General features: G+C 67.3%; 50 protein-coding genes (1 of these 50 running past the window's edge). 22 read left to right on the top strand and 28 right to left on the bottom strand.

All coding sequences use genetic code 11. From position 1 onward, the window contains the following. The first annotated feature begins 202 nt into the window (after positions 1-202). The 7 genes from BAU06_RS19825 to BAU06_RS19795 all read left to right on the top strand — a co-directional run bounded on the left by BAU06_RS19825 (position 203) and on the right by BAU06_RS19795 (position 8,668). Positions 203-1,597 (top strand): ABC transporter substrate-binding protein, encoded by a 1,395-nt coding sequence (locus tag BAU06_RS19825; protein WP_231933913.1) that lies wholly within the window; start codon positions 203-205, stop codon positions 1,595-1,597. Position 1,598: 1 nt separating this feature from the next. After that, on the top strand, positions 1,599-2,561 hold the full coding sequence (locus tag BAU06_RS19820; RefSeq protein ID WP_066354067.1) for an ABC transporter permease: 963 nt from the start codon (positions 1,599-1,601) through the stop codon (positions 2,559-2,561). Beyond that, on the top strand, positions 2,558-3,418 hold the full coding sequence (locus BAU06_RS19815; RefSeq protein WP_066354063.1) for an ABC transporter ATP-binding protein: 861 nt from the start codon (positions 2,558-2,560) through the stop codon (positions 3,416-3,418). The genes BAU06_RS19820 and BAU06_RS19815 overlap by 4 nt, the downstream gene beginning before the upstream one ends. Before the next feature lie 76 nt (positions 3,419-3,494). Further along, positions 3,495-4,862 carry an arylsulfatase gene (locus tag BAU06_RS19810; protein ID WP_066354060.1) on the top strand — a complete coding sequence of 456 codons (1,368 nt, stop codon included), beginning with the start codon at positions 3,495-3,497 and terminating at the stop codon, positions 4,860-4,862. Between the two features lie 4 nt (positions 4,863-4,866). After that, the gene (locus BAU06_RS19805) at positions 4,867-5,847 is read left to right on the top strand and encodes a formylglycine-generating enzyme family protein (protein WP_197509333.1); all 981 of its coding nucleotides are present in this window, start codon (positions 4,867-4,869) and stop codon (positions 5,845-5,847) included. Between the two features lie 58 nt (positions 5,848-5,905). Then, on the top strand, positions 5,906-7,408 hold the full coding sequence (locus BAU06_RS19800; protein ID WP_066354044.1) for a SulP family inorganic anion transporter: 1,503 nt from the start codon (positions 5,906-5,908) through the stop codon (positions 7,406-7,408). 288 nt (positions 7,409-7,696) lie between these two features. Continuing rightward, positions 7,697-8,668, top strand: coding sequence for an AraC family transcriptional regulator (locus BAU06_RS19795; RefSeq protein ID WP_066354040.1), 972 nt, complete (start codon positions 7,697-7,699; stop codon positions 8,666-8,668). A gap of 12 nt (positions 8,669-8,680) precedes the next feature. Here the strand turns inward: BAU06_RS19795 and BAU06_RS19790 are convergent, their stop codons facing one another. After that, the gene (locus BAU06_RS19790; protein ID WP_066354037.1) at positions 8,681-9,271 is read right to left on the bottom strand and encodes a TetR/AcrR family transcriptional regulator; all 591 of its coding nucleotides are present in this window, start codon (positions 9,269-9,271) and stop codon (positions 8,681-8,683) included. Between the two features lie 240 nt (positions 9,272-9,511). On the opposite strand from BAU06_RS19790, the gene BAU06_RS19785 reads away from it, so the two are divergent. After that, a complete protein-coding gene (locus BAU06_RS19785) occupies positions 9,512-10,216 on the top strand; it encodes a glutathione S-transferase family protein (RefSeq protein WP_066354034.1) in 705 nt (234 codons plus the stop codon). Between the two features lie 58 nt (positions 10,217-10,274). Here BAU06_RS19785 and BAU06_RS19780 read toward each other — a convergent pair whose 3' ends face one another. From BAU06_RS19780 to BAU06_RS19765, 4 genes are all read right to left on the bottom strand, one after another. Next, positions 10,275-11,267, bottom strand: coding sequence for a Bug family tripartite tricarboxylate transporter substrate binding protein (locus BAU06_RS19780; RefSeq protein WP_066354031.1), 993 nt, complete (start codon positions 11,265-11,267; stop codon positions 10,275-10,277). A gap of 157 nt (positions 11,268-11,424) precedes the next feature. Next, positions 11,425-12,204, bottom strand: coding sequence for an amino acid ABC transporter ATP-binding protein (locus tag BAU06_RS19775; protein ID WP_066354027.1), 780 nt, complete (start codon positions 12,202-12,204; stop codon positions 11,425-11,427). Next, positions 12,201-12,881 (bottom strand): ABC transporter permease subunit, encoded by a 681-nt coding sequence (locus BAU06_RS19770; RefSeq protein ID WP_066354021.1) that lies wholly within the window; start codon positions 12,879-12,881, stop codon positions 12,201-12,203. The genes BAU06_RS19775 and BAU06_RS19770 overlap by 4 nt, the downstream gene beginning before the upstream one ends. A gap of 15 nt (positions 12,882-12,896) precedes the next feature. Then, positions 12,897-13,676 carry an amino acid ABC transporter substrate-binding protein gene (locus BAU06_RS19765; RefSeq protein WP_066354012.1) on the bottom strand — a complete coding sequence of 260 codons (780 nt, stop codon included), beginning with the start codon at positions 13,674-13,676 and terminating at the stop codon, positions 12,897-12,899. A 185-nt stretch (positions 13,677-13,861) separates the two neighbouring features. On the opposite strand from BAU06_RS19765, the gene BAU06_RS19760 reads away from it, so the two are divergent. Continuing rightward, positions 13,862-14,443 carry a YceI family protein gene (locus BAU06_RS19760; RefSeq protein ID WP_066354009.1) on the top strand — a complete coding sequence of 194 codons (582 nt, stop codon included), beginning with the start codon at positions 13,862-13,864 and terminating at the stop codon, positions 14,441-14,443. A gap of 25 nt (positions 14,444-14,468) precedes the next feature. Here the strand turns inward: BAU06_RS19760 and BAU06_RS19755 are convergent, their stop codons facing one another. Then, on the bottom strand, positions 14,469-15,197 hold the full coding sequence (locus BAU06_RS19755) for a FadR/GntR family transcriptional regulator (RefSeq protein WP_066353995.1): 729 nt from the start codon (positions 15,195-15,197) through the stop codon (positions 14,469-14,471). 79 nt (positions 15,198-15,276) lie between these two features. Between BAU06_RS19755 and BAU06_RS19750 the strand changes: the two genes are divergently transcribed. Together BAU06_RS19750 and BAU06_RS19745 are read left to right on the top strand one after the other, a co-directional pair. Further along, positions 15,277-16,839, top strand: a complete 1,563-nt coding sequence (locus BAU06_RS19750; protein ID WP_082993753.1) for a UxaA family hydrolase — start codon at positions 15,277-15,279, stop codon at positions 16,837-16,839. A gap of 58 nt (positions 16,840-16,897) precedes the next feature. Next, the gene (locus BAU06_RS19745) at positions 16,898-18,121 is read left to right on the top strand and encodes a multidrug effflux MFS transporter (RefSeq protein WP_066353993.1); all 1,224 of its coding nucleotides are present in this window, start codon (positions 16,898-16,900) and stop codon (positions 18,119-18,121) included. Between the two features lie 52 nt (positions 18,122-18,173). Here the strand turns inward: BAU06_RS19745 and dapA are convergent, their stop codons facing one another. From dapA to BAU06_RS19720, 5 genes are read right to left on the bottom strand one after another with little or no spacing between them, the layout of a single operon-like run. Continuing rightward, complete coding sequence (gene dapA / locus BAU06_RS19740; protein ID WP_066353991.1) at positions 18,174-19,079, bottom strand: 4-hydroxy-tetrahydrodipicolinate synthase; 906 nt, start codon at positions 19,077-19,079, stop codon at positions 18,174-18,176. A gap of 17 nt (positions 19,080-19,096) precedes the next feature. Next, on the bottom strand, positions 19,097-20,212 hold the full coding sequence (locus tag BAU06_RS19735; protein WP_066353987.1) for a cupin domain-containing protein: 1,116 nt from the start codon (positions 20,210-20,212) through the stop codon (positions 19,097-19,099). A gap of 45 nt (positions 20,213-20,257) precedes the next feature. Beyond that, positions 20,258-21,268: an ornithine cyclodeaminase family protein gene (locus BAU06_RS19730; protein WP_197509331.1), complete on the bottom strand. Its 1,011-nt coding sequence runs from the start codon at positions 21,266-21,268 to the stop codon at positions 20,258-20,260. Positions 21,269-21,278: 10 nt separating this feature from the next. Next, positions 21,279-21,953 carry a carboxymuconolactone decarboxylase family protein gene (locus BAU06_RS19725; protein ID WP_231933912.1) on the bottom strand — a complete coding sequence of 225 codons (675 nt, stop codon included), beginning with the start codon at positions 21,951-21,953 and terminating at the stop codon, positions 21,279-21,281. A 30-nt stretch (positions 21,954-21,983) separates the two neighbouring features. Then, positions 21,984-22,973 carry a Bug family tripartite tricarboxylate transporter substrate binding protein gene (locus BAU06_RS19720; RefSeq protein WP_066353977.1) on the bottom strand — a complete coding sequence of 330 codons (990 nt, stop codon included), beginning with the start codon at positions 22,971-22,973 and terminating at the stop codon, positions 21,984-21,986. Positions 22,974-23,193: 220 nt separating this feature from the next. Here BAU06_RS19720 and BAU06_RS19715 point away from each other — a divergent pair, with 220 nt between their 5' ends. Further along, on the top strand, positions 23,194-24,501 hold the full coding sequence (locus BAU06_RS19715; protein WP_197509329.1) for a citrate/2-methylcitrate synthase: 1,308 nt from the start codon (positions 23,194-23,196) through the stop codon (positions 24,499-24,501). Positions 24,502-24,585: 84 nt separating this feature from the next. On the opposite strand, the gene BAU06_RS26735 is transcribed toward BAU06_RS19715, so the two are convergent. Further along, the gene (locus BAU06_RS26735) at positions 24,586-24,738 is read right to left on the bottom strand and encodes a hypothetical protein (protein WP_156770290.1); all 153 of its coding nucleotides are present in this window, start codon (positions 24,736-24,738) and stop codon (positions 24,586-24,588) included. A gap of 1,527 nt (positions 24,739-26,265) precedes the next feature. On the opposite strand from BAU06_RS26735, the gene BAU06_RS26730 reads away from it, so the two are divergent. Further along, entirely contained in the window at positions 26,266-26,625 is a 360-nt protein-coding gene (locus BAU06_RS26730) for a hypothetical protein (protein WP_156770289.1), read from the top strand. Here BAU06_RS26730 and BAU06_RS19705 read toward each other — a convergent pair. From BAU06_RS19705 to BAU06_RS19695, 3 genes are all read right to left on the bottom strand, one after another. Next, positions 26,542-28,308 (bottom strand): thiamine pyrophosphate-binding protein, encoded by a 1,767-nt coding sequence (locus tag BAU06_RS19705; RefSeq protein WP_066353971.1) that lies wholly within the window; start codon positions 28,306-28,308, stop codon positions 26,542-26,544. The two genes, BAU06_RS26730 and BAU06_RS19705, sit on opposite strands and share 84 nt — an antisense overlap. Positions 28,309-28,321: 13 nt before the next feature. Continuing rightward, on the bottom strand, positions 28,322-29,815 hold the full coding sequence (locus BAU06_RS19700) for an aldehyde dehydrogenase family protein (protein WP_066353964.1): 1,494 nt from the start codon (positions 29,813-29,815) through the stop codon (positions 28,322-28,324). A gap of 466 nt (positions 29,816-30,281) precedes the next feature. Next, on the bottom strand, positions 30,282-31,331 hold the full coding sequence (locus tag BAU06_RS19695; RefSeq protein WP_066353958.1) for an NADP(H)-dependent aldo-keto reductase: 1,050 nt from the start codon (positions 31,329-31,331) through the stop codon (positions 30,282-30,284). 453 nt (positions 31,332-31,784) lie between these two features. Here BAU06_RS19695 and BAU06_RS19690 point away from each other — a divergent pair, with 453 nt between their 5' ends. The 3 genes from BAU06_RS19690 to BAU06_RS19680 are packed head-to-tail and all read left to right on the top strand — an operon-like array spanning position 31,785 to position 35,823. Then, positions 31,785-33,083, top strand: a complete 1,299-nt coding sequence (locus BAU06_RS19690; protein ID WP_066353951.1) for a cytochrome c — start codon at positions 31,785-31,787, stop codon at positions 33,081-33,083. Next, a complete protein-coding gene (locus BAU06_RS19685) occupies positions 33,080-33,583 on the top strand; it encodes a (2Fe-2S)-binding protein (protein WP_066353950.1) in 504 nt (167 codons plus the stop codon). Before BAU06_RS19690 ends, BAU06_RS19685 begins: the two co-directional genes overlap by 4 nt. Continuing rightward, positions 33,580-35,823, top strand: coding sequence for a xanthine dehydrogenase family protein molybdopterin-binding subunit (locus BAU06_RS19680; RefSeq protein ID WP_066353944.1), 2,244 nt, complete (start codon positions 33,580-33,582; stop codon positions 35,821-35,823). Before BAU06_RS19685 ends, BAU06_RS19680 begins: the two co-directional genes overlap by 4 nt. Before the next feature lie 125 nt (positions 35,824-35,948). Here BAU06_RS19680 and BAU06_RS19675 read toward each other — a convergent pair whose 3' ends face one another. After that, positions 35,949-38,693, bottom strand: a complete 2,745-nt coding sequence (locus BAU06_RS19675; RefSeq protein WP_156770418.1) for a M16 family metallopeptidase — start codon at positions 38,691-38,693, stop codon at positions 35,949-35,951. A 219-nt stretch (positions 38,694-38,912) separates the two neighbouring features. Here BAU06_RS19675 and BAU06_RS19670 point away from each other — a divergent pair, with 219 nt between their 5' ends. Both BAU06_RS19670 and BAU06_RS19665 read left to right on the top strand, forming a co-directional pair. Then, positions 38,913-39,338 carry a hypothetical protein gene (locus tag BAU06_RS19670; RefSeq protein ID WP_066353931.1) on the top strand — a complete coding sequence of 142 codons (426 nt, stop codon included), beginning with the start codon at positions 38,913-38,915 and terminating at the stop codon, positions 39,336-39,338. Positions 39,339-39,363: 25 nt separating this feature from the next. Continuing rightward, positions 39,364-39,885, top strand: a complete 522-nt coding sequence (locus BAU06_RS19665; protein WP_066353925.1) for a GNAT family N-acetyltransferase — start codon at positions 39,364-39,366, stop codon at positions 39,883-39,885. A 9-nt stretch (positions 39,886-39,894) separates the two neighbouring features. Here BAU06_RS19665 and BAU06_RS19660 read toward each other — a convergent pair whose 3' ends face one another. Beyond that, a complete protein-coding gene (locus tag BAU06_RS19660; protein WP_066353922.1) occupies positions 39,895-41,067 on the bottom strand; it encodes a vWA domain-containing protein in 1,173 nt (390 codons plus the stop codon). An 82-nt stretch (positions 41,068-41,149) separates the two neighbouring features. Then, a complete protein-coding gene (locus BAU06_RS19655; RefSeq protein WP_066353915.1) occupies positions 41,150-42,022 on the bottom strand; it encodes an AAA family ATPase in 873 nt (290 codons plus the stop codon). Between the two features lie 211 nt (positions 42,023-42,233). Between BAU06_RS19655 and BAU06_RS19650 the strand changes: the two genes are divergently transcribed. After that, positions 42,234-42,587, top strand: a complete 354-nt coding sequence (locus tag BAU06_RS19650; RefSeq protein ID WP_066353914.1) for a c-type cytochrome — start codon at positions 42,234-42,236, stop codon at positions 42,585-42,587. A gap of 11 nt (positions 42,588-42,598) precedes the next feature. Further along, the gene (locus BAU06_RS19645) at positions 42,599-42,961 is read left to right on the top strand and encodes a c-type cytochrome (RefSeq protein WP_066359403.1); all 363 of its coding nucleotides are present in this window, start codon (positions 42,599-42,601) and stop codon (positions 42,959-42,961) included. A 66-nt stretch (positions 42,962-43,027) separates the two neighbouring features. Here BAU06_RS19645 and BAU06_RS19640 read toward each other — a convergent pair whose 3' ends face one another. Further along, the gene (locus BAU06_RS19640) at positions 43,028-43,453 is read right to left on the bottom strand and encodes a DUF1841 family protein (RefSeq protein WP_066353913.1); all 426 of its coding nucleotides are present in this window, start codon (positions 43,451-43,453) and stop codon (positions 43,028-43,030) included. A gap of 169 nt (positions 43,454-43,622) precedes the next feature. Between BAU06_RS19640 and icd the strand changes: the two genes are divergently transcribed. Further along, a complete protein-coding gene (gene icd / locus BAU06_RS19635) occupies positions 43,623-44,882 on the top strand; it encodes an NADP-dependent isocitrate dehydrogenase (RefSeq protein ID WP_066353907.1) in 1,260 nt (419 codons plus the stop codon). Here icd and BAU06_RS26320 read toward each other — a convergent pair. After that, the gene (locus BAU06_RS26320) at positions 44,797-45,303 is read right to left on the bottom strand and encodes a helix-turn-helix domain-containing protein (RefSeq protein WP_082988344.1); all 507 of its coding nucleotides are present in this window, start codon (positions 45,301-45,303) and stop codon (positions 44,797-44,799) included. The genes icd and BAU06_RS26320 overlap by 86 nt on opposite strands. Positions 45,304-45,497: 194 nt before the next feature. On the opposite strand from BAU06_RS26320, the gene BAU06_RS19625 reads away from it, so the two are divergent. Then, positions 45,498-46,019: a helix-turn-helix domain-containing protein gene (locus tag BAU06_RS19625; protein ID WP_066353898.1), complete on the top strand. Its 522-nt coding sequence runs from the start codon at positions 45,498-45,500 to the stop codon at positions 46,017-46,019. Here the strand turns inward: BAU06_RS19625 and BAU06_RS19620 are convergent. The 8 genes from BAU06_RS19620 to kdpA form a co-directional block, all read right to left on the bottom strand. Next, positions 45,986-46,960, bottom strand: a complete 975-nt coding sequence (locus BAU06_RS19620; RefSeq protein ID WP_231934119.1) for a 4-hydroxy-tetrahydrodipicolinate synthase family protein — start codon at positions 46,958-46,960, stop codon at positions 45,986-45,988. The genes BAU06_RS19625 and BAU06_RS19620 overlap by 34 nt on opposite strands. A 186-nt stretch (positions 46,961-47,146) precedes the next feature. Continuing rightward, on the bottom strand, positions 47,147-47,476 hold the full coding sequence (locus BAU06_RS19615; RefSeq protein ID WP_066353892.1) for a hypothetical protein: 330 nt from the start codon (positions 47,474-47,476) through the stop codon (positions 47,147-47,149). A 380-nt stretch (positions 47,477-47,856) separates the two neighbouring features. Next, positions 47,857-48,609 (bottom strand): TorF family putative porin, encoded by a 753-nt coding sequence (locus BAU06_RS19610; RefSeq protein ID WP_156770417.1) that lies wholly within the window; start codon positions 48,607-48,609, stop codon positions 47,857-47,859. A gap of 355 nt (positions 48,610-48,964) precedes the next feature. Continuing rightward, the gene (gene kdpE / locus BAU06_RS19605; RefSeq protein WP_066353886.1) at positions 48,965-49,657 is read right to left on the bottom strand and encodes a two-component system response regulator KdpE; all 693 of its coding nucleotides are present in this window, start codon (positions 49,655-49,657) and stop codon (positions 48,965-48,967) included. A 10-nt stretch (positions 49,658-49,667) separates the two neighbouring features. Further along, positions 49,668-52,511, bottom strand: coding sequence for a sensor histidine kinase (locus BAU06_RS19600; protein ID WP_066353883.1), 2,844 nt, complete (start codon positions 52,509-52,511; stop codon positions 49,668-49,670). A gap of 43 nt (positions 52,512-52,554) precedes the next feature. Further along, on the bottom strand, positions 52,555-53,163 hold the full coding sequence (kdpC, locus tag BAU06_RS19595; RefSeq protein ID WP_066359397.1) for a potassium-transporting ATPase subunit KdpC: 609 nt from the start codon (positions 53,161-53,163) through the stop codon (positions 52,555-52,557). A 30-nt stretch (positions 53,164-53,193) separates the two neighbouring features. Further along, complete coding sequence (gene kdpB / locus BAU06_RS19590; protein ID WP_082988342.1) at positions 53,194-55,362, bottom strand: potassium-transporting ATPase subunit KdpB; 2,169 nt, start codon at positions 55,360-55,362, stop codon at positions 53,194-53,196. Between the two features lie 32 nt (positions 55,363-55,394). Next, a protein-coding gene (kdpA, locus tag BAU06_RS19585) for a potassium-transporting ATPase subunit KdpA (RefSeq protein WP_066353882.1) crosses the window boundary here: on the bottom strand, positions 55,395-56,064 show its 3' portion. The gene runs 1,127 nt beyond the window's last position; only the last 670 of its 1,797 coding nucleotides appear in the window; its start codon lies beyond the right edge, outside the window; its stop codon occupies positions 55,395-55,397.

Raw genomic sequence — 56,064 nt, 5'->3', positions numbered from 1 at the left:
CGGCATCGGGAGCGCCAGGGAGAAGGGTCACTGGCATGGGTTTTGCATCAGTCAGCAGTGCTTGTACTGACGAGTTATATCCACTGATGTTGTCACTGTCCGGCATGGGCGGCGTATCGACCCGTTCATGTCGATCAATCACCAAGGTTTCATCATGCGAATCAGAGATTGGATCGACCATGGGTTACACAGTGCCTTACCGTTGGCTATCGCGGCCGTGCTGCTGTGGGGCGGCGCTTCACGTGCGAATACCATCGACATTGGCATAGGCACGCAGGACACGACGACCAATACGGTCACCGCGGGGGTCGTGCTCAAGCAGCTCGGCCTGCTGGACAAACATCTGCCCAGGACGGGCAAATACAAGGACGTCACCTATCGCGTGACGTGGCAGAACGCCACGTCGGGGCCGCCGATCACCAATGGCATGGTCGCGGGCAATCTGCAGATCGGCATGATGGGCGATTATCCGCTCCTGGTGAACGGCGCGACCGGGCATGCCACGGGCAACGACACGGAGCTGGTAGCCGTGATCGCGTACAACGCGCTCGGCGGCGGCAATGGCCTGGTCGTGCCCAAGGATTCCCCCTATTACGACCTGGCCGACCTGAAGGGCAAGCGCGTGTCCGTGCCCTTCGGTTCCGCCGCGCACGGCATGCTGCTGGCCGCTCTGCAGAATCGCCACCTGCCGCCGGACTACTTCGCGCTCTCCAACCAGTCGCCCGAGGTTGGCAGCACCAGCATCCAGGAGCACCGGATCGACGGGCACGCCGACTTCGTTCCCTTCGCCGAGCTGCTGCCCTTTCGCGGCTACGCACGCAAGATCTTCGACGGCGTGGAAACCGGCCAGCCGACATTCCACGGCGTCGTCATACGCAAGGATTTCGGCGAGAAATACCCGGAGATCGTCACCGCCTACATACGGGCCCTGATGGAGGCGAATGACTGGGTACGCCGCGATCCCGCCCAGGCGGCGGAAAAAATCCAGTCCTGGACCAAAGTCGACAAGGAAGTGGTCTACATGTTCCTGGGGCCCGGCGGCATCCATACGCTGGATCCGACCATCAAGCCCAAGTGGGTGCAGGCGCTGAAGACGGACTATGCCGTACTCAAGAAGCTGAACATGGTGAAGGACCTGGACATCGACAAATGGGTCAATGACACCTTCGTGCGGCAGGCCTTCAAGGAAGCGGGCCTGGATTACGACAGGCAGCTGGCCAGCTTCGCGAACTACACCGTGCAGGGCACGGATACGGTGTGCAATACCGCGATCGCCGATCCCTCGCAGGCCGGGCAGATATGGCTGCGGGACGGACCCGTCGTTTCCTTCAGCACCGCGGCTTGCACGCTACGTGCCGTGAACCGCTATCGCGCGCAAGGACGGCAGCTGAACGCGGTGTACCTGACGGACAAGGCGCTCGGCGTCAAGCTGTTCGCCGGCGACGCGTTCTATACCCAGGCCCGCGCGGAAGGCGGAGACGCCGATATCCAGGCATTCCTGCTGAAGCGCGACGCGCAGGCCGCCGCGGCAAAGTCGAGCGCCAGCGTAATCGACTATGCGCGGGCGCTGGACGCGGCAGGCAAGGGGGGGAACTGACATGGACCACTCCCTGGATCTGGACGCCAAGCACGATACATCTTCATCCTCGGGCCATGCGCCGTCCATGCGCGGCCCGTCGGGGCCGTCGCGGCCGGCAGCTGCGCGCGCGCCGGGCGAAGCCCCTGTGGCGCAGCTGCCAGGCAGGCACCGCGCGGGCGCGGCGGCATTGCGCAAGACGCGCGCGTACGGCGTCAGGCTGGCCTGCGCGGCGATCTCCATCGGCGCGCTGCTGCTGGTGTGGTACCTGGGCACCCATTACCGGGTGGAGTTCTATGTACGGTTCAAGAATGTGCCGACGCCGTGGGACGTACTGCGTGAAGCCGGGCACGTACTGGCCACGGACACCTACGCCACCAACGTGTTGAACAGCCTGCGCCGCATCCTGGTGGGCTTTTTCATCGCGACGATAGCCGGCGTGGGCCTGGGCCTGCTGATTGGCAGCTATGGCGCCGTACGGCGGCTTTTCATGCCGGCGCTGGAAGTGCTGCGCCCGATTCCGGCGATCGCATGGGTGCCGATGTCCATCATGCTGTGGCCGACGACCGAATCGTCCATCGCCTTCATCACCTTCATCGGCGCCTTCTATCCGATATTGCTGAACACGGTGGACGGCGTGGAGTCGCTCGACGGCGTATTGCTGCGGGCTGGCCGCTGCCTGGGCGCCAGCGAGGCCAAGCTGTTCCGGCATGTGATCCTGCCCGGTGTGCTGCCGAACATCTTCACCGGGCTGGCGGTAGGCATGGGCGTCGCCTGGGTATCGCTCATCGCGGCGGAGATGATTTCGGGCCAGTACGGCGTGGGCTACTACACCTGGGAAGCCTATTCGCTGGTCAACTATCCGGCCATCGTCCTGGGCATGATCACGATCGGTGCCCTCGGTCTCCTTTGCAGCGGGGCGATCCGGCTGGTCGGGGGCGCGCTGATGCCATGGCTGTCATATGCCAAGGGAGCGCGCAAATGAATGACACCGGGAAGGGACGGATCGAGTGCCGGAACATCGGCGTGGTGTTCGGCTCCGGCGATGCCGGGACCGAGGCCGTGCGGGATGTTTCGCTGACGGTCGAGCCGCACGAGTTCGTGTCGCTGATCGGCCCATCGGGCTGCGGCAAGTCCACGCTCCTGAGCATCGTGGCCGGCTTCAGCCGACCGAGCCGTGGCAAGGCCACGCTAGATGATGCGGAGATCCGCCGGCCCGGCGCGGAGCGTGGCGTGGTCTTCCAGCAGTACTCGCTGTTTCCGTGGCTGCGGGTGCGGCAGAACGTCGAATTCGGCTTGAAGATGGCCGGCGTCCACCGCAGCAGGCGCGAGTCCACCGCGCGTACGCTGCTGGGCCTGGCCGGGCTGCTCGCCTTCGAGAACCACTATCCGGACCAGCTCTCCGGCGGCATGAAACAGCGCATAGGCATTGTGCGCGCGCTGGCGGCGAATCCGCGCGTCTTGCTGATGGACGAGCCCTTTGGCGCCCTGGATACCCAGACCCGCAGCGTCATGCAGGAGATCCTGACCAATATGTGGCAACGCTTCCGCCTGTCGGTGCTTTTCATCACGCACGACATCGAGGAAGCGGTCTTCCTGTCGGACCGCATCTACGTCATGACGGCCCGCCCGGGCCGGATCAAGGCCGAGATACCGGTGCCCCTTCCGCGGCCCCGCACGGCCGCGATGTTCGACACGCCGGAGTTTGTCGAACTGGTGCATCGGCTCAAGGGCTTGATCCGGGAAGAGTCGCTCGCCGCGATGGGTTCCGAATTGGCGGCGGGCGGGGTAGAGGGCTTCAGCATGGAGATGGGCCCGAACGGGGTCAACGAAATGCTGTGACATGCGCCGCGCCACGCCCTGAACCAGTTTCCCTACCGAGAGCGGAAAAGCGCTCTCACTTCAATGGAGTTTCACCATGAGCAAGAAACCGAACATCCTGTTCTTTCACGTCGACAACCTCGGCATGGGCGAGCTTGGATGCTATGGCGGCGGGAAATTGCGCGGCGCGGACACCAAGCGCATCGACGCATTCTGCAAAGAGGGCACCAAGCTGACGCATTACGTCGTGGAACCCCAGTGCACGCCGACCCGTTCGGCCTTGATGACGGGCCGGTATCCGATCCGTTCCGGCAACCACACGATCGCGCTGGGCGGCAACGGCGGCGGCCTGGTCAGCTGGGAAATCACGATCGCCGAGCTGCTGGCCAAGGGGGGATACAAGTCCTCTTGCCTGGGGAAATGGCATATCGGCGCGGAAGACGGCCGCTTCCCGACCGACCACGGTTTCGACGAGTGGTACGGTCCGCTGCGTACCTATGACGAGTGCATGTGGCTCGAAGATCCCCATTACGTCCCGGAGCGCGACGGCTACTCGCATATGCATGAAGGCTTCAAGGGCAAGGGCACGCGGCCCTTGCTGGACCAGCAACTGACGATGGAGACCAAGAAGACCTGCGACCTGGAATACCAGAAGCGGGGCATCGACTTCATGCAGCGTTGCGTGAAGAACGACGAACCGTTCTTCCTCTACTTCAATCATTCCCTGATGCACTTCCCGATGTCGCCGCGCGACGAGTTCGTCGGCAAGAGCACGAACGGCGATTGGGGAGACTGCCTGCTGATGCTCGACCATGACTTCGGCGTGCTCCTGGACGAGCTGGACCGCCTGGGTGTCGCCGAGGACACCATTGTCATCCTGTGCGGCGACAACGGGGCAGAGGACCACCTGGCGGGCCGGGGTACCGGCGGATTCTTCGACGGCTCCTACTTCAGCTCGGCCGAGGGCGGCATCCGCACGCCCTTGCTGGCGCGCTGGCCGGGCCGCATCCCGGCGGGTGTGGAAAGCAATGAAATGGTGCACGTCACCGACATGTTCACCACGCTGCTGAAGTTCGCCGGCAGCGAAACGCCCACGGACCGCATCATCGACGGCAAGGACCAGACCGCCTTCTTCCTGGGCGAGCAGCCGACCTCGAACCGCGAGCACTGCATGGTCTGGCTCAAGGATGAGCTGCACGCGGTCAAATGGAAGGACTTCAAGATCAACTTCAAGCGGCAGCAGCATTTCCATGACCCCGAGCTCCCGCTGGGCTTCGCGCGCATTACGCACTTGCAAGAGGACCCGAAGGAGCGCGAGGCGGTGAACCAGCGCTATGTACGCTGGTGGGTGATGCAGCACGCGCACCGCGTCGTGCGCGAGTTCGAGGAAAGCGTGAAGCGCGAGGAGCTGATCCCGCCCGGCTCGGCCTTGGATTTCGTCCCGAAGTCCCAGCTGGCGGCGTGACATCATGAACGCGCCGTCGACGGAAGCCTTCCCGCCAGGTCGTGCCTGCTGCCGTGCCGCGAAGCACGGCCGGGCCCCCGCCCAAGCGGCCGCATCGCCGCGCACCCGGGGCATGGTGTGGATCGAGGGGCATGAATTCACGATGGGATCGGATGCCTTCTATCGGGAGGAGCGCCCGGCCCGGCGCGTCACCGCGCCGGACTTCTGGATGGATTCGCATCCCGTGACGAATGCGCAGTTCCAGGCCTTCGTCGACGCCACCGGCTATCGCACGCTGGCGGAGCGGCAGCCGGACGCCGCGCTGTACCCGGATGCCGATCCGGCCTTGCTGGTGCCCGGGTCGCTGGTATTCACACCGCCCGCGGCGCGCGTCCCCCTGCACGATCACCGCCTGTGGTGGGCCTATGTGCCGGGCGCATGCTGGCGCCATCCCGGCGGTCCGGGCAGCGACCTTGCCGGTATCGCGGATCACCCCGTGGTGCATGTTTCGTACGCGGATGCCCAGGCCTATGCGGCCTGGGCAGGCAAGGCGCTTCCCACGGAGATCGAGTGGGAGTTCGCGGCCCGGGGCGGCCTGGATGGCGCCGTCTACCCATGGGGAAACGACTTCGCGCCCGGCGGACGCCAGATGGCCAATACCTGGCAAGGGGAGTTTCCGTGGCAGAATGCCGCCCTCGACGGATACGAGCGGACTTCGCCGGTAGGGGCCTATCCGGCCAACGGCTATGGCCTGTTCGACGTGGCGGGCAACGTGTGGGAATGGACGGATACCGTCTATGGCCACCCGCCCGGCGTGGCGGAGACCAAGTCCTGCTGCATTCCCTCCACCGGCCTGGACGACCCCGACGCGCGATACGTCGTGAAGGGCGGCTCGCACCTGTGCGCGCCGAACTATTGCCTGCGTTTCCGCCCGGCCGCGCGCCAGGGCCAGACGCTGGACACGTCCACCAGCCATATCGGTTTTCGCTGCGTCATCCGGGCGTGAGCGCGGTGCATGGCGCACGTCCATGAGGCGCGCCCTTTTTTACTTTACGAGTACTGTCATGACAAATCCTGCAAGCGGGAACGATACGTCGCCCGAACCCTCCCGTGCATCGGCGGCGGCGCCGCGCGTCGGCGTCACGCGGGAGATCCTGGCGGGCGTGGTGACCAGCCTGGCCCTGATCCCCGAAGTGATCTCGTTCTCGTTCATTTCCGGGGTGGATCCGCGTTCCGCCTTGTTCGCCTCGGTCGTGTTGCTGGTCGTCACGTCGCTGTTCGGCGGGCGCCCCGCGATGGTGACCGCCGCGGCCGGTTCGGTGGCGCTGGTCATCGGCCCGATGGTCAACGCGCATGGCGCCGGCTATATCCTGCCCGCGGTGTTGCTGGCGGGGCTGATCCAGATCGCCTTCGGGCTGCTGGGGCTGGCCCGCATCGCGCGGTTCATTCCGCGTTCGGTCATGCTGGGCTTCGTCAATGCACTGGGCATCCTTATCTTTTGCGCGCAAGTGCCCCATGTCATCGACAAGCCCTTCCCGGTCTACATACTGTTCGCCGTTACCGTCCTGATCGTGCTGGCCGCGCCGCGCTTTGTCCGCACCGTGCCATCGCCGCTGATCGCCATCGTGGTCGCCACGGGAATGGCGATCGCCCTGCAATGGAGCGTGCCGACCGTCGGCGCCGACCAGGCGGCGGACGCCGGTCTGCCCGGCTTGACCGCGTGGACGGTCCCTTTCGACCTGACCACCCTGGGCATCGTGTGGCAGACGGCGGTCAGCGTGGCCTTCGTGGGATTGCTCGAAACGCTGCTCACCGCGAAGCTGGTCGATGAAATGACCGACACGCGCTCGCGCAAATCGCGCGAATCCTGGGCGCTGGGCCTGGGAAACCTGTGCGCCGGCGCGTTCGGCGGCATCGCGGGCTGCGCCATGATAGGGCAGACGGTGGTCAACGTCGGCATCGGCGGGGCGCGCACGCGCATCTCCACGCTCGCGGCCGCCGGCACCCTACTGCTGCTCATCACCGTGCTGAGCGCCGTGATGGCCCGCATTCCGATGGTGGCGCTGGCCGCGGTCATGATGGTGGTCGCCGTGAAGACCGTGGACTGGCACAGTGTTCGCCCGGCCACCCTCAGGCGCATGCCGTGGATGGAGACATCCGTGATGGTGTTGTCCATCGTGCTTACCGTCTATACCGACAACCTGGCATTGGGCGTGGTAGGGGGCGTGTTGCTGGCGACGCTGCTCTTCGCCCGCCGCGCCGCCCATGTGATCCGCACCACGCGTACGGTCAGCGCCGACGGGCAGACCGCCTGCTATGAGGTCCATGGTCCCTTGTTCTTCGGCAGCAGCAACGACCTGGTCGAGCGCTTTTCCTATGCCGCCGATCCGCGCAGCGTGGTGATCGACTTTTCGAAGGCGCAGATCCTGGACGCGTCCACCGTTGCCGCCCTCGATTCCGTCGAGGTCAAGTATCGGCACCACGGCGTCGCGGTCCGCTTCACCGGCCTGGATGAGCAGAGCCATGCCTTCCATGCCAGGCTGAGCGGCAACCTCAACGTCAACTGAGGCGGCAAGGCGCCGGTCGCCGTGTCCTTCGGCTTCCGGGCCCGCCGCGCCGCACGCCGCGGGACTGCCGCCTAACGCACTGGCGGAAAGTCCACATCCGTGTCGTTGAGGTCGCGCCGGTTGCGGACTAGATGGCGGGGATATCGATGCGGCTCATGGTGTGACTCCTGAAAAAAACGTTGTGTGTTGGGGAGTCGTCACTTTAAGATCGCGCATCGATCTCAACGAGTCTGTATATGGGCAATAAAGTGCTCGATCGGATCGCTGTTCCCCGCAGCCGGAGCCGCCATGCCTGAGCCGATCGATTGGCTGAGCCAGTTGCTGGAAATGATCACCGTTACGGGGCAACTGGAAATCCGCTGCGCCTATGGCTCGCCCTGGCGCATCGCCTTCGGCCATGCCGCCGCGCGGGAGATTCCCTACCACGTGGTCTTGCAGGGGGTGGCGATCCTGGAGGATCCCGAAGACGAAACCGTACGCGAACTGGGCCCCGGCGACATCATCATGCTGCCGCATGGTTCGGCGCACATCCTGCACGACGGAAGCGGTCGCCCGCCCATGCCGTCCTACCAGAAGCACGCCGCCAACGTGACGCTGAGCGAGAACGGGGGCGATGAGCGCCTGCTGGATATGCTGTGCGGGCGGTTCTTCATCGCGCCGCCGCATGACCGCCTGATTCGCGATTACCTGCCGACCAAGGTGGTGGTGCGCGCCGCGGACATGAACCTGGATGGGGACGCCGCCGGCAATGGGCCGTCGGACCAGTTGGCCGGCCTGGTGCGCCTGATGCGGGGCGAGACCGCGGCGGATACGCTGGGCGGCCGCGCCATGCTCAACGCCCTGTCGTCCGCCTTGTTCACGCTGGCCTTGCGCGCGGCCGGCGAGACGCAGGAAGCGCCGAAGGGATTGCTCGCCCTGGCGGGCCATCCGCGGCTGGCGCCGGCGCTGGCGGCGATATTCAATGATCCGGCGCGGCAATGGACGCTGCCGGAGCTGGCGCGGCTTTGCAGCATGTCCCGCGCGACCTTTATGCGCCATTTCCAGGACAAGCTGGGACGCTCGGCCTATGACCTGCTGACCGACGTTCGCATGAGCCTGGCGGCAAACGAGCTGAAACGGCCGTCCGCCACCGCCGAAGCCGTTGCGGAGGCCGTGGGCTACCAATCCGTCGCGGCTTTCCGGCGCGGCTTCGCGCAATGGATGGGAATGACGCCTGGAGAGTGGCGGCGGTTGGCGCGGGGGCAGGCCGCCCAGCGCTAGGGTGCTGTCACGCTAGGGCGACGCGGGGGCGAGCGACGCCACGGCGGCACGCACCATGCCGCGCAGCAGCGCGGGCTCCGGACGGGATCGCGCCAGCACGCGCAGCCCCAGTTGGACGCCCAGCAGCATCCGCGCCAGGTCCGCGGCGGGCTGGGCGGAGGTGATGCTGCCGTCCTGTTGCCCTGCTTCGACGCAGCGGCGAAAGAAGGCCTCGATGCGGCGCAGGACCTCGGCCACCAGCTCGCGCAGCTCGGGATCGCGCGGTGCCATTTCCAATGCGGAATTCACCAGCATGCAGCCCTTGCGCTCCGGATCCGTCAGCGACCGCTCGATGAGCTCGTCGAAGAAGCCCTGGATCGCTTCCACGGCGGGTTTCCGCCGCAGCCGCTCGATGCGGTCCGCGATACTGATGTCGATGTAGTGTTCCAGGGCGCGCCGGTACAGCTCGCGCTTGTCGCCAAAGGCGTTGTACACGCTGGCGCTGGTCAGGTTCATATGCCCGGCCAGGTCCCTGACCGAAGTGGCTTCGTAGCCATGCTGCCAGAAGCATTGCATGGCTTGCTCCAGCGCCTGGCCTTCATCGAATTCGCGTGGACGACCCATGGACAGTATTCCGGCGCCGCGACGGGCGGCGCTTTTTTCGGTTGACGATTTTAGAACGTTTGATTTAAAAAACAAATCCGCAATACGGCGGCGGCCTTGGCCGTTGCGCCCGCGCCAGCCTGGCGCGGCCCCGCCGCGGGTTCGACGATAGCCGGGTACCGCGGCGCGCTGCCGGCCGCGTGGCATGGCGCCGTCGCCGCCCGACCACGACCGTTCCAATGCACGGAGGCATGCCGCACGATGATCCGCTTCTATTTCCACCCCACGCCCAACCCCGCCAAGGTCGCCCTCATGCTGGAGGAAACCGGGCTGCGCTACGAGGTCGTCCCGGTCGATACCAGCAAGGGCCAGCAGCACGATCCGGCCTTCCGCGCCATCAATCCCAACGGCAAGGTCCCGGCCATCGTCGATACGGACGGTCCCGGCGGCAAGGAGGCGGTCGTCTTCGACTCCAGCGCCATCCTGCTTTACCTGGCCGAGAAAACCGGCAAGCTGCTGGGACAGCCGCTGGACAGGGCCGACCTGCTGTCGTGGCTGTTCTTCATCGGCACGGGCTTGGGACCGTTTTCCGGACAGGCCGTGCATTTCCAGCACGCCGCGCCCGAAGGGCTGGATTACGCCGTCAATCGCTACCGGCGCGAGGCCGAACGGCATTACCGGGTGCTGGACGACCGGCTGGCGGGGCGCGACTTCATCGTCGGCGGGGAGTACACCATTGTCGATATCTCGGCCTGGGGCTGGGTGGATCGCGCGTCCCGCGTGCTGAAGGGCGCGGAAAACCCCCTGGCGCCGTATCCGCATATCGCGCGCTGGTTCGCGGCCATCGATGCCCGACCCGCCGCGGCCCGCGCGCGCAAGGTGGGCACGGAGTTCGAGTTCAAGACGGCGCGCGACGAGGAAGCGCGCCGCGCGCTGTTTCCGTCCAACTATCCGCCCGTGGCTTGAAGCCCCCGCATCGCGCGCCCTCGGCGGCTGCGCGGACGCGATCAGGGCCATGATGCGTTCAATGCAGCGGCTTGATGTTCCGTATGCGCAGTATGGCCGACCACCGCTCGGTTTCTTCGGCGATGAGTTCCCCGAAGGCGCTGGCCGTGTTCGGCTGCAGCGGCGGGGCATAGGACAGCTGCGTAAGCGAATCGCGCAGGTCCGGATCGAGCAGCGCGGCATTGATGGCGCGGTTCAGGCGGTCGATCACCCGGGGTGGCGTACCGGCCGGCGCCATCAAGCCATACCATGCTTCCAGGTCCAGGCCCGGGACGCCGGCTTCTTCTATGGTCGGGACATTGGGGATCGTGGGCACGCGCAGCCGGGACATGACGGCGACAGGGTGCAGCTTGCCCGACCTGATGTGCGGCAAGGCCGCCGGCACCGGCGCGATTTGCAGGTCTATCCTGCCGCCCATCACGTCGGTCAGCGCGAGCGCGGTTCCCTTGTAGGGAATGTGCAGCAGGTCGACGCCGGTCTCCTGCTGGAGCAGTTCGCACAATAGATGCGAAGTCGAGCCGACGCCGCTGGATGCGCAGGCCAGGCCGCCCGGGTAGGTCCTTGCGAGCCGCAAGATGTCCGGTACGGTGTGGATGGACGCGTGCGCGCCCGCGACAATGACGTATGGCATCGTGGCCGTCAGGCCGATGGGAACGAGGTCGCGCGAGAAGTCATATTTCAGGTGCCCGTACATCGTCTTGTGTATCGTGTTCGGCCGGGCGCCGAGATAGATGGTGTACCCGTCGGCGTCGGCCCTTGCCACCGATTCGGCGCCGATGTTGCCGGCCGCGCCGGGCTTGTAGTCGACGATCAGCCGCTGGCCGAGGTCGTCCGCCATATGCCTGCTCAGGATGCGGGCCAGCGCGTCCGCGTCGCCTCCGGGTGGATAGCCGATTACCAGGGTGACCGGGCGCTGCGGATACACCGCTTCCGGGTCGTTCGCCAGGGCCGCGAAAGGCAATGCCGTGCCCACCAGGGCCAGGGCGGCGAGTTCTCTCCTCAGGAACTGCATGTCGTCTCCACGTTGTGCTGCCGGGACCGGCAGTCGATGCAGCGCTACGCGCCATGGGGGCGTAGGTGACATGCGTATCGGGGCTGTTCCAGCAGGCCGCGGCCCCGGAAGGCTACGCGCCGCCCAGCGCGCGGGCGTGGATGTCTGGCGGCAGTGCCTACGGCGCCGCGGGCGGTGTCCAGGCGGAGGGCAGCCCCTCGGTCAGCGTGGCGACGAAGGCCTGGGTGCGGGGATTTTCCGGCCGGGTGAACACCGTTTGCGCGGTGCCGGCTTCGACCACGGTGCCGTTCTCCAGGAAGACCACCTGTTGCGCGATGCTGGCGGCAAGGCGCAGATCGTGGGTGGCCATCAGCATGGTCATGCCTTCGGACGCCAGCTGGCGCAGCACGTCGACGACTTCCTTGGCCAGCCCCGGGTCCAGGGCGGAGGTGGGCTCGTCGCACAGCAGCACGCGCGGCGACGGCGCCAGGGCGCGCGCGATGGCGACGCGTTGCTGCTGGCCGCCGGACAGGTTGCCGGGCCAGGCGTCGGCCTTTTCCAGCATGCCGACCTTGGCCAGCAGTTCGCGCGCGCGCCCTGCCGCGCGTTCGCGCGGCCAGCGCTGCACGGTGATCAGGCCTTCCATGACGTTTTCCAGCACGGTACGGTGCGGGAACAGCTGGAAATTCTGGAACACCATGCCGGTCTGCTTGCGCACGCTCTGGATCGCCTCGAAGGGCGTGCGCACGCCCGGCCGGAACGCCAGGCGCGCCTCGCCCAGCTCCAGCATGCCGGACTCGGGGACTTCCAGCAGGTTCACGCAGCGCAGCAGGGTGCTTTTGCCGCTGCCCGACGGGCCGATCAGGGCGGTGACGCTGCCCTCGGGCACGTCGACGTCCACGTCCTTCAGTACATGGAGGGACCCGAAATGCTTCTGGATGCGCGACAGGCGGATCATAGGACCGTTCCCGTGGACGCGGCATGCTTGCCGAAGCGCTTCTCCAGCCTGGCCTGGGCGGATGAAAGCACGGTGCTGAAGACTAGGTAGATCAGCGCGGCCTCGGTATAGAGGATCAGCGGCTCGTAGGTTGTGGCGGCGATGCGCTGCGCGGCCTGGAAGATCTCCGGCACGGTCAGCACGGCGGCCAGCGACGTATCCTTGACCAGCGCGATGAAGGAATTGGACAGGGGCGGCACGGAGACGCGCGCGGCCTGGGGCAGGATGGTGCGCCGGATAGCCTGCCAGCGCGTCATGCTGAGCGAGTACGCGGCTTCCCATTGGCCCTTGGGGATGGATTCGATGACGCCGCGGATGACCTCGGAGTTATACGCGCCGACGTTCAGGGTGAAGCCGATCAGCGCCGCCGGCAGCGGGTCCAGCACGATGCCGATATTGGGCAGCCCGTAGAAAATCACGAACAGCTGCACCAGCAGGGGGGTGCCGCGGATCAGCCACACGTAAAAGCGCACCACGGCCACGGCCGGCGCCGGGCCGAACAGGCGTATCAGGGCGACCGCGAAGGCCAGCAGCAGCCCGGCGAAGAAGGAAATGATGGTCAGGGGGACGGTGAACTGCAGCCCCGCTTTCAGCAGGGGCCAGAAGGAGTCCGCCATCAACTGCAGCCAGGCCGGCACGCGCGCGCTTCCCGCTTATTTCGCCAGGAGATCCGTGCCGAAGTACTTCACCGATATCTTCTTGTAGGTGCCGTCGGCCTTGATCTCGGCCAGCGCCTTGTCGATGGCCGCGACCAGCTCGGGGTTGCCCTTGCGCACCAGTACGCCGGACTCGCTGAACTCGGCGGACTTGTCGCTGGCGACCGCCTTGACCTTGGCGTCCGGCTTATGTTTCTTGAAGTCCAGGAAGGACAGGTTGTCGTTGATGGTGGCGTCGACGCGGCCCGACAGCAGCAGGTCGATGGCTTCATTGAAGCCTTGTACCGGCACGACCTGGGCGCCGTACTTCTGCGCCAGTTTGCCGAAGTTGCTGGTCAGCGTGTTGGCCGAGCGCTTGCCCTTCAGGTCGTCGAAGGACTTGATGGCCGTGTTGTTGTCGCGCACGATCAGCACCGCCTGCGACGAGATATACGGCGCGGAAAAATCGTACTTGGCCTTGCGCGCGTCCGTGATGCCGACCTGGTTGATGACGGCGTCATAGCGGCGCACGTCCAGCCCGGCGATCAGGCCGTCCCACTTGCCTTCGACGAACTCGGCCTTGACGCCCAGGCGCTGCGCGATGGCGCGGCCGATCTCCACGTCGAAGCCAGTCAGGCCCGAGGCGTCGTGGTACGAGAAGGGGGCGTAGGTGCCTTCCGTGCCGATCTTGATGGCGCCAGCGCTCTTGATCCGCGCGAGGTCATCCTCGGCATGGGCCAGCGAGATACCCGCGCAGCCGAGCACGCCGGCCAGCAAGACGGAAAAAAATCGCTTCATGTCGATCTCCTTTACACGGAACTGAATAAGGGACGGGTAAGATATGTCCGAGAAAGCACTCTATCAGGCCGGCTATTTTTCCACAAAGCATAAGGGGACGTATCAATATGCCTAGCAGAAATATGGAAAGAAGGCCGGCCGTTTCCACGCCTGTCCCACCCATCCCCCCATCGCGAGGGCCCACCATGCGCTATCCGACCTTGTCCCTGGCGGCTTTCGCCGCGCTTGTCCTTCCCACCGCCACGCTGGCGCAGCCGGTCACCTACCAGCTGGATCCGGACCACACCTACCCGAGCTTCGAGGCCGACCACTTCGCCGGGGCCTCCATCTGGCGCGGCAAGTTCAACACGACGCACGGCACCGTGGTGCTCGACCCCCAGGCGCAGACCGGCTCGGTCGACGTGACGGTGGACATGGCGTCGGTCAACACGGGCAACGCGGAACTCGACGACCATCTGCGGGCGGACAAGTTCTTCGACGTGAAGCGGTATCCCACCGCGACATACAAGGGCGACAAGGTCCATTTCAAGGACGGCAAGCCGGTGGAAGTGGAGGGCACCTTCACCCTGCACGGCGTATCGCGTCCCTTGACGCTGAAGCTGTTGTCCTTCAAGTGCTACCAGAACCCCATCATCAAGAAAGAGGTCTGCGGCACCGAGGCCACGGCATCGTTCGACCGCAGCGACTACGGCGTGTCCTTCGGCAAGGATTACGGCTTTTTCATGAAGACCACCCTGCATATCCAGGCAGAGGGCGTCAGGCAGTAGGGCCGCCGCGCGCGGGCGCCTTGTCTCAAGCCTGGAACTGCCGGCCCACGAATTCGATATGCTCGCGCATGGCCAGCGCGGCGTCGTCGGGCGATTGCCGCAGGATGGCGTCGCAGATGGCTTCGTGCTGGCCCAGGCGCTGCTGCGCGCGGCGGCTGGCCAACGCGGCATCGCGCCCCGCTTCGTAGGTATTGCGCGTGATGTGTTCGCGCAGCGACGCGATGGCATTGGCGTAGAAGCGCCCCAGCATCATGTTGTGCGAGGCGCTGGCCAACTGCGCATGGAAGGCGGCGTCGGCCGCGGCCTCTGCCGCCACGTCGCCTTCGCGCACGGCCTGCCGCATGGTTCGCACCGTGGCCGCGAGCTGGCGGCGTTCGTCCGCATCGGCGCGCTGCGCCGCGAAGCGCACGGCGGCGCATTCGAACACCATGCGGAATTCCAGGGTGTCCGCACGTAGCGCCGGGTGGGTGTCCACCAGCCCCAGCCACGGCGCGGGGGGCCAAGGCGTGGCGGCGGCCGCCGGGCGGTCGCTGGCGATGAAGACGCCGCTGCCCTGGCGCGGTTCCAGCATGCCGCGGGAGACCAGGCTCTGGATCGCGGCCCGCAAGGTGGTGCGGGAGACGCCGAAGCGTTGCGCCAGCTCGCGTTCCGGCGGAAGCCTGGGACGGCCGTCCAGTCCGTGTTCCAGGACGAGGCGTTCGAGCGATTGCATCGCGTGTTGCAGGGCCCGGGAGGTGGGCGTGATGCGCGGCATACGAGGAAATCCTGTGGAGTGGTCCGACCAATTTGCGCTCGCCGGCGCCATTATCCCATGATGGCGCGGCGCCCCGGCCATGACCGGGGCTTCACCGCATATCGAGGAGACCGCCTTGGAGACCCTGTCCCCCATCATCCTGCTGCACGAGCGCGACGACGTCGCGATTGCCCGCCAGGCGCTGCCGGCCGGTACCGAACTGCCCCAGGCTGGCGGCGTGGTGCTGCGCGCCGACGTGCCGCCGGCCCATAAGGTGGCCTTGCGCGCCGTGCGCGCGGGCGATCCGGTGCACCGCTATGGACAGATCATCGGCTTCGCGACCCAGGACATCGTCCCCGGCGATCACGTCCACACGCACAACGTATCCATGGGCGATTTCGAGCGCGACTATGCCTACGGCAAGGATGTGCGGGCGGTGGCGCCCGCCGCCCGGCCGCTGACCTTCCAGGGCATACGCCGCGCGGACGGCCGCGTGGCCACGCGCAACTACATCGGCGTGATCAGCACCGTGAACTGTTCGGCGACCGTCAGCAAACGGGTGGCCCAGCACTTTGCCGCCCCGGGACGGCTGGACGCCTACCCCAACGTGGACGGCGTGGTGCCGCTGACGCACAGCTTCGGCTGCTGCATCGACCACAATGGCGAGGGCATCCAGCAACTGCGGCGGACCATAGGCGGCTACGTCAAGCATGCGAATTTCGCCGGGGTGCTGGTGATCGGCCTGGGCTGCGAGGCCAACCAGATGGGCGCGATGTTCATGACGGGCGGCATCGAGCCCGGTCCGACGATGGTGCCCCTGGTGATGCAGGAGCTGGGCGGCACGCAGAAAACCGTCGATGCGGCCATCGCCGCCATCGAGAAAATGCTGCCCGCCGCCAACGACGTACGGCGCGAACCCTTGCCGCTGTCCCACCTGGTGGTGGCGCTGCAATGCGGCGGTTCGGACGGCTATTCGGGCATTACCGCCAATCCCGCCCTGGGCGCCGCGGTGGACCTGCTGGTCAGGCACGGCGGCACGGCCATCCTTTCGGAGACGCCCGAAATCTATGGCGCCGAACACCTGCTGACGCGCCGCGCGATCTCCCCGGAAGTGGGCGAGAAGATCGTCGAGCGCATCCACTGGTGGGAGTCGTACGCCGAGCGCGAGAAGGGCAGCATCGACAACAACCCGACGCCCGGCAACAAGGCCGGCGGCCTGACCACCATCCTGGAGAAATCGCTGGGCGCGGTCGCCAAGAGCGGCTCGACGCCCCTGATGGGCGTCTACCGCTATGCCGAGCCCATCGATACGCACGGGCTGGTTTTCATGGACGCCCCCGGCTACGACCCCATGGGCGCGACCGGGCAGATCGCCAGCGGGGCCAACCTGGTGGTCTTCACCACGGGGCGCGGCTCCTGTTTCGGCGCCAAGCCCGCGCCCTCGATCAAGGTCGCGACCAATACGTCCATGTACCGCCGCATGATCGACGACATGGACATCAATTGCGGCGACATCATGGAAGGGCAGGCGACGGTGGCGCGCAAGGGCGAGGAGATCTTCCAGGCCATCATCGATGTCGCCTCCGGCACCCGCAGCAAGAGCGAAGCGCTGGGCGTGGGCGACGAGGAGTTCGTGCCCTGGATGATAGGCGCGCAAATGTGACGGCCGCCCGGGTGTGGAATAATGCCCCGGCCCCACCGGCCGGGGCCCGCCACATCCGATGACCCCCCGATTCCGCATTTCTCCGCATTCCTTCGTTTTCATCCTGTTCTGCGGCGTGCTGACCGCCTTCGCGTCGCTGTCCATCGACGTGGGCCTGCCCGCCTTCGGCGCCGTCGCGCGCGACCTGGGCACCGATGCCGCCCGCGTGGCCATGAGCCTGAGCATCTTCTTCGTGGGCTTCGCCGCCGCGCCGCTGGTCTACGGACCGCTGTCCGACCGGCTGGGCCGGCGGCCCCTGCTGCTGTTCGGGCTGGCGCTATACGCCCTGGGCGCGGCCGGCTGCACGTGGTCGGGATCGATTTCCACCTTCCTGGGCTGGCGCCTGGTGCAGGGGGCCGGGGCGGGGGCGGCGGGCGTGCTGGCGATCAGCCTGGTGCGCGACCATTTCGAAGGGGCGCGCGTGCGCGAGCTGCTGTCGCACATCGCCATCATCCGCGTCATCGCGCCCATGGTGGCGCCTTCGGTGGGCGCGGTGCTGCTGGATATCGGCAACTGGCGCTGGATCTACGCCATGATGACCATCGCCGGCTGCGCGATGCTGGGCGTGGTGTGGCTGGGGCTGGAGGAATCCGCGCCGCGGCTGCGCCATCCGGCTGCCCAGCGTCCGCCGGCCGCGCCGGTGGCCGGCGCCTATCTGGCCCTGCTGCGCAAGCCGGCCAGCCTGGGCTACATGATGATCTGCGCCCTGAAGTTCGGCAGCCATTTCGCCTACGTGACCGGGGCGTCGCTGGTGCTGATGGAAGCGCTGGGCGTATCGCCGCGGATGTTCGGCCTGCTGTTCGCCATGACGGCGGCCGGCATCATGCTGGCATCCTTTATCAGCGGCAGGCTGGCCGGCCACGTGGCCGGAGACCGCCTGATCCATATCGGCCTTTCCGTGGCGCTCTGTTCCGCCCTGGCCATGGTGTTCCTGACGGTGACGCACCTGATCGCGCCCTGGAACCTGATGCCCTTCTTTATCGTGAATACCTTCTGCTATGGGCTGATCACGCCCAGCACGCAGCAGGGCGCGCTGCAGCCCCTGCGCGAGATCGCCGGCGCGGCCTCGGCCATGATGAATGCCTTGATGATGGGCGTCGGCGCTTTCGCCAGCGCCCTGGTCAGCCGCTTCTTTCCCGACCTGGGCGTGGTCGCGGTGACGGGCAGCATGGCGGTGTTCTGCGCGCTGGCGCTGGGGGTATTCCTGGCCATGCGGCGCCGGGGCGCGACCGCGCTGCATTGACACGGCCCGTGGTCGCCCTTGCGCGCGGCTGGCCTTGTGGCCGGCCGCCCGGTCATTCGGCCTTCAGGCGCAGCGTATCGGCCAGGGCGTCGATGCGGCGTTCCAGTTCCGGCGAGGCCGGCACCATGGGCAGGCGGTGCTCGTTGCGGTCCAGCAGGCCCAGCCGCTTCATCAGGTATTTGAGCGGAATGGGATTGGTGTCCCAGAAGATCATCTTCATCAGCTCGAACAGCCTGTAGTGCAGGGCGCGGGCGGCCTCCAGCTGGCCGGCCCGTACCAGATTGCACAGTTCGGCCACTTCGCGCGGCGCGACGTTGGCCACCGCGTTCATGGTGCCGCCGGCGCCCAGGCACATCATGGGGAAGGTGAATTCCTCCAGTCCGACGAAGACGCGGAACTCCGGGCCGAAGCGGTGCAGCATCTCCGTCACGAAGGAATGATCGTCCACCGCGTGCTTGATGCCCACGAAATGCGGCAGGGCCTCGGCGATGTCTTCCAGCGTCCGCAAGTCGGTCTTGAAGGCCGTGCGTCCGGGGATGTGATACATCATCAGCGGAATGTCGACGCGGCGGCCGATGTCGATGAAATAGGCCGCGACGCCGCGCTGCGGCGGCCGCACGTAGTAGGGCGTGACCAGCAACAGCGCGTCGGCGCCGGCCCGCGCGGCATGTTCGCTCAAGGCCACGCTGTCGGCGTGCGACTGCGAGCCGGTGGCGGCCACCACCTGCAATCGCCCGCGCGCGGCCTGCACGGCGACGTCCACCGCCCGGTTGCGTTCTTCCACCGTCAGCGTCGACGGCTCGGAAGTGGTGCCGTTGATCAGCACGCCGTGCGTGCCGTTCCTGGCCTGGAAATCGATCAGCGAGGCCAGGCGGTCGTAATCGACATTGCCGTCGCGAAAAGGCGTCACGATGGGGGGGATGGAGCCGCGCAGCGCCTCCTTCTGCAGAGTGATCATTCGATGCTCCAGAGTCCTCAGGCCGCCTTGCGGTTGGTAATGAATCCTTCCTGCTTGCCCAGCACGACGGCGGGATGGTGCAGGTCTTCCTGCCACAGCAGGGATTCCATGTAGATGTTCAGCGGCTGGTCCTGTACCGTCAGTTCGTACACGTAATCGTCGTAGGAAGCGTGGTTGTGCACCGCCCAGCCCGGGGCCGACAGCATCAGGTCGCCCGCCTTCCATTCATAGCGGTTGCCCGCCACGCTGCTGTAGCCGCTGCCCGAAAAGTAGTAGTTGATGGCCGCCGAGACGTGGCGGTGCGGGCGGTCGATGATCTTGGGCGGCCGGATCGTCATGGTGGCGAAGAAGCTGGGCGTGATGCCGTTGAAGCGTCCGGTGGCCGGGTTGTAGTACATGTACAGGCGGCGGCCGATGTATTCCTTGCCCAGCGCTTCGAGCTTGTCGAGTTCCGGCTTGACCTTGTCCCAGGCGAAATGCAGCGCGCGCGATTCGACCGCAGTCGGATTGATCAGCGTTTCGTAGGGCATCAACAGGCCGCCGTCGTCGGTGATGGGAAACATGCCATAGGGATTGCGGCGGCGCGGGTCGTCGACCGCCGGCGCGGCTTCGCGCGGCGCGGGGGCCGAGGGCGCCGAGGCATCGGCCACGTAGATGTCCATGAATTGCAGCAGCGGCACGTTGGAATAGGTCAGCCGCACCTGCAGGTCCTGGCCGTCGTTGCGATGGCTGTAGTGCGAATAGCTGGGGTGGTTCCACACGTCGTATTGCTTGAAGGCGATATGCTGGCCGCCGACCTCGGTCACGCCCTGGCCGCGGATGCAGAAGTTGACCTCGGTGGCGTTATGGCGGAAGGGCTCCGTGCTTTCGCCCGGCTTGAGTACCGACAGCCGTACCTGGATGCCGGGCGCCATGCCCGGCGCGAAATCGCGCGCGGACGGATGCACGATCAGCGATTCCCGGCGGCCGGAGGATGGCAGCGGGGACGAGGCCAGGCGTTCGACCTCCGCGTCGATCTCTTCCTTGGTGACGACGATGGGCGCCCATTGGGTGTTGTGCGAGACGGGCGCTTGCCCGCCACAGTCGAGGAAGCTGCCGTTGATGCGCGCGAAGTCGCGGTGGTATTCGCTCATGATGCGGTCTCCATGGATATCGGTATGCGGGAAAGGCGGTGCGCGTCAGCCGGCCTGGGCCGCCGGCTGGGCCGCGAAGAATCGGGGTTTGCTCTTGACCGGCGCGGGCAGGGAGCGGCCCATTCCCTGTTCGCGGGCCCGGCGCAGGATCTCCGTGCCCAGGGCAAGGTCGGAAATGCCCATGCCCATGGCCTTGAACAGGGTGATGTCCGCGCCGGCCGGCCGCCGTTCCTTGCGCAGGATGCGCTCCGACAGCGTCTGCACGCCCTGCCAGTCCTGGCCGTAGTGCGTGCGGAATTCGCGCGAGAGCGCGCGGGCGCTGGACATGTCGTCCACGACCACCGCCGCGGCGCGGTCGAAGACGTCCTGCTGGAATTCCTCGCGATCCGGCGCGATGGCGCCGATGGCGTTGAGGTGGCTGCCGGCGCCCAGCATGGCGGCAGACAGGAAGGGCTCGCGCGCCCGCGTGGCCAGCGTGACGATATCCGCACCGTCGCAGGCGGCCGCCATGGTGGCGCAGGCCCGCGCGCGCACGCCGCGCGCACCGAACTCGGCCTCGATGCGGGCGGCAAAGTCCTCGCGCCTGGCGGCGGTGGGGCTGTAGACCCGCACTTCGCGGATATCGCGCACCGCCAGCACGGCGGCCACTTGCGACAGGGCCTGCTTGCCGGTGCCGGCCATCGCCAGCACCCCGGCATCGGGGCGCGCCAGCCAGCCGGTGGCCAGGCCGGTGGTGCCGCCGGTACGCAGATTGCCCAGCGCGAAAGCCTCTATCACGGCGGCCAGCTGGCCGTCCTCCGCATTCCATAGCAGCAGCAGCGGGCACGTGCCGCCCTCGGTATGCGCCCAGGTCTTGGTGCCCACGTAGCCGCCCAGCCGCGCGCCCAGCGCATGCAGATTGTTGCGCCCGAACTGCAGCATGGTCTTGGGCATGCTTTCGGCCTGACCCTGGGCCTGCAGGCGCAGGCCGCTTTCCAGCGCGGGAATGGCTTCGGCCAGGGTCAGCAGGGAAGTGACCTGCGCTTCGGTGATCCAGACGGGGTCGGCGTTCATCATGGCTTCCTGTTCAATGCGTATCGGTGCGCGCTCGCGCCGCCTGGGGCTCGTGCGTCTCGTGGGTCTCGTGCGTCTGTTGCGTCGCCTGTGCCTGTCCCTGTCGCGGCGCTTGCGGCGCCTGCGCGGGCAGACCGAAGCCGTCCTCCCAGATGGACGGAACAGGCGGGGCCAGCCGGAAGGTGTTCACGATGAGGGCATGCGTGATGTAGCGGCCTACCAGCATGGCCACGGCCACCGCCTGCGCCGCCGGCAGCAAGTCCGCCAGCCGCTCGAACTCGCCCTGGGCGTCCAGGCCGCGCGTGGCGACAGCGGCCATGACATAGGCCTGCACCGCCTTTTCGGCGTCGGACAGGCTGGACGCCATGCCCGGTCGCAGCCGTTCGACATCGCCGATCCATGCACGCGTAAAGCCCAGCCGGACGCAGAGGCGCTCGTGCTGGTTGCGCTCGTAGGCGTTCTCCATGAGCGTGGCGGTGGTCAGGACGGCCGTTTCCGCCAGATTGTCGGGCAGGGCATCCTTGAGCGCTTCGGTGAACTGCATGAAGGTCAGCAGGACGTCCGGGGCGTGGGCGGACACCTGGAAGAGTTCGCCCAGGTAGCCCAGCCGGCGTACGCGCGGCGTCAGGTATTCCGCCAGGTCGGGCCGCATATCGGCCAGTTGAAGACGAGGGATGGAGGTGCTCATGGTCGCGGGGCAGGGGCGCGGCGGCGCGGGTCAGTCGATGGTGATGTGGTATTCATCCGCGAGCTTCTTCCACTTGACGAGCTCTTCGGCGATCTGTTTCTGCAATTGCGGTCCGTCCATGTCCAGCGGTACGAACAGGCGCTGGCTCAGCGCCTCGCGCGTGTCCTTGTCGCGCGCCAGGGCCAGGAATTCGGTGCGCAGTTTGTCGACGATGGGCTGGGGCGTTTTGGCCGTGACGAAGAATCCCAGCCAGACGGCGAAGTCATAGTCCTGGAAGCCCGGCATTTCCGCCAGGGCGGGCACGTCGGGATGGAAGGGGACGCGATGCCGGGTGGCCACCGCCAGCAGTTTGATCTTGCCGCTCTTCAGCTGCGGGCTGATGTTGGAAATCGCATTGAACATGACGGGCACCTGGCCACCCAATCCATCGCTGAGGGCCGGCGCGCAGCCTTTGTACGGCACGTGGACCATGTCGATGCCGGCACGATGCGCGAATTCGACGCCGGCAAAATGCTGGGCGGTGCCGGTGCCGCAGGACGAGAAGCTCAGGGTGCCGGGATGCGCCTTGCCGTAGGCGATCAGCTCCTGCACGCTGTTGACGGGCAGTTTGGTGCTGACGGCCAGCGCCACCGGGGTTTCGGCGATGGCCATGATGGGCGTCAGATCCTTCTGCAGGTCGAAGTTCTGCTTGACGCCCAGCGCGGCGTTGACCGTCATGGTGTTGTTGCCGATCAGGATGACCTGGCCATCCGGCGCGGAACGCACGACATACTCGCTGGCGATGTTGCCGGATGCGCCGGCGCGGTTTTCGACGATGAAGGTCTGCTTGAAAATTTCCCCCAGCCTGGGCGAGAGCATGCGGCCGATGACATCGGTGCTGCCGCCGGGCGGGAAGGCCGACACAAGGGTGACGGGATGCTCGGGATAGGCCGCGCGACACGCCCCGGCCAGGGCCAGCGTCATGACCAGCGCGGCACCCCAGCGGCCGGGCCTGGACGAGAGGACATGGCGGTTGAACATGCTTGTCTCCAGATGGGTGTTGTTGATTTTTTGCGTACCATGTCATCGTAGAATCCGAATCAACCTATGTATAGATTGATTTACAATCAATCAACGTATGGGGAAGGACGATGTCTTGCCGCGGGCTGCGGTCCGGCGGTCCGGCGACGCGGCGGGCTCGGTCGCATTCCCCCACGCCACGCGATACCGCCGCGTCTTTCCCGCGGCGCACAGGAGTCTCATGGACAAAGCACGCAGGAGAACCGCCGGGTCCGCGCCGCGCGAGCCCGCCCCCAGCCAGGCCGCGGGTACGCTGGTCGATGCCCGCACGGCGATCGAGCGGCTGGGCATCAAAATGCAGACGCTGTACGCCTATGTGAGCCGGGGCTGGATACGGGTGGTGCCGGCCGTGGGCGGCAAGGGCAATCTGTATTACGTGGAAGACATCGAGGCCCTGGGCGCGCGCGGCCGCGGCCGGTCGATGGCCGGCGCCAGCGGCGAGCGGATGATCCGCTGGGGCGGCAATGCGGTAATGCAGACGTCGATCACCGCGATCGGACCGGAAGGTCCGCGCTATCGCGGCAAGCCGGCGGCCGACCTGGTACGCAGCCATCGCTCGTTCGAAGACTGCACGGAGCTGCTGTGGAACGGGCTGCTGCCCGACGCGCCCGTGATGTGGCAGCCCGCCCGGCCCGGCGCGGGCTTCCAGGCGCTGGCCGACGGCATCACGCAGGTGGCGGCCCGCAATCATTCCCGCCGGTTGCTGTCGGTGGCGGTGGAAGCCTATGCCGCGAGCCTGGGCCGCAACCCGGAACTGACGCTGGGCGCCCCGACGCTGGCGGCGCGCCAGCTGACGCAGGCCATGGCGGCGGCGACCGGCCTGCTGGGCCCGAAGCCGGTCTATGTGCTGAACGACGCGCCGCAGCCGATTGCCGCGGTGCTTGCCGACAATCTGGGCATCAGGACGACGCCGGCGCATTTGCGCATCCTGGACGCCGCGCTGATCCTGAGCGCCGACAACGAACTCGCCCCGGCGACTTTCGCGGCCCGCATCGCGGCGTCGGCCGGTGCCGACCTGTTCTCTTGCGTGACCACGGCGCTGGGCGCCTTCGAGGGCATGCTGACCGGGCTCGGATGCGAGCAGGCGGAGGCGGCGCTGGCGCAGGCAAGGACACCGGAGGCCTACCTGGATCACCTGAAGGGAATGCTGGCACGCAAGAGCCCGGTTCCCGGCTACGGGCATCCTCTCTATCCCGACGGCGATCCGCGCGCGACGCTGCTGCTGGAACTTGCCCGCGAGATCGCGCCCGTCGGCGCGCGGGGCAAGACGGCGCTAAAGTCGGTGGATCGCGCGCAAGAAGAGCTGGGCCTGAAGCCCAACCTGCCCATGGCGCTGGCGGTGCTGTGCGCGGTCCTGTCCGCACCGGCAGGCGCCCCTGGCGCCCTCATGTCCGTCGGCCGCGCAGCCGGCTGGGTAGCCCATGCCCTGGAGCAACGGCTGGCGGGATTTCTGGTTCGGCCGCGGGCCAGGTATATCGGCCCGTCGTAGTGGTTTTCTTGCCGTGAGAGCTGGGGGCGCCAGCCATTTCGGGGGCGTGTTGCTTGTGCCGGTCTGGACGGATCGGCGTCTTGCTCATGCTGCTCCGGGTGGGGACTTCTTTGTCTTGCCGATGCCGTTATTGGATGGCGCGTTCGTCGTATTGCTTTCGCCGTTCGTCGTATTGCTTGTGCGGTCCGTCGTATTGCTCATGCCGTCCGGCTTGCTCATGCCGTCCGGCTTGCTCATGCCGTCCGTCGGTGGAGATGCCTGTCGTGTCCGGCCCGCTCGGGCGGTCCAGGGCCTTCGCCCTGGACTGCCGCTTCGTCTTCCTCCTTCGGCGGCCGAACGGGCGTTGGGGTTCTTGCGGCTTTTTTGCCCGGCCGTCCTACGTACGGAAGCCCTCGCGCGCCCTCGGACGGGCCGGCCCCGACAGGCATCTCCCCCGCCGGACTCACGGTTTGCCTTAGAGCCGGTCGCTGGGGCGGTCTTTGTTCTTGGCCCTTCGTGGGTGGCGTGTTTTCGGGTTAAGAAGGATCTTCTGTTGCCCGTCGTTTTAGGGCCGCCCTGCGCGGCCCTAAAACGCCTACGCGGTCGGGGCATGCGGTGGTGGTTGGTAATGCGACGGTTGCTGGTGGTGCCACAGGCATTGGTAATGCGACGGTTGCTTGTGATGCCACAGGCGTTGGTAATGCGACGGTCGCTGGTAATGCCACGGGCCTTGGTAATGCCACGGGCGCTGGTAATGCGGAGGCCGGAGAATCGGAGTGGAATCTTGCCCGGCGCCGGGTGGGGGTAACAAGGCGGTGTGGCGGGCCGCCCTCCGGCCCGCCACACCGTAGCACCGAGGCTTGCCACGGATGCCGGCGTAGGTGCCGTGTGACGCTAGCGCGAATGTGGGGGCGATTTCCAGTGCATTTCGATAACGACGGCATATCGCCCCGTGCCGTAACGTCGGGATGACGCCAATCGCGGATATCGCCCCGTGCCGCAACATCGGGCTGGCGCCAATCGCGGATATCGCCGCGTGCCGCAACGTGGGGATGACGCCAATCGCGGATATCGCCGAGGCCACTGCGTTGGGGTAGCGTCACTCTGACGCAACCAAGGGATGTCACGAATTTTATGTTCGAGCATGCGAGGAACCGTCAGAAGGGATTGTCAGGATTGTTGTGTTTGAAACGTTCGAACGCCGTACAGGGCTCCCTAGCCGCACCTATCGGGAACATCCGGGGCAGGGCACGGTGCTACGGTGTGGCGGGCCGGCGGGCGGCCCGCCACACCGCCTTGTCTCCCCCCACCGGGCGTCGGCCAAGATTCCACTCCGGTTCCCCGGCCTCCGCATTACCAGCACCCGTGGCATTACCAAGGCCCGTGGTATTACCAGCACCCGTGGCATTACCAAGGCCCGTGGCATCACCAGCAACCGCCGCATTACCAGCAACCGTCGCATTACCAGCAACCGTCGCATTACCAGCAACCACCGCATGCCCACACCGCGTAGGCGTTTTAGGGCCGCGCAGGGCGGCCCTAAAACGACGGGCAACAGAAGATCCTTCTTAACCCGAAAACACGCCACCCACGAAGGGCCAAGAACAAAGACCGCCCCAGCGACCGGCTCTAAGGCAAACCGTGAGTCCGGCGGGGGAGATGCCTGTCGGGGCCGGCCCGTCCGAGGGCGCGCGAGGGCTTCCGTACGTAGGACGGCCGGGCAAAAAAGCCGCAAGAACTCCAACGCCCCTTCGGCCGCCGAAGGAGGAAGACGAAGCGGACGACATGAGCAAGCCGGACGACATGAGCAAGCCGGACGACATGAGCAAGCCGGACGACATGAGCAAGCCGGACGACATGAGCAAGCCGGACGACATGAGCAAGCCGGACGACATGAGCAAGCCGGACGACATGAGCAAGCCGGACGACATGAGCAAGCCGGACGACATGAGCAAGCCGGACGACATGAGCAAGCCGGACGACATGAGCAAGCCCGACGGCATGAGCGAAACGCACCCTCGACGGCATCCGACCCCGTCCCCCCGCCGCCCTATCCGCTTCCTAATCCCCGCGCGCCAGCGCCTTCGCCATCGAGGGTGCGTATTCCCGGCCGACCCTGGCATCGATCACCGCTACTTTGCCTGAGCGGACCGCCTCGACCGCCTCGTCGAGCGCTCGCTCCAGTTCCGTCTTGGACGCAACCGGCCCCCAGGCCAATGCTCCCTGCGCCCGCGCCATCGCCGCGATATCGATTTCCGGGCTTTCCAGCCGTTGCCCGACCCACTTGTTTTCGACCGGCCGGCCCCGCACGATCGCGACTTTTTCCTGGTGAACCTCGTCATTGAAGAACGAACGGTTGTTCGCCACCACGACCAGCAGCGGGATCTCGTAGCGCACCGCCGTCCAGAACGCCGTCACGCCCATCAGGAAATCGCCGTCGCCCAGCACTGAAACCGGCAGGCGCCCGCTATGCCGCAGTCCCAGTGCGGCGCCGACCGACATGCCCGGGCCCGAGCCCACGCCCGCGCCGCCGTCGTAGCCGAGATAGTCCAGCGGATGGCAAAAGGGATGCGCGCCGCCCGGCCAGCCCAGGTTCGTGCGTATCAGGCAGGCCGGCGCATTGCGTTGCAGGCGGGTGCTGATCGTGCCCGCGAATACCGTCAGCGGGATCCCGTCCGGGCCGCTCTCTTCGGCGGGGGCCGGGCGCGGCGGTGTGGCGGATGCCGGCGGCGCCATGCGGGCGGGTCCCAGCGTGCGCAAGGCCTCCAGCACTTGCGTCGCGCACGCATCGGGATCGCACATCAGGTAGGTATCGATGGCCGGCAGGCCCTGGTGCTCGCCGCCGTAGCCGTTGTGCAGCGTCTGGTCCAGCGACACCTGGATCACGTGCGCCGGTACCGCGTTCCGGCCATGGGCCGATTGCAGCGTGCCCGCCAGGTCCACCCAGTCCAGGCTCAGTATCGTGTCGGCCTCGCGCAGCTTGGCCAGCCCCTCTTCGCTCATGAAATAGCCGGGCGCCGCCCCATGCAGGGGATGGCGCGTCGGAAAGGCCGCGCCCACTTTGAAATCCGTCAACACGGTGGCGTTGCAGTGTTCCGCCAACGCCACCCGCCGCTGCCAGTCCTTTTCCCCGCGCGACACACGGCCCGCCAGGATGACCGGGCGCCGCGCCGCGTACAGGCGTTCGGCAACCTCGCGTGCCGCCGTGGCGCTCAAGCCCGGAGGGCGGGGGGCCTCGTAGCGTTGCAGCGGCGGCAGCGGCGGCGCGGCCGCGCAGGGAGTTTCCTGCAATACGCTGTCGAAACAGACGTAGGTCGGACCTTGCGGCAGCGTCGTGGCGATCTGGCGGGCGCGCAGGACGGCGTCACGCGCCGCTTCCAGCGATGCCGGTTCCGCGTCCCATTTGACGAAGGAGCGAACCAGCGCGCCCTGGTCCTTGGACGTGTGCAGCCAATCGATCCAGGGACGGCGGCGCGCCGTATCGACGGGGCCCGTGGCGCCGAACACCAGCACCGGCACGCGGTCGCAGTAGGCGTCGAAGATCGCCATGGATCCGTGCATCAGGCCCACATTGGCGTGCAGCACCGCGCCCATGGGACGTCCCGTCGCTTTCGCATAGCCGTGGGCGATGGCCACGGCGTGTTCCTCGTGCAGCACCGTCAGCATGCGCGGCGCGGCGTCGCCCAGGTAGTTGACCAGGCTGTCGTGCAGGCCGCGGAAGCTGGCGCCCGGATTCAGCGCCACGTATTCCAGGCCGATGTGGCGCATCAGGTCGACAAGGTAGTCGCTGCCCCAACGCGGGGCGGCAGGATGGTTTTGCGTGGGCATGGGGGCGCGGCCTTCAGTCCAGTGTGACGTTGACGTTCTTGATCTGCGTGAATTCCAGCAGCTCTTCCTTGCACTCCTCGCGTCCGATCCCGGAATGCTTGTAGCCGCCGAAGGGCGCGCCGATGAAGTGGTTGGACGAGCCATTGATCCAGACATAGCCGGCCTGCACGCGGGCGGCCGCCCGGTGCGCCGTGGCCAGGTCGCGCGTCCAGATCGAGGCGGTCAGGCCGTATTCCACGCCATTGACCGCGGCGTAGAGTTCGTCCTCGTTCGACCAGCGGAAGACGGACAGCACGGGACCGAAGATTTCCTCGCGCGCCACGCGCATGACGGGCGTGACGCCGGCCAGTATCGTGGGCTCGACGAAGTAGCCGTCGCGCAAGGCGGCTTCCTGGCAGCGCCGGCCGCCGTGCGCGACGGCTGCTCCCTCGGCAAGGGCCGATTCGATATAGGACAGCGTCTTGTCCATTTGCTCGCGGGACACCAGCGCGCCCATGGTCGTGCGGGTATCGGTGGGCAGGCCGGGACGGTGCATGTCGGCCGTCAGCGCAACGATGCGAGCCAGGATGCGGTCGTGCTGGGATTCGTGCAGGAACAGGCGGCTGGTCGAGCCGCACGATTGCCCGCACCAGGTGAAGTTCATGCCGCGCACGGCGCCCAGCGCGGCTTTTTCCGGATCGGCGTCAGGGTAGGCCAGCATGGCGTTCTTGCCGCCCAGCTCCAGCAGCACTTTCTTCAGGCCGTCGGCGGCCGTGCGCATGACGGCCTTGCCCGCATTGACGCTGCCGATCAGGGCCACGGCCGCCACGTCCGGATGCGCGGACAGCGCCGCGCCGGTCGCGCGATCGCCGGTCAGGCAGTTGAGCACGCCCGCCGGGAACACCTGGCCGATCAATTCGAACAGGCGCAGGCTGGACAGCGGCGCCTGTTCCGGCGGCTTGACGATGACGGTGTTGCCCGCGGCCAGCGGCGCGGCGATCTTGCCGGCGGCGAACATGAAGGGGTGGTTGAAGGGGATGATCCGTGCCACCACGCCCAGCGGTTCGCGCAGCGTGTAATCCAGGGATCCGTTCAGCGTGGGAATGGTCTCGCCCTTCAGTTCCAGCACCAGGCCGGCGAAGTACTCCAGTTGCGTGGCGGCGATCACCGCGTCGTCGCGCATCTGCCGCACCGGATTGCCGCAATCGGCGGCGTCGATCAGCGCCAGCTCCCAGGCGTGCTCGCGCACGATGGCCGCGGCGCGCCGCAGCAGGGCGCCACGCTCCAGCGGCGAAACCGCTCGCCAGGCGGCCGCCGCTTCGGCGGCCGAGCGGACCGCGGCATCGATGTCCGGCTGTCCGGCGACGGCATAGGGGCCCAGGTCTTCCTGCGTGGCGGGATTGATGCTGCGGGCGTGCTGGCCGGACAAGGGTTCGTGCCAGCGCCCGCCGTAATACAGGCCGCGCCGGGTCGGCAGGGCAGCCGCCACGCGGCTGGACAGATCGGGGTTCTCTTCGGTGTCGTTCATCTCTGGGCCTGGCCGGCGAGGGTTGGGGAAACCGGCGGCGCAACGCCACCTCGCGATAAAGGCTAGTCCGTCGATATATATGGGTCAATCTTGATTTCAAATCAACATGACTGTGTGCGGAACGGCCGTCGGCATGAAAAAGGAGGAGGATTGAAGAAGAATGGGCTGGGCGCGGCATTTGTCGCAGCGATGGATCGCGGCGACGGTCGGGGGGAAGTCCGACAGGTGAAGGGCTTGCTCCACGGCGGTGGCGCCGCCGCGAACCGCCATGACGTCCCGCTTCTCGTAGAAGCAGAATGGCGAATCGAAGAAGCAGGAAAGACGTCCGAAACGATGGCCGGCCGCGCGGAGACGGAATCGGCCTGGAATGGGACCGGCCGGGCCGAAAAAAAGGCCTGCGCTGCCCTGTGGGCGACGCAGGCCTTGCGCTCGGTCCCGCCCGGTCGCCCTCGGTCGCGCGGCAGCGCTACGGCGCCGGATTCGGCTGCCGGCGATGGATCTCGTCGATCGCGGCGAGCACGTTGCCGTCCAGCGTGACGTCGACGCTCTCGATATTTTCCTTGAGCTGGTCCAGGTTGGTCGCGCCGATCAGGTTGCTGGTGACGAAGGGCTGCTGGTTGATGAAGGCCAGCGCCAGTTGGGTGGGTGTCAGGCCATGCTGCTTCGCGAGCGCCACGTATTCGCTGGTGGCCGCCTCGGCCTGCGGGCTGTTGTAGCGCGTGAAGCGCGAGAACAGCGCCAGGCGCGAACCCTGCGGACGCACGCCGTTCTCGTACTTGCCGGTCAGCATGCCCATGGCCAGCGGCGAGTAGGCCAGCAGGCCGACGCCGTCGTGGTGGCTGAATTCCGACAGGCCCTGTTCGTACAGGCGATTGAGCAGGTTGTAGGGATTCTGGATGGAAACGATGCGCGGTAGGCCGTCGACCTCGGCATGGCGGATGAATTGCGCCACGCCCCAGGGCGTTTCGTTGGACACGCCGATGTGGCGCACCTTGCCCTGCTTGACGAAATCCTGCAGCACCGAGAGCGTTTCCGCGATCGGCACGGTGTAGTCGTCCTTGACCCAGGGATAGTTGGACTGGCCGAAGGTCATGGTGGTGCGGTCGGGCCAATGCAGCTGGTACAGGTCCAGATAATCGGTCTGCAGGCGCTTCAGGCTGGCGTCCAGGGCCGCGGTCAGGTTCTTGCGGTCATGGAAGGTCTTGCCTTCGCGGATATGCCCGGGTCGCTTGGGATCGCGCACCGGGCCGGCGATCTTGCTGGCCAGCACGATCTCGTGGCGGCGCCGGGTCTTGGCGATCCAGGTCCCGATGTAGGCTTCGGTGCGGCCCTGGGTCTCGGCCTTCGGCGGGACGGGGTACATCTCGGCGGTATCGACCAGGTTGACGCCATGCGCCAGCGCGTAGTCCAGCTGCTGGTGGGCGTCGGCTTCGGAGTTCTGTTCCCCGAAGGTCATGGTGCCCAGCCCGATCAGGCTGACATCGATATCGGTACGGCCAAGTTTGCGGTATTTCAAGGCGTTCGCTCCGGAAAGAGGAATGGGGCTGGCCCCAGGCTGGGCGATGTTACCGCCGCCTCCGGGCGCCGGCCGTCATGCTGCATCGCCGCGTAGGGGTTTAAGCCTGCCGACAGGCCGGTGGCGCCTGGACCCAGGGGCAGGGCACCGGGGCACACCGGTCCGGAGGCAGGGACGGCCGGCAAGGGGCGGCGACCCCAGCCTGGCCAAGGTGACCGGAATTCCAGACTGTGGAGATCCCGCCTGACGCCGGCCGCGCGAACGTGATGTATCCCGCCGAATACAGCGCTGGCGCCATGTTGCCGGCAGGCGCATCCTTATCGGGATCATGCGAACTCCCCGCCGGAAGAAGTATCCACCTTATGGAAGCTTTATCGGATTTCAATCGAATGTCAGCGACGGGCGCTACAGTCCGCCCCAACGCCGTTTTCGCACATTGAAGGGGTTGTCCGGATGAAAGGCAGATACATCGCGGCAGGGGTGCTCGCGATCGTGGTATTGGGCGGCGTTGCCGCCTGTTCGATCGCGTACCGCAACGCCATCGATCCCATCCAGCCACCCGCGGCCGCGTCCTTCGACGGCGGTTCGATCGCACGCGGCGCGCAACTGGCGGCGGTGGGCGACTGTATTTCCTGTCATACCTCCGCGGGCGGCAAACCCTATGCCGGCGGCACGCCGCTGGATACGCCCTTCGGTACCCTGTACAGCACCAACATCACGCCCGATCCGGACACCGGTATCGGCAAGTGGTCGCTGGCCGCGTTCACGCGGGCGATGCGCGAAGGCGTATCGCGCGACGGCCACCTGCTGTACCCGGCCTTTCCCTATGCGCACTTCACCCGGATGTCGGATGCCGACATCAAGGATTTGTACGCCTACATGATGACGCGCACGCCGGTGAAGGCGCCCGCCCGGGAGAACCAGCTGGCCTTCCCGCTGGGATACCGCCCGCTGATCGCCGGCTGGAACCTGCTCTATCTGCATCCCGGAGCCCTGCCGGACGATGCCTCGCATAGCGCGGAGTGGCTGCGCGGGCGCTATCTGGTGGAAGGGCCCGGCCACTGCGCGGCCTGCCATACGCCGATGACGACGCTGGGCGGCGAGGACGGCGCCCAGCCCTTTGCCGGCGGCAGTATCGATGGCTGGGATGTGCCGCCCTTGAATGCGCTGGGCCACAAGCAGCCGGCGTGGACGGTGGACCAGCTGACCGCCTATCTGCGCACCGGCCTGGCCAGCCAGCACGGCGCGGCGGCAGGGCCCATGGAGCCCGTGACGCGCCAGCTGGCGCTGGTGTCCGAAAGCGATGTGCGCGCCATGGCGGTATATCTCTTGTCGCTGGACAGCCAGCCGGCCGCCGCCGCGCCGGCGCCGCGGCCCGAGGCGCAGGCCCAGCCGGCGGACGCGGGCGACGCGCAGCGGCTGGAGCGCGGCGCCGCGCTGTTCAGCTCCACGTGCGCGTCCTGCCATGCGGCATCCGCGCCCATGGCGGCCATCGGCGGAAGGCCTTCCCTGGCCGCCAGTTCCGTCGTCAATGCCGATACGCCGCGCAATGCCATCAATCTGGTCCTGCAGGGCATCCCCCTGCGGGGTTCCGCCGCTTCCCACTACATGCCTTCTTTCGCGCACAGCCTGAACGATCAGCAGATCGCCGACATCCTGGCCTATACCCGCGTGCGCATCGCGCAGCGGCCCGCCTGGAGCGGCCTGGAGGACTCGGTCGCGAAGATCCGCAAGGAGAACACGTCCCAATGATTACCTTGACCGTCAATGGCGTGGCGCACCAGCTGGATATCGATCCTTCGATGCCGCTGCTGTACGCCCTGCGCAACCATCTTGAACTGAACGGCGCCAAATTCGGCTGCGGCATGGGGCAGTGCGGCGCGTGTACGGTGATCGTCGACCAGCAGCCGGTGTTCTCCTGCCAGTTTCCCGTGGCCTCGGCCCAGGGCCGGCAGGTCCGCACCATAGAGGGCCTGGGCACCGCCGAACATCCCGGCCCCCTGCAGAAAGCCTTTATCGACAAGCAGGCGGCGCAATGCGGCTATTGCATCGCCGGCATGGTGATGCGGGCCCAGGCGCTGCTGGACCGCAACAGTTCGCCCACCGACGCCGAGATCCGCGAGCATATGCAGCCCAATCTGTGCCGTTGCGGCACGCACATGCGCATCCTGGCGGCTGTCTCGCAGGCGGCCGAGACGATACGCGCCGCCGGCGGCAACGGCCAGGCTGCCGCCACCGGAGCCGCCCAATGAACGCGCCCCGTGATCTTCCGCAGGATCCCACCCGGCGCCGCTTCCTGGCGGCCGGCGCCATCACCGTCGGGTTCTCGCTGCTGCCCCACATGCCCGCCATGGCCCAGGAAGCGGCCAGGAAAGGGCCCAAGCTGCCGGGCAATCTCAACACCACCCCCATGCTGGACGCCTGGATCCGCCTGGATGAAACGGGCAAGCTGACCGTCTTCACGGGCAAGGCCGAGCTGGGCACCGGCGTGCGCACGGCCTTCATCCAGATCGCCGCCGAAGAGCTGGACGTGGCGCCCCAGGCGGTGCACCTGGTCACCGCCGATACCGCGCTCACGCCCAATGAGGGCTATACCGCCGGCAGCCATTCCGTGGCCGACAGCGGGACGGCCATCCTGAACGCGGCCGCGCAGGTGCGGGCCCTGCTGGTGCAGGCGGCCGCCGCGCGCCTGCGGGCCAGCGCCGATACGCTGAAGGTCGAGAACGGGGTAATCCAGGCGCCCGACGGCCGCCGCCTGAGCTACGGCGAGGCCGTGTCCGGGCTGGACCTGCACCGTCCCGCGCAGCCCGATTCGCCGCTGAAGGATCCGCGCACGCACACGGTGCTGGGACAGTCGATGCAGCGTGTCGACATTCCGGGCAAGGTCACCGGCGGGGCCAGCTATGTGCAGGACATGCGCCTGCCCGGCATGGTGCATGCCCGCGTAATACGCCAGCCCTCGTATGGCGCCCGCCTGCTGCAGGCCGATATCGACGGCGTGCAGGCCATGCCCGGCGTGGTCAAAGTGGTGCGCGACGGCAACTACCTGGCCGTGGTGGCGCAGGATGAATGGCAGGCCATCGTCGCCATGCGGGCGCTGGCGCAATCCGCCCAGTGGGAGGAAACCTATGTCCTGCCGCCCGAAGCCGGTATCCACGACTACCTGAAAACCCTGCCGTCGCGGGAAATCGACGTCGCCGACAAGAAAGGCGCGGCGGCGCCCGCGGTGCAAACCCTGAAGGCGCGCTTTGCCAAGCCTTACCTGACCCACGGGTCGATCGGGCCGTCCTGCGCCGTGGCGCAGTTCGACAACGGCACCATGACGGTCTGGACGCATACGCAGGGGGTTTTTCCGCTGCGCAAGGGCCTGGCCGAAATGCTGTCGCTGCCGCAGGACAAGGTGCGCTGCATCCACGTCGAAGGCTCGGGTTGCTACGGACACAACGGCGCCGACGATGTGGCGGCGGATGCCGCCCTGGTCGCGCGCGCGGTCCCGGGGCGCCCGGTGCGCGTGCAGTGGATGCGCGACCAGGAACACACCTGGGAGCCCGCCGGCCCGGCCATGGTCACCGAGGTCCAGGCATCGCTGGACGCCCGCGGCAATATCGTCGACTGGCAATACGAAATCTGGAGCAACGGCCATAACCAGCGCATCGACAACGCCGGCCGGCTGATCCCGACGTGGGCGCTGGCCCAGCCGTTCACGCCGGCGCCGCCCGTGCCGATTCCCATGCCGGAAGGCGGCGGCGACCGCAATAGCATCCCGCTGTACGACTTTCCCAACACCCGGGTGCTGCACCACTTCATTCCCGAGATGCCCTTGCGCGTATCGGCGATGCGGTCGCTGGGCGCCTATATGAACATCTTCGCCATCGAAAGCTTCATGGACGAGCTGGCCGGCGCGGCCAAGGCCGATCCGGTGGAGTTCCGGCTGCGGCACCTGAAGGACCCGCGCGCCATCGATGTCGTGAAACTGGCGGCGGAGCGCTTCGGCTGGGATCCCGCGCGCAAGCGCGAGCCGGGCCGCGGCTTCGGTTTTTCGTTCGCCATGTACAAGAACCTGATGGCCTATCTGGCCATCGGCATGGAGCTGACGGTGGACCGCGATACCGGCGAGGTGCACATCCACCGCGCCGTCGCGGCCATCGACACGGGGCAGATCGTCAATCCCGACGGGGTGCGCAACCAGGTCGAGGGCGGCATCATCCAGTCCGCCAGCTGGACGCTGTACGAGCAGCTGCATTTCGACACGCGCCGCGTGACGACTTTCGACTGGAGCACCTACCCGATCATGCGGTTTTCGAACGTGCCGGAGCACATCGAAGTGCATTTGATCGACCGGCCCGGCATGCCCTTCCTGGGCGCCGGCGAGGCCTCGCAGGGACCGGCATCGGCCTGCGTGGCCAACGCCATCGCAGACGCCACCGGCATGCGGCTGCGCAACACGCCGCTGGCCGCCGGGCCGCGCCTGAAGGACTTTCCCGGCGCCTGAGCGCTGCCGCCAGCGAACCGATGCGCCATGCGAAAGTGCGCTGCCGTCAGGACCGCGCCCTTTTCTATCGCACAGCGGGATGGAAAGGGGCGCCCCCGGGCGTGGGCGCGCCCCTTCCGGCAGCGCTACTTGCTCTTGCTGAAGTCGCCCGCCACCGCCGTGCTGAAGTCTTCCGGCTTCAGGTACTTGCGCAGGATCTCGTTGACCGTGGCGGGGGTCAGCGCGGCGATCTGCTTGTCCATATCGGCCGACCAGGCAAAGGTGCGGCCCCGGCGGATATAGTCGATCCAGGTGCTGGCCAGGACGTCGTCCTGGGCGCGCGCCAGGCGGCGGTAGTTCAGCAGCGAAGCGATGCCGTCGCGGATTTCCTGGTCCGTGTAGCCGTCCTTGCGTACGCGGGCGAGTTCTTCGCCGATGGCCTGCTCCAGCCGCTGGCGGTTCTCGGGGGCGTAGATGGCATAGACCATCCAGCTGCCGCGCGGCTCGAAGGAGGATGCCGACAGATTGCTGCGCACGTTGTAGGACAGGCCATCCTTCTCGCGCACGCGGTTCCACAGGCGCGAGGTTTCCGAGGTGCCCAGCAGGTAGTTCGCCATGTACAGCGCGGCGAAGTCCGGCGAGGTGTCCTGCAGGGGCAGGGGCAGGCGGCTGGCGTAGAAGGCGTTGGCCTTGTCCGGCGTCGGGATGTCGAACTTCTGCGCGGGGATCGCGTGGTAGGGCTCTGGCACCCGGGTGTACGGCGCGCCGCGCTTCCAGCCGGCCAGGCCCTTCTTCAGCGCGGTTTCCGTGGCGTCGGCATCGAAATCGCCCACCGCGGAAAATGCGATGGTGCCCGTGCCGTAGAAGCGCTTGTGGAAGCGCGCCAGCACGTCATGCGAGAGCGCGCGGACGCTGGCCAGGGATTCCTCGAAGGTGGGCACGTAGCGGATATCGTCCTTGGGCCAGGGATTGTCCTGCCGCGCCAGGGCGCGCATGGCCAGGGCGGACGGCTCGTTCATCGCGTTCTGGATGGCCGTGACGGCCTGGGCCTTGTATTCGTCCACCTGCGCCTGCGGGAAGTTGGCGTTGCGGACGATGTCCAGCACGGTGGCCACCACGGCCGGCAGGTTGTCGCGGGTGGTGGAGATGGACACCGACAGATTGGTGCCCGATCCGCTGAAATTGACGTCGGCCTTCAACTGGTCGAAGCGATCCTGGATGGCCTGGCGCGACATCGTGGCCGTGCCGCGATCCAGCATGTCGGCCACGGCGTCGGCGACGGCGCGCTGGCCGCGCAGGGTGTCGGCATTGCCGAACTGCACCAGCAGGCGCGCCCGCACGCGGTGCCCGCGCGTGGACTTGGGCAGCAGCGCCACATCGACCTTGCCGTTGGGCAAGTCCAGCGTGCGGCGGATGGTCAGCTTGTCGATGTTGGCGGGCGTGGGATCGAAGGCCGCCGCCTGCGCGTAGCCGGGGTCGCCCTTGTAGTCCTTGAGCACGTCCGTCAGGTCGACGCGGGCATTGGCGGGCGCGCGGACCGGCTTGGCGGTGGGAATGTAGCGGCCCGCCGTCCGGTTGCTGGGCACCAGGTATTGCGCCGCGACCCGCTGCACATCCGCCAGCTTGGCGTCGCGCACGCGGTCGCGTTGCAGGAAGAACAGGCGCCAGTCGCCGCTGGCGATGGCCTCGGACAGCGCGACGCCGATCTTTTGCGGGTCGCTATAGGTTTGTTCCCAGTCGCGCAGCCATTTGCTGCGGGCGCGGTCCAGCTCCTGCTGGGTGAAAGGCGTGCGGGCGACCGACTCCAGCGTGCCGGTCAGGGTCTTGAGCGATGCGTCCTGGTTCATGCCGGGTTCCAGCTGCGCGCCGAACATCACCAGGCCGGGGTCGCGCTGTTCCATGGTGAAGCCGAACACGTCCGAGGCCAGCTTGCGCGGCACCATATCGCGATACAGCCGGCCCGATGGCGTGTCCGACAGCATCACCGTGGCCAGGTCCATGGGGGCGAAATCCGGGCTGCCGGCGGCCGGGACGTGGTACATCGCAGCGACCAGGGGCGTGCCGCCGGTGCGGCGCAGCGTGACTTCGCGTTCGCCGTCCTGCACCGGTTCCACGGTGTATTCGCGCGGCAGGGCGCGCGCGGGACGGGGCACCTTGCCCAGCGTCTTGCTGATGGTCTCCAGGGTGTCCTGGGGGTTGAACTTGCCGGCGACGATGAGGACGGCGTTATCCGGCTGGTAGTACTGGCGGTAGAACGCCTGCAGCTGCGCGATATCGACGTTTTCGACATCCGAGCGCGCCCCTATGGTGTCCTTGCCGTAGTTGTGCCACTGGAAGGCGGATGCCTCCATCTTCTGCATGAGGATGCGGAAAGGGCTGTTTTCGCCGCTTTCCATTTCATTGCGCACCACGGTCATTTCCGAGTCCAGGTCTTCGCGCGAGATCAGCGAATTGACCATGGCGTCGGCCTGCCAGCCCAGGTACCAGTCCAGCGTGTCCGGATTGGCGGCGAAGCTGGCGAAATAGTTGGTGCGGTCGCTGGAGGTGGAGCCGTTGGCCGCCAGGCCGCGCCGCGAGAACTCGCCCATGGCATTGCGGGTGGTGGGCGTCCCCTTGAACATCAGGTGTTCGAGCAGGTGCGCCATGCCGGTCTGGCCGTAGTTTTCATTGCGCGATCCCACCAGATAGGTCATGTTTACGGTCGTGGTGGGCTTGGAGTCATCGGGGGCCAGCAGTACGCGCAGGCCATTGCTCAGGCGGAATTCCGTGATGCCCTCGACCGATGCGACCTCTGTCGTGCCCTCCGGCAGCGTGGCGGCGCTGGCCTGGAAGGCAAGGAAGGATGAAAAAATCAGGGTCTTCAGGTGGCGCGACAATGCGGGGGTGGAAATTGCCATGGACGGGTTTCCCTGCAGGATGGTGAACTGGTTGGAGTGTATACGGCGGGCATAGGTTCCGATCGCGGCTCGCGGGATTCCCTGTCCGGCCGGGCGGATCGGCGTGGCATTACACGGCCGCGGTCCGCCTTGGGCCTGTCGCGCGGCCAAGGTATATTGCTACCCGCGCGCCCGCAAGGTGCCGCGCAGCGTACTAGAAGGAATGAATTCGCGATGAAGCTTTTCCACAAGATCCTGTTCCTGCTGGCCGCCTGGAGCCTGTGCGCGGCCGCGGCCGCGCGTTCGCCGGTGGTGGTCGACACCTTCCCGCCGCCCAAGGGCGCCAAGACGCCCCAATATACGGTAGACGGCGATGCGCGCCGCCTGGATGGCAAGCAGCTGGGCATGGCCCTGGCCGCGGTGGCGCGCGACAAGAAGCGCGGCGCCGATACGCCCGTGGCCGTGCTGCTGGATCCCGTGCTGACCCTCAACGACATCGGCGCCCTGGCGCGCGTGGTGAACCAATCCGGCATGAAGCGGGCGCGCTACTTCGTCTATCAGCGCGACCGCTCCATGGTGACCGAGTTCACGCCCGGCAATCCGGACAACGCCTTTCCGCGTTCGCGCCTGGATTCCGAGGTCATGGCGGCACCCAAGTAAAGCGGGGGGCCGGCGCGCCGAAGCCATGAAGCTGATCGATTGCACCTACGAGCGCCATGCCGGCGCCATCCTGGATATCTTCAACGACGCCATCCTGACGTCCACCGCCCTGTACGAGTACCAGCCGCGCACCGATGCCACGATGCAGGCGTGGTTCGAGGCCAAGCGCAGGGGCGATTTCCCGGTTATCGGCTTCGAGGACGACGATGGGGCGCTGATGGGCTTCGCCAGCTACGGCACCTTCCGGCCCTTTCCCGCCTTCAAGTATTCGGTCGAGCACTCGGTGTACATCGGCCGCGACTATCGCGGCCGGGGCCTGGGAGAGGCCTTGATGCGAGCCCTGATCGAGCGGGCGCGGATGCAGCAATACCACGTACTGGTCGCCGCCATCGACTCCACCAACCAGGTCAGCTGCGCCCTGCACGAGAAGCTGGGCTTCGTCCAGGCGGGCACCATCCGGCAGGCGGGATACAAGTTCGGACGCTGGCTGGACGTGGTGTTCTACCAGCTGATGCTGGAAACGCCGGCCCGGCCGGTGGACGGCTAGCCGGCCACGCTACTTCGACAGCAGGTGCATGGCCTGCTCCAGGCCGGCAACGGTGACCGGATACATGCGGTCGTGCATGATCTCGCGCAGGATCGCGATGGACTGGCGGTAGGGCCAGGACGCGGTGGGCTCGGGATTCAGCCAGGCGGCCTTGGGCCAGGCCTCCAGCAGTCGCTGCATCCATACCGCGCCGGCTTCCTTGTTCATGTGTTCCACCGAGCCGCCGGGCTGCAGGATCTCGTAGGGGCTCATGGTGGCATCGCCCACGATGATCAGCCGCCAGTCGCTGTTGTACTTGCGCAGGATGTCCCAGGTGTCGAAGCTGTCGCTCTGCCGGCGCCGGTTGCTTTGCCACAGCCGCTCGTAGGGGCAGTTGTGGAAGTAGTACACATCCAGGTGGCGGAACTCGCTGCGCGCCGCGGAAAACAGCTCCTCCACGCGCGAGATGTGGTCATCCATGCTGCCGCCGACGTCCAGCAGCATCAGCACCTTCACGGTATTGCGGCGTTCGGGAACCATGCGCAGGTCCAGGTGCCCGGCGTTGCGCGCGGTGCTGGCGATCGTGTCGTCCAGGTCCAGCTCCAGGTCGGCGCCCTGGCGGGCGAAGCGGCGCAGCCGGCGCAGCGCCACCTTGAAGTTGCGGGTGCCCAGCTCCAGCGTGTCGTCGTAGTCGCGGAACTGGCGCATGTCCCACACCTTGACGGCGCTGCGGTTGCCGGCGGAATCGCCGCCCACGCGTATCCCTTCGGGATGGTAGCCGCCATTGCCGAAGGGCGAGGTGCCCCCCGTGCCTATCCATTTGCTGCCCCCCGCGTGGCGCGCCGTCTGCTCCTGCAGCCTTTCCTTGAACAGCTGCATCAGCTTGTCCCAGCCATGGGCCTGGATGGCGGCTTTTTCTTCGTGCGTCAGCGTGCGCTCGAACTGCTTGATGAGCCAGTCCAGCGGGATCTCCTTGTCGGGCGGCAAGCTGGCGGCCACGCCGCGGTAATAGGCCGCGAACGCCTGGTCGTAGCGGTCGAACAGGGTCTCGTCCTTGACCAGCGTCATGCGCGACAGGTGGTAGAAGTCGTCCAGCGTGGGCGCCATCAGCGGCTGGCGCAGGGACTCCAGCAGGGTAAGGTATTCCTGCACCGAAACCGGTATCCGGTGCGCGCGCAAATGATAGAAGAAGTCGATCAGCATGGCGGGGCCTTGGCGCCGGGGCGTTGCGGACTCATGCGGGGGGCGGCGCGCTGGACCATGCCGGATATCCGTGTGGCGGGACCTAGCGGCGCTGGCCGGTGCGCGTCATGGCGGCCAGGCGTTCCAGCAGGTGCATGTCCTGCTCGTTCTTCAGCAGCGCGCCCGCCATCAAGGGCACGGCGGTCGCGGCATGGGCGTCGATCTGGCCGGCCGGTATGTCTTCGGCCAGCAGCAGGTGCAGCCAGTCCAGCAATTCCGATGTCGACGGTTTTTTCTTCAGGCCGGGCGCTTCGCGCAGGGCAAAGAAGGTATCCAGGGCCGCGCGCAGCACGTCGGCGCGCAATTCCGGGAAATGCACGCCCACGATGTCGCGCATGGTGTCGCGGTCCGGGAAGCGGATGTAATGGAAAAAGCAGCGGCGCAGGAAGGCGTCCGGCAGGTCTTTCTCGTTGTTGGAGGTGATGATGACCAGCGGGCGGTGGCGCGCCGCGACGGTCTGCCGTGTCTCGTAGACGTGGAACTCCATGCGGTCCAGTTCGCGCAGCAGGTCGTTGGGGAATTCGATGTCGGCCTTGTCGATCTCGTCGATCAGCAGCACGACGGGCTCCGGGGATTCGAAGGCCTGCCACAGCACGCCCTGCACGATGTAGTTGCGGATGTCGCGCACTTTCTCGTCGCCCAGCTGGGAATCGCGCAGGCGCGAGACGGCATCGTATTCGTACAGCCCCTGGTGGGCCTTGGTGGTCGACTTGATGTGCCATTGCAGCAGCGGGCGATCCAGCGCGCGCGCCACTTCCTCGGCCAGCATGGTCTTGCCCGTGCCGGGCTCCCCCTTGATCAGCAATGGACGTTGCAGTGTCAGCGCCGCGTTCACGGCCAGTTTCAGGTCGTCGGTCGCGACATAGCGGTCCGTGCCTTCGAAACGGGGCGCGGCGGTGGGATGGGCTGCGGGCATGAAGAAGGCCTCGTGTGGCGCGGGGCGCGCGGCTGTGCGCGCCCCGCCGTTGGCGATGGATTAATTATCGTACAATCGACCGGTTTGCGGCCCGGGGGAGGCCGGTCCGCAGGCTGCGAAGCGAGAGGTCGAACAAGACGTCGAGTAAAACGCAGAGCAAGGCAGTTCCAGAAGTTCCAGCAACCAAAGTCGCCATATCAAGAGCCAATTCATGAAGTTGCGAACCACTGTATTGCGTAAGGCGGGCCTGCTTGCCGTCTGGATATCCTGTGCGGGCGCCGGCGCGGCGCATGCCGCGGATACCGCCCAGGGCGGAAGCGCCCAGGCCGGCCGCGACAAGGTGTCCATGTGCATCGGCTGTCACGGCATCGCCGACTACAAGACCGCGTTTCCCGAGGTCTATCGCGTTCCGATGATCGCCGGGCAAAATGCCAAGTACATTGAAAGCGCGCTGAACGCATACAAGAAGGGCGAGCGCAGCCATCCCACCATGGACGCCATCGCGGGCAGCCTGTCCGACAAGGACATCGCTGACATCGCCGCGTACTACTCCACTCTCAAATGACGGGGGCATCCATGAAAAGCACTATCGCGACCCTCGCCGGGGTGTTGCTGGGCCTGGCCGCCGCCACGTCGCATGCCGACGATCTGGCCGCGGGCAAGGCGGTATTCGACAAATTCAACTGCGCGTCCTGCCACGGCGCGGACGCCAAGACGCCCACGGATCCGCAGTATCCGATCCTGGCCGGCCAGTACCAGGACTATCTCGCCCATGCGCTCCGGGCGTACCGGCGCGGCCAGTCCGGCGCCCCGGCCACTGCGAATATCCGCAAGAACCCCATCATGGGGGCATTCGCGGTGCAGCTCAGCGACGCCGATATCGACAATGTCTCGGCGTGGTTGTCCAGTCTGCCCAGCGACCTGGCGACGCGTAAGTAGCGGGCCCGGCAAAGGGGCCCCGGCGCCGGGCGCCGCCCCCGGCCCCGGCGCGCAGGCGGGCGTCCGTCAGCGTTCGGCGCGCTGGCGGATCAGGTCGATGTAGGTATCGCTGTCCATCGGCGTGCCCAGCCGCTGGGCTTCCCACACGACCTGGCCCAGGCATTCCATGATCTCGTGCATGGCGTGGTGGGCATCGCTGCGCGCCACCAGCCGCTGATAGGCCGCCCGGATCCCGGGAGGATGATCGATCGACAATTGCTCGGCGATCGCCAGGTGCATGGAAAGATGCAGGAAGGGGTTGGTCCGGCCTTTTTCCACGGGATATTCGGCCGTCATCGCATCGGGGCTTTCCAGGTCCTGGTGGTATTCCGGATGCTGCACCGCCCAATCCACCGCCATCGACTCCAGCGGGGTGACCACCTCTCCCGCCTTGTGCTTGCGCCAGGCTTCGATGAAGAATTCGCGCACTTGGTCGCGTGAGGGATTGAACATGGCGGTACCGGACAGCGTCGGGACAGGCGCCCGACGGGCACCCGGGCGGGCGCCCCCAGCGGGCGGCCCTGAACGCGTTATTTTACCTACTGGCGTAATAGTCATTGCCTGGCGCGCGGCCGCGTGGATATAGAATGGCGGGCACGTGCCTGCAGGCTTCGGAGCGTCCATGTCGTACCAGCATATCCAGCCTCCCGCGGGGGGGCAGAAGATCACCGTCAACGCCGATTTCACGTTGAGGGTGCCGGACCAGCCCATCATCCCTTACATCGAAGGGGACGGCGTCGGCGTGGATATCACACCGGTGATGATCGCCGTGGTCGACGCGGCGGTGGCGAAAGCCTACGGCGACACGCGCCGCATCCACTGGATGGAAGTCTACGCGGGCGAAAAAGCCACCCGCCTGTATGGCCAGGACGCCTGGCTGCCGGAGGAAACCCTGCAGGCGGTGCGCGACTACGTGGTCTCGATCAAGGGCCCCCTGGCCGCGGCGCGCACCGCCGGCGGCGTGCGTTCGCTGAACGTGGCCCTGCGGCAGGAACTGGATCTGTACGTGTGCCTGCGTCCCGCGCGCTACTTCCGCGGCGTACCGGCCCCGCTGCGCGAACCGGAAAAGACCGACATGGTCATCTTCCGCGAGAATTCCGAGGACATCTACGCCGGCATCGAGTTTCCCGCCGGCTCTCCCCAGGCGCGCGAGCTTGTCGATTTCCTGCAGAACCACGTGCACTCGCGGCATTTGCGCTTCCCGGACAGCTCCGCCATCGGCATCAAGCCGGTTTCGCGGGAAGGCACCCGCCGCCTGGTGCGCAAGGCCGCGCAATATGCCATCGATCACGACCGCGCCACGCTTACCCTGGTGCACAAGGGCAACATCATGACGTACACCGAGGGCGGCTTCCGCGACTGGGGGTACGAGCTGTTGCGCGACGAATTCGCCGCCGAACAGATAGACGGCGGGCCGTGGTGCCGCTTCAAGAACCCCAGGACCGGGCGCGAGATCGTCGCCAAGGACATCATGGCGGACGCCTTCCTGCAGCAGTCCATGCTCCGCCCCGGCGAATTCGACGTCATCGCCACGCTCAATCTGAACGGCGACTATATTTCCGCCGCGGTGGCCGCGCAGGTGGGGGGCATCGGTATCACGCCGGGTGCGAATATGTCGGACTCCGTGGCCATGTTCGAGGCCACGCACGGCACGGCGCCCAAGTACGCGGGCAAGGACTACGTCAATCCGGGTTCGGAAATCCTGGCCGCCGCCATGATGCTGCGCCACCTGGGTTGGATAGAGGCCGCGGACCTGATCATCGCCAGCATGGAAAAAGCCATTCTGGCCAAGAAAGTCACTTTCGACTTTGCTCGTCTGATGAAGGGGGCCGAGCAGGTGTCCTGTTCAGGTTTCGGCCGGGTGATGATCGAGAATATGTAGCCGCGCCGGGTGGCGGCCGCGTGGGCGAGCCGCCATCCGCCGACGCGTGGCCGTCGGCCGGGGCGATGTTGCCCGCGCCGTCCGCCATGGCCACGCCATCCGCCATGCCATCGCCGGCGCCATCGCCGCCGGCCAGTCCCTTCAGGTAGGCCAGGGCCTTTTCCTTGAGTTCCGGCGGCAGCGCGTGGTAGGCCAGCAGCAGTTCCGCCATGTCGTCATCGCGGGTGTAGAACCAGGGGGTGGGCATGTGCAGCGCCTGCGCCAGGCGCTCGATCAGGAAGAAGCCCGGCGTGTGCTTGCCGCGCTCATATTGATTCATTCGCGAGCTGGCGGACATCTCGTCCAGGCCCGCAAGCGTACCCAGCCTTTCCTGGGAAAGGCCCGCACGGAGTCGTGCCTCTTTGAGCCGGCTGGTTAGCATGGAACGATGTCCTGTCTGATGCGGCGATGGTCTTCGATTTTCAGCGCCGGCTCCCTAAGAGTTTCATAGTGCCACACAGCCTCCAGATTTGTAATAATGTATCCGTGTGATACACAACGTCTCTGGATGAATACTAATGGTGCATGCGGTTTTCCCTTTCTGTCGGAGGGCCGGCGCCGGGCTGAAAGTGAACTGTGACCTCGATCTTTATTCCCAAGCGTGAGCTGCAGGCCACGCTGATCCAGCTTGAAGCCGACCTGCGCAAGCTGACGTCCACGGTGCAAGACCTGTCGTCCTACTTGTCGCATGTCAGCGACCTGGAGGACATGGTTCACGCATCGCCCGTGGAGCCCGCCGCACCGGCACGTCCTGCGGCGTCCGAAGCCGCGGCGAACGCCGCGCCCGCCTGGCGCCTGCGCGAAGGCGGGTGGACGCTGCTGTCCCCGCAAGGTAAGCGCTTGGGCCTGACCACCCTGGAACGCCTGTTCATGCTGGCTTTGTTCGAGGCGCCCAACCACAGTCTGGCGCGCAGCGAACTGGGCTCGTTGGCGGCGGGACGCGGCGAGGCGGGCGAGAGATCGGTGACTTCGCCGCGCGGCGTCGATGTGATGGTAAGCCGCCTGCGTCGCAAGGCACAAGCCATGGGCATGCCCTTGCCATTGCGCTCGGTCCGGCGCTGGGGCTATATGTTCACGGAGGCGGTCGCCATCGAGTGAACCGCCTCGCGCGGCGCCGGCATGCGGTCACCGGCCGGCGCGGGCAAGCGCGCGATCGCGCGCTGCAGCCTGGCGGCCAGGGTACGGCTGGCCGGTGTCAGCGGCATGCGCAATTCGTCCTCGATCAGGCCCTGCAGCGCCAGGGCCTTCTTGACCGGCGCGGGATTCGGCTCGGCGAACAAGAGCCGAATGACGGGTGACAGCGCCTGGAACAAGGCCGCCGCGGCATCCACCGCGGCGGCATCCACCGCGGCGGTGTCCACCGGGGCGCTATCCACCGCTGCGCTATCCACCGGGGCGGCATCCACATTGCCCCGCCAGGCCAGGTGCATCATGCGTACGAAAAGATCGGGGCGGATGTGGGCCGCGGCGGGGATGGCCCCCCGGCCACCGGCCAGGAAGTGCGCCAGCAGCGCCTTGTCTTCCCCGCACAGCGTGGCGATCCGGCCGCGCGCACGCAATGTCTGCAGTACCGCGGGATTGCATTCCTTGACGGCCGCGATGGTGGGACAACCGGCCAGCGCTTCCATGGTTTCCACCGTCATTTGCACGCCGGTGCGCTTGGGAATGTTGTAAAGCACCAGCGGCCGGTCGGTGGCCCACGCGATCTGGCGATAGTGCCAGAGGATGCCTGCCTGCGAAGGGCACAGGTAATACGGCGGCGGCACCAGATAGCCCGCGGGACGCGTCACGTCCAGGCGGCGCACCGCGGCGGCGACGCCGGCGGTATCCACGCCGCCCACGCCGATCATGATGGGCAAGGCGTCGGCATCTTCCCGTATCGCCTGGATCATGTCGATCTTCTCCGTGAGCGTGAGCAGGTTGCCTTCGCCGGTCGAGCCGAACAGGACCAGGCCGGACATGCCGGCCTCGCGGTAATGGCGCGCCAGCCCGCGGGCGGCGGGCAGGTCCACGCGGCCCTGGCGCATGGGCGTGACCATGGGCAGCCACAGGCCTTCGAACGCGGTGGAAACGCCATCGCCGCGACCTGTGGCGCCGGCGGGGCGCGACTCCCGCGGCGGACGATGGGCGGCAGGCATCGCGCCGTCGCGCGCGGAACGGCCAACGGACATGGCGCGGGCGTGTAGAGCGGGAGAGGAAGGCATATCGGGCCCTGTGGCGCGGAGTCAGTGCACGGCCGCCAGCACGGCGGGCTGGATCGCACCGAACTCGGCGCCGGGAATGCCCGCCATGATCCGGTGCAGCATCGTGTCGAGCGCATCGCGCGAGGCCTGCAGGGCCAGGGTCGCTACGCCGCGGCGGTGGCTGACGGTCATGATGCGCAGGCCGGGGATGTCCCGCAGCAGTTCCTCCAGGCGGGTGCGCGCCTGGGCGCAGTCGGGGCTGTCGACGCGCAGGGTAAGGCTGATGGGACAGGCGGTTCGAGGCCGGGTCAGGAAGCGATCGGCGCGATGGGCATCGCGGGCGGTATGCGCGTGAGCGGGGCGTTCGGGCATGGTGTCGCGGTGGCGGCGCCGCCGGTGTGTGCGGCGCGGCGTGACCGGGTGGTTGATAACGTCTTCACTATAGGCAGGCCGGCGTAAATTCCGGGAAAAAAGCCGGCCATGCCGCATAAAGTTCGTGTCAACGCCCAGGCCGCTGTGCGAAGCGCCGCCCGGGGCCGGCCGCACCGGGCTCGGGGGCCGCGGCCTGGCGCCACGGCCTAGCGCCACGAGCCAGGGGCCACGACCCGGCGCTACGGCCAAGCGCCACGAGCCAGGGGCCACGACCCGGCGCCACGGCCAAGCGCCACGAGCCAGCGCCACGAGCCAGCGCCAGGACCCGGCGCCACGTTCCAACGCCAACGCCAACGCCACCGCCCGGCGCGGCGGTCGGATCAGAATGTCTTGGTGATGGATGCCAGGACCGTGCCGCGGCCCATGAAGCGGCCCTGGGTGTTGGTGTACACGGCCCGGTCGGCGTTGGTGTCGATATAGGCCACCGAAATGCCGATCCCCTGGCCCATGTCCTTGGTCAGGCCCAGCTTCCAGTCGTAGTAGGAAGCGTTGTCGACGTTGCGCACATATTGATAGCCGACGTGCGTGTTCAGCGTCAGGCCCCAGACACCCAGGTCGTAGTTGCCGCTCAGGTCGAAGTATTGGCTGCCCTTGCTCTTGGCGAACCCGAACAGGTTGGACACGGCATACGAGTACTTGAAGGTCGTCGTCTTGTAGCCGACGCTGCCGTATAGCTCCGTCGTGTCGGGATTCGTGAATCCGCTGGGATAGTCGCCGGGGTAGTAATACTTCAAGGCGCCGAAGTCATAGGGCAGGTCCTGGGCGAAGCTGCCGCGGTAGCCGCCGTAGAAGTCCATCTCGATAGGGGCGGAGACATCGGGATTGCTGTCGGAAAGCCAGCTGATGCTGGAATTCCAGTTGCCGATATAGAAGCCGCCCTGGTCGTTGCCGGCGGCCGGGCCGAAATCGAAGCCGCCCTGGATGGCGGGCTTGTTGTCGCTTTGCATGAGACCGCGATAGCGGTATTGCGTCGCCAATGTCAGGTTGGCCGTCAGGGCGTAGCCGGGGGCGGCAGCCGGCGTGTCGGACGCGGTGTCGGGCGCCGTGTCCGCACGTGCGGCACCGCTCATCATGCCTGCCGCGGCCACGGCGGCGGCCAGCAAACGTACGCTGACGGCTGTCCTGGCCGCGCCGAAGGACCGTCGCCGCGTGGCGATGAGGCGGGTGTGGGATTGCCGTGCCGGTGGCAGGGGGCGGGCGAGGCGCATGCGATTCTCCTGTTTGCGCGATTGCGAAAGAAGCGCAACGATAGGGAGAAACGCGTAAACGGCGACTCAAAAGACGGCGCCGCGATATAAGGACTCTATAAAGGGCGGCCGCGTGCACAGGCGCCGCCGCATGACGGGTGATGGCGGCCGAGCATCGCCATCGGGACCCACGTGGCGGGCGTGGCGGCGCGGGCCCGTGCGCGTATCCAGCCGGCCGGCTTCAGCCGGCGAAGCGGTATCCCACACCCACCTCGGTCAGCAGGAATACCGGCTGGGCCGGGTCGGCCTCCAGTTTCTGCCGCAGATGGCCCATGTAGATGCGCAGGTAGTGGCTGCTTTCCACATGCGAAGGTCCCCATACCTCGCGCAGCAATTCGCGGTGGGTCATGACCTTGCCGCGATGCGCGATCAGCGCGGCCAGCAGGCGATATTCCATGCCGGTCAGATGGACGTGCTGGCCCTTGCGTTGCACGACGCGGCGGGAAAAATCGACCTGTACATCGCCGAAGCTGATTTCCGCGGGATTGCCCGCGCCGCCGCGCGCATGCCGGCGCAGCAGCACGCGCAGCCGCGCCAGCAGTTCGCCCACGCCGAAGGGCTTGACCAGGTAATCGTCGGCCCCGGCGTCCAGGGCGGCGATCTTGTCGGTTTCCGCGGTGCGTGCGGAAAGCACCAGCACGGGCACCTCGGTCCATGTGCGCAATTCGCGCATCAGCGTCATGCCGTCGCCGTCGGGCAGGCCCAGGTCCAGGATGACCGCGTCCGGCTGGCGGGTGCCGGCCTCGATCAGGCCCCGCTGCACGGTTTCGGCCTCGAAGACGGCGCAGCCTTCGCCTTGCAGGGCGGTGCGGACGAAGCGCCGGATGTTGGCGTCGTCCTCGATCAGCAGGACGGTCGGTTGGAAATCGAACATGTGCTTCCTGTCATTCGATATGCGGGATGGCCTGGCACGCCGGCGCGGCCGGATCGCCCATGGACGGGGCCGAGGGCTCCGGCGCGATGGCGGGCGCCTGCGCCAGGGGCAGGGCCAGGACGAAGCGCGCGCCGGAATAGGGCGGATCCCCGGTCTCTACCCAGATGCGCCCCTGGTGCGCCTGCACGATGGCGTCGCAAACCGCCAGGCCCAGCCCCGCGCCCGGGGTGGCGGATTCGCGCTGGCCGCGCTCGAATTTTTCGAAGATGGCTTTTTCCTGGCCCGCGGGCACACCCGCGCCGTCATCGGCGACGCGCACCAGCAGTTCCTTGTCGCGGGCGATGGCGTCGATGTGCACATGGCTGCCGGGCGGCGTGTACTTGCCGGCGTTCTCGAGCAGGTTGCACAGCACTCGCTGGATGAGCACGCCGTCGCATTCGACCAAAGGCAGGTCCGACAAGGGCGCGACCGAAACGATGTGCTGGCGCAGCGGATCGCGCATCTCGGCGATGGCCGCGCCGACCAGCTCCTCCATCGACTGCCATTCCTTGCGCAGGGTGACTTCGCGGTTCTGCAGGCGCGCCATGTCGAGCAGGTTGATCACCATGGCGTGCATGCGCCGCGCCTGCTCGCGCATGGCCTGGGCGATCTCGCGCTGGGCCGGCGCCAGCGCGGCCGGTTCGCGCAGCAGGGTGTCGGTCATGCCCACCAGGCTGGTCAGGGGCGTGCGCAGGTCGTGCGAAATGGCCGACAGCAGCGAGCTGCGCAGCTTTTCCGACGCCATGTGGACCAGCGCCTGCTGCGCGACCTCGACATAGTGCACGCGCTCGATGGCGATGGCGATCAGCGTGGCATAGGCGTCCAGGTGCGGTCGGTCCTCCGATGTCATGAAGGCCGCGCCGCCTGGCGGCTGCAGCACCAGGACGCCGCGCGTGCGCATGGGCGCCTTCAGGGGCAGGTACAGCAGGGTGCTGCTGGACAGCGTGTTGGTACCGCAGCCGGCGGGCTGGCCATGGTCGAACACCCATTGCGCCAGCGCGGCCTCGACCTGCAGGGGCGTGTCGCCGACGGGGGACAGGCGGTCGTCCTCGCCCATCAACAGCAGGACGCATGACGTGCCGAAGGCCGCGTTCACATACGAGGATGCCGACGCGACGATTTGTTCGGGCAGCAGCGAAGAGGACAGGTCCCGCGCGAATTCGTACAGGCCGCGCGCCACGCTTTCGCGGCGCGCTGACGATAAGGCCAGCAGGCGCAGGCCGGCGGTCAGCTGGCCGATCAGCAGGCCGACCGCCAGCAGCACGAAAAATGTCACCAGGTACTGGACGTCCGAGACCTCGAATGACCGCAGGGGCTGCACGAAGAAGAAATCGAATGCCGCCACGCTGATCACCGAGGCCAGCGCGGCCGGGCCGCGGCCGTGGCGCAGCGATACCGCCATGACGGCCAGCAGGTAGAACATGGCGATATTGGTCTGGTGCAGGGTGGGAAAGGCGGCCATCGAAATCGCCGTGGCGATGGCGCAGTACGCGCAGGCCCAGGCGTAGCCGTCCAGGCGCGGGCGCGCCGCGGCCGGCGCGGCCCGCGGCGCCACCGCGTCGGGCCGCGGCGCGCCCAGCCGCATGGCGGGGGCGCGGCCCGACGCCGGTTGCGAGGGCGCGGCCAGGCGGACGATGTCCAGCTCCGGGCAACCCGCGGCCAGCAGGTCGGCAAAGCTGCGCCGCCGCCACAGGCCTGCCGGCGACAGCAGCGAGGCCATCCAAGCGCCCCAACGGCCGCCCAGGCCGCGGCCGCGGGCGGCGCGGGTGCGGCCGATCACGGCCTTGGTGATGTTGTGGCGGCGCACATAGGCGACCAGCGCGTCCACCATATCGGCGCCGCCCAGGGTTTCGACGCGCGCGTCCAGCTCGCGCGCGGCGGCCAGCGCCGCCTGCAAGGCCAGCCGCTGCGCCGCGGACGGCGCCACCAGGGCGGGGGTCTCCACCGTGACGACGTGCAGGTCGGCGTCCAGCTGCTGCGCCAGGCGGTGCGCGGCCCGCACCACGTATTCGGCCTCCGCGTCCGCGCCCAGGCAGGCCACCACCGCTTCGCGGGTGCGCCATACCGTTTCCACCGCGCGGTCGCGGCGGTAGGCCTGGACGTCGTCGTCGACCCGTTCGGCCATGCGGCGCAGCGCCAGCTCGCGCAGCGCGATCAGGTTGCCCTTGCGGAAGAAATTGCGCGCCGCATGGCGTGCCTGTTCCGGCATGTACACCTTGCCGTCGCGCAGCCGGCGCAGCAATTCGTCCGGCGGCAGGTCCACCAGCACGACTTCATCGGCGGCGTCGAACAGGCGGTCGGGCACGGTCTCCCAGACCGGGATGCCGGTGATGCTGCCCACGGCCTGGTTCAGGCTTTCCAGGTGCTGCGCGTTGAGCGTGCTCCAGACGTCGATGCCGGCCGCCAGAAGTTCCTCCACGTCCTGCCAGCGTTTGGCATGGCGCGCGCCCGGTGCGTTGGAATGGGCCAGTTCGTCGACCAGCACCAGCGCGGGCCGCCGCGCCAGCGCCGCATCCAGGTCGAATTCCTGCAATACATGGCCGCGATAGGCGTGGTCCACGCGCGGCAGCAGCGGGATGCCGTCCAGCAGCGCGGCGGTTTCCCGCCGGCCATGGGTTTCGACGATGCCCGCCAGTACGTTCACGCCCAGGGCCCGCTGGGCCGCGGCGGCCGCCAGCATGGCGTAGGTCTTGCCCACCCCCGCCGAGGCGCCGAAATACAGCCGCAGGCGGCCGCGCGCGGCACGCTGCGCCGCCCCGTCGATGTCGCGCAGCAGGGCGTCGGGATCGGGGCGTCGCGGATCGGAGGTGGGCATGGTGTCGTCGGGGTACGGACAGCGCCACTATACGCCGGCCGCGTTACCGCGTGGCCTTCAGGCCGTCCAGGTCCAGGTTCAAGGCCAGCACGTTGACCACCGGCTCGCCCAGCAGGCCGAAGAAGGGACGCCGCGTGTGCGCCTCGACGCGCTTGGCGACTTCGAGCGTGCTCATATTGCGGGCCTTGGCGACGCGGGCGATCTGGTAGTCGGCCGCGGCGACGCTGATGTCGGGATCCAGCCCGCTGCCGGAGGCGCTGACCAGGTCCACGGGGATGGGCCTGGTATTGCCCGGATCGGCGGTGCGCAGGGCATCGATGCGCGCCTTGGCCGCGTCGGCCAGCGCCGGGTTGCGCGGGCCCAGGTTCGAGCCGCTGGAGGCCGAGGCGTTGTACGGCATGGGCCCGGTGGCCGACAGGCGGCCCCAGAAGTACTTGGGCGCGGAGAACTGCTGGCCGATCAGCGTGGAGCCCACGACCTGGCCGTTTGCCTCGATCAGCGAGCCGTTGGCCTCGCGGGGAAACAACAGCTGCGATACCCCGGTGGTGGCGTAGGGATAGGCCAGGCCGGTCACCACCGTCAGGATGGCGAAGACCGCCAGGGCGGGCCGCAGCAGGCCGCCTTGCGGGGAAGGTTTGTGTTGGGTGTTCATGATGATTTCCTTTTCCATGCCGGCGGACGCTCAGGCCCAGCCCAGCGCCGCCAGCACCATGTCGACCAGCTTGATGCCCGCGAAGGGCACCAGCAGGCCGCCCAGGCCGTAGATGAACAGGTTCCGCCGCAGCAGGATGTCCGCGCCCAGCGGGCGGTAGCGCACGCCCTTGAGCGCCAGCGGAATCAGCACCACGATGATCAGTGCGTTGAAGATGACCGCCGACAGGATGGCCGACGAAGGCGTGGCCAGGTGCATGACGTTCAGCACGCCCAGCTGCGGATAGACCGTGGCGAAGGCGGCCGGGATGATGGCGAAGTATTTGGCCACATCGTTGGCCACGCTGAAGGTCGTCAGGGCGCCGCGCGTCATCAGCATCTGCTTGCCGATTTCGACGATCTCGATCAGCTTGGTGGGATTGGAATCCAGGTCCACCATGTTGGCGGCTTCCTTGGCCGCCTGGGTGCCGGAATTCATCGCCACCGCCACGTCGGCCTGGGCCAGCGCGGGCGCGTCGTTGGTGCCGTCGCCCGTCATCGCCACCAGGCGGCCTTCGCCCTGGTAGGAGCGGATCAGTTTCAGCTTGGCCTCCGGCGTGGCTTCCGCCAGGTAGTCGTCGACGCCGGCTTCGGCCGCGATGGAGGCGGCGGTCAGCTTGTTGTCGCCGGTGATCATCACGGTCTTGATGCCCATGCGGCGCAGTTCGGCGAAGCGTTCCTTGATGGCGGGCTTGACGATGTCCTTCAGTTCAACCACGCCCATCACGCGGCTGCCGTCGGCCACGGCCAGCGGCGTGCTGCCGCGGCGGGCGACGTCCTCGGCCGCGCGGATCACCGCCGGATCCATCGCCACGCCCTTGTCCGCCAGCCATTGCCGGATGGCGTCCACCGCGCCCTTGCGGATCTGGCGCTCGCCCTGGTTCACGCCGCTCATGCGCGTATGGGCGCTGAAGGGAACGAATTCCAGGCCGGCCATGGGCCGCGCCGGCGCATGCAGCGCCTTGTCGGCCAGCAGCACGATGCTGCGGCCCTCCGGCGTTTCGTCGGCCAGCGACGCCAGGCGCGCGGCGTCGGCCAGTTCGCGCGGGGCCACGCCGGGGGCGGGCAGCAGCGCCGAGGCCTGGCGGTTGCCGAAGGTGATGGTGCCGGTCTTGTCCAGCAGCAGCACGTCGACATCGCCGGCGGCTTCCACCGCGCGCCCCGACATGGCCAGCACGTTGGCCTGCATCATGCGGCTCATGCCCGCCACGCCGATGGCCGACAGCAGGCCGCCGATGGTCGTCGGGATCAGGCAGACCAGCAGGGCCACCAGGGCCGTCACGGTCACCACCTGGCCCGCCTTGGCGATCTCCACGGAGAACAGCGAGAAGGGCAGCAGGGTGACGGTGACCAGCAGGAAGACCACCGTCAGGCCTACCAGCAGGATGGTCAGCGCCAGCTCGTTGGGCGTCTTCTGGCGCTTGGCGCCTTCCACCATGGAGATCATGCGGTCCAGGAAGCTTTCGCCCGGATCGGCGGCGATGCGCACGAACAGCCAGTCCGACAGCACGCGCGTCCCGCCGGTGACCGAGGAAAAGTCGCCGCCGGATTCGCGTATCACCGGCGCCGATTCGCCGGTGATGGCGCTTTCGTCCACCGATGCCACCCCGGCAAGGACCAGGCCGTCGCCCGGGATGACTTCACCGGCCTCGACCAGCACCACATCGCCCTTGCGCAGGTCGCCGGAGGTCCGCGTGACGCCGCGGCCGCGATAGGCATCCGGCCGCGCGCCGGCCACGTCCGCGTCGCGGAAGTCGCGCAGCACGCGCGCCGTGATGGTGGTGCGCAGCCCGCGCAGCGTGGCGGCCTGCTGCTTGCCGCGGCCTTCCGCCAGCGCTTCGGCGAAGTTGGCGAACAGGACGGTGAACCACAGCCATACGGCGATGCCGAAAATAAAGCCCGCGGGGGCCTCGGCCTGGCCGCGCAGGGCCATGATCCACAGGAAGGTGGTCAGGATGCTGCCCACGTACACGACGAACATGACGGGGTTCTTCAACTGCGCGGACGGCGCCAGCTTGCGCAGGCTGTCCACCAGTGCCGGGCCGACCAGTGCCCGCGAGAAGAACTGGAAGTCGCGCGGCGGCGGCATGCCCGTCGCGTCATGCGGCAGGGTTTGCGGAGCGACGGCCGCCAGGGCGTCGCTGTTCGAATGCTTGGCCATAATGGATTCCTGCGGGCCGCTCGGGCCCTGGATCAAGGTTGCAGGTGTTCCGCCACGGGGCCCAGGGCCAGCGCGGGGACGTAGGTCAGCGCGCCGACCAGCAGGACGGAACCGATAAGGAGGACGACGAACAGGGCGCCGGTGGTGGGCATGGTGCCGGGGCCCACGGGGACGCGGCGTTTCCCCGCCAGCGATCCGGCCATCGCCAGGATGGGCACGATGACGGCGAAGCGGCCGAACCACATCGCGATGCCGAGCAGGCTGTTGTAGTAGGGCGTATTCGCCGACAGGCCGGCGAAGGCGCTGCCGTTGTTGTTCGCCGCGGAGGTCAGCGCGTACAGGATTTCGGAGAAACCATGCGTGCCGGGATTGAACACGCCCGCCTTGCCCGCTGTCATCGAGACCGCCAGCGCGGTGCCGGCCAGGACCAGCAAGGGCGCGGCCAGGATGACGATGGAAGTCATCTTCATCTCGTAGGCCTCGATCTTCTTGCCCAGGTATTCCGGCGTCCGTCCTATCATCAGGCCGGCGATGAACACGCCCAGGATGGCGAAGGCCAGCATGCTGTACAGGCCCGAGCCGACGCCGCCGAAGACGACTTCGCTCAGTTGCATCAGCAGCATGGGCGAGAAGCCGCCCATGGGCGTGAACGAGTCGTGCATGCCGTCCACCGCGCCGCAGGACGCGGCCGTGGTCGCGGTG

The sequence above is a fragment of the Bordetella bronchialis genome (genome assembly GCF_001676705.1).
Taxonomy (GTDB): domain Bacteria; phylum Pseudomonadota; class Gammaproteobacteria; order Burkholderiales; family Burkholderiaceae_B; genus Bordetella_C; species Bordetella_C bronchialis.
This window is presented reverse-complemented; position numbering and strand designations above follow the sequence as displayed.

What these genes read in the sequence shown, in the direction of transcription:
- BAU06_RS19820 (WP_066354067.1), top strand. Translation starts at nt 1,599, where the DNA reads ATGGACCACTCCCTGGATCTGGACGCCAAGCACGATACATCTTCATCC.
- BAU06_RS19815 (WP_066354063.1), top strand. Translation starts at nt 2,558, where the DNA reads ATGAATGACACCGGGAAGGGACGGATCGAGTGCCGGAACATCGGCGTG.
- BAU06_RS19810 (WP_066354060.1), top strand. Translation starts at nt 3,495, where the DNA reads ATGAGCAAGAAACCGAACATCCTGTTCTTTCACGTCGACAACCTCGGC.
- BAU06_RS19805 (WP_197509333.1), top strand. Translation starts at nt 4,867, where the DNA reads ATGAACGCGCCGTCGACGGAAGCCTTCCCGCCAGGTCGTGCCTGCTGC.
- BAU06_RS19800 (WP_066354044.1), top strand. Translation starts at nt 5,906, where the DNA reads ATGACAAATCCTGCAAGCGGGAACGATACGTCGCCCGAACCCTCCCGT.
- BAU06_RS19795 (WP_066354040.1), top strand. Translation starts at nt 7,697, where the DNA reads ATGCCTGAGCCGATCGATTGGCTGAGCCAGTTGCTGGAAATGATCACC.
- BAU06_RS19790 (WP_066354037.1), bottom strand. Translation starts at nt 9,271, where the DNA reads ATGGGTCGTCCACGCGAATTCGATGAAGGCCAGGCGCTGGAGCAAGCC.
- BAU06_RS19785 (WP_066354034.1), top strand. Translation starts at nt 9,512, where the DNA reads ATGATCCGCTTCTATTTCCACCCCACGCCCAACCCCGCCAAGGTCGCC.
- BAU06_RS19780 (WP_066354031.1), bottom strand. Translation starts at nt 11,267, where the DNA reads ATGCAGTTCCTGAGGAGAGAACTCGCCGCCCTGGCCCTGGTGGGCACG.
- BAU06_RS19775 (WP_066354027.1), bottom strand. Translation starts at nt 12,204, where the DNA reads ATGATCCGCCTGTCGCGCATCCAGAAGCATTTCGGGTCCCTCCATGTA.
- BAU06_RS19765 (WP_066354012.1), bottom strand. Translation starts at nt 13,676, where the DNA reads ATGAAGCGATTTTTTTCCGTCTTGCTGGCCGGCGTGCTCGGCTGCGCG.
- BAU06_RS19760 (WP_066354009.1), top strand. Translation starts at nt 13,862, where the DNA reads ATGCGCTATCCGACCTTGTCCCTGGCGGCTTTCGCCGCGCTTGTCCTT.
- BAU06_RS19755 (WP_066353995.1), bottom strand. Translation starts at nt 15,197, where the DNA reads ATGCCGCGCATCACGCCCACCTCCCGGGCCCTGCAACACGCGATGCAA.
- BAU06_RS19750 (WP_082993753.1), top strand. Translation starts at nt 15,277, where the DNA reads ATGACCGGGGCTTCACCGCATATCGAGGAGACCGCCTTGGAGACCCTG.
- BAU06_RS19745 (WP_066353993.1), top strand. Translation starts at nt 16,898, where the DNA reads ATGACCCCCCGATTCCGCATTTCTCCGCATTCCTTCGTTTTCATCCTG.
- dapA (WP_066353991.1), bottom strand. Translation starts at nt 19,079, where the DNA reads ATGATCACTCTGCAGAAGGAGGCGCTGCGCGGCTCCATCCCCCCCATC.
- BAU06_RS19735 (WP_066353987.1), bottom strand. Translation starts at nt 20,212, where the DNA reads ATGAGCGAATACCACCGCGACTTCGCGCGCATCAACGGCAGCTTCCTC.
- BAU06_RS19730 (WP_197509331.1), bottom strand. Translation starts at nt 21,268, where the DNA reads ATGATGAACGCCGACCCCGTCTGGATCACCGAAGCGCAGGTCACTTCC.
- BAU06_RS19725 (WP_231933912.1), bottom strand. Translation starts at nt 21,953, where the DNA reads ATGAGCACCTCCATCCCTCGTCTTCAACTGGCCGATATGCGGCCCGAC.
- BAU06_RS19720 (WP_066353977.1), bottom strand. Translation starts at nt 22,973, where the DNA reads ATGTTCAACCGCCATGTCCTCTCGTCCAGGCCCGGCCGCTGGGGTGCC.
- BAU06_RS19715 (WP_197509329.1), top strand. Translation starts at nt 23,194, where the DNA reads ATGGACAAAGCACGCAGGAGAACCGCCGGGTCCGCGCCGCGCGAGCCC.
- BAU06_RS26735 (WP_156770290.1), bottom strand. Translation starts at nt 24,738, where the DNA reads ATGAGCAAGCCGGACGGCATGAGCAAGCCGGACGGCATGAGCAATACG.
- BAU06_RS26730 (WP_156770289.1), top strand. Translation starts at nt 26,266, where the DNA reads ATGAGCAAGCCGGACGACATGAGCAAGCCGGACGACATGAGCAAGCCG.
- BAU06_RS19705 (WP_066353971.1), bottom strand. Translation starts at nt 28,308, where the DNA reads ATGCCCACGCAAAACCATCCTGCCGCCCCGCGTTGGGGCAGCGACTAC.
- BAU06_RS19700 (WP_066353964.1), bottom strand. Translation starts at nt 29,815, where the DNA reads ATGAACGACACCGAAGAGAACCCCGATCTGTCCAGCCGCGTGGCGGCT.
- BAU06_RS19690 (WP_066353951.1), top strand. Translation starts at nt 31,785, where the DNA reads ATGAAAGGCAGATACATCGCGGCAGGGGTGCTCGCGATCGTGGTATTG.
- BAU06_RS19685 (WP_066353950.1), top strand. Translation starts at nt 33,080, where the DNA reads ATGATTACCTTGACCGTCAATGGCGTGGCGCACCAGCTGGATATCGAT.
- BAU06_RS19680 (WP_066353944.1), top strand. Translation starts at nt 33,580, where the DNA reads ATGAACGCGCCCCGTGATCTTCCGCAGGATCCCACCCGGCGCCGCTTC.
- BAU06_RS19670 (WP_066353931.1), top strand. Translation starts at nt 38,913, where the DNA reads ATGAAGCTTTTCCACAAGATCCTGTTCCTGCTGGCCGCCTGGAGCCTG.
- BAU06_RS19665 (WP_066353925.1), top strand. Translation starts at nt 39,364, where the DNA reads ATGAAGCTGATCGATTGCACCTACGAGCGCCATGCCGGCGCCATCCTG.
- BAU06_RS19660 (WP_066353922.1), bottom strand. Translation starts at nt 41,067, where the DNA reads ATGCTGATCGACTTCTTCTATCATTTGCGCGCGCACCGGATACCGGTT.
- BAU06_RS19655 (WP_066353915.1), bottom strand. Translation starts at nt 42,022, where the DNA reads ATGCCCGCAGCCCATCCCACCGCCGCGCCCCGTTTCGAAGGCACGGAC.
- BAU06_RS19650 (WP_066353914.1), top strand. Translation starts at nt 42,234, where the DNA reads ATGAAGTTGCGAACCACTGTATTGCGTAAGGCGGGCCTGCTTGCCGTC.
- BAU06_RS19645 (WP_066359403.1), top strand. Translation starts at nt 42,599, where the DNA reads ATGAAAAGCACTATCGCGACCCTCGCCGGGGTGTTGCTGGGCCTGGCC.
- BAU06_RS19640 (WP_066353913.1), bottom strand. Translation starts at nt 43,453, where the DNA reads ATGTTCAATCCCTCACGCGACCAAGTGCGCGAATTCTTCATCGAAGCC.
- icd (WP_066353907.1), top strand. Translation starts at nt 43,623, where the DNA reads ATGTCGTACCAGCATATCCAGCCTCCCGCGGGGGGGCAGAAGATCACC.
- BAU06_RS26320 (WP_082988344.1), bottom strand. Translation starts at nt 45,303, where the DNA reads ATGCTAACCAGCCGGCTCAAAGAGGCACGACTCCGTGCGGGCCTTTCC.
- BAU06_RS19620 (WP_231934119.1), bottom strand. Translation starts at nt 46,960, where the DNA reads ATGGTCACGCCCATGCGCCAGGGCCGCGTGGACCTGCCCGCCGCCCGC.
- BAU06_RS19615 (WP_066353892.1), bottom strand. Translation starts at nt 47,476, where the DNA reads ATGCCCGAACGCCCCGCTCACGCGCATACCGCCCGCGATGCCCATCGC.
- BAU06_RS19610 (WP_156770417.1), bottom strand. Translation starts at nt 48,609, where the DNA reads ATGATGAGCGGTGCCGCACGTGCGGACACGGCGCCCGACACCGCGTCC.
- kdpE (WP_066353886.1), bottom strand. Translation starts at nt 49,657, where the DNA reads ATGTTCGATTTCCAACCGACCGTCCTGCTGATCGAGGACGACGCCAAC.
- BAU06_RS19600 (WP_066353883.1), bottom strand. Translation starts at nt 52,511, where the DNA reads ATGCCCACCTCCGATCCGCGACGCCCCGATCCCGACGCCCTGCTGCGC.
- kdpC (WP_066359397.1), bottom strand. Translation starts at nt 53,163, where the DNA reads ATGAACACCCAACACAAACCTTCCCCGCAAGGCGGCCTGCTGCGGCCC.
- kdpB (WP_082988342.1), bottom strand. Translation starts at nt 55,362, where the DNA reads ATGGCCAAGCATTCGAACAGCGACGCCCTGGCGGCCGTCGCTCCGCAA.